We start from the raw sequence: 57,671 nt of genomic DNA on the forward strand, positions 1-57,671 counted from the left end.
CGACTTGTTGATTTAGCCATACACACAAAGATAAGAAATGGTGCCCGTGGCACTTACGTTTTCGTTTCATTCCGCCTGCTTCTATGGCTAATTGATTAAGTGTAGCGGGAGACATATATCGATATAACTCTTCAGCGAATAAAGATAATTCTTGTTTTTGATTCATATTCATAAAAAACACGTCACCCTTTCTCATTAACATAAGAAAATAGTAACGTGCTTTTAACTTCAAAAATAGTCTAAATCCTTAAGTTGATGGATGTGGGGTACCGCCACATACCTATCAACCTAAAGATTCTGAATCATCAACAAAATAAAAATGAACTTTTTGTTACAAGTTAATACAAAATTTTGTTCTGGAGGCACTAAAAAATTTTAGCTTGATAGTGATGGGATGGGGCCTCTATATAAAAAAACACAGTTTACACTCAAACTGTGTTTTTCGACGTAAAATGATTTATCAACATCTCTTGTTATTCTTTAAAATCTGCAACAGAATCAGGATTTCCCCTCAAAGTATAAATTCCAAGAGGAACCGTTTTTTTATTTACTTATATACGTACAGCTGTACCACTGACAGCAACCATTAACATTCCATCACGAACAACTTCGTAATCTACGTCAATACCAACGATAGCGTTCGCACCTTTTTCTTTTGCAAGTTCTTTCATTTCGCCCATTGCAATATCACGAGCGTCTTTTAGCTTACTTTCATAAGCACCAACACGGCCACCGACAACATCACGAACGGAAGCGAATACATCGCGGACAATATTTGCACCCATAATAGCTTCACCATTTACAATATCAATATACTCAATAATCTCTTTACCTTGAATTCCAGAAGTTGTTGTTACAATCATGACTGACACTCTCCTAATATCTTATAATTTTTGATTAGCTTTCTTATATCATAGAAAAAGTATTTTTGGCACCAGAAACAAGTCTAGTTTCTTACAGAATGAAACCAAGGCAATTGTTTAACATATGTATCGCTATAACATATGCAATGGATCTTTTAGAAATAAGATAAGCCGCAGTAAGTATCAACGATCCAGGTAAATAAATAGCAATATCCGAAAGTTGGTTCGTATGAAGAAGTGTAAAAATCATAATCGAAATGATAGATGCAATAGCGGTACCAATATGGTAAGAAAAACGATTTATTAATATGTGGCGAAACACAATTTCTTCAAGTATTGGACCCAGAATACCAAATACAAGCAATGTAAATACAAGAGGTACCTCTGCACCCGTTTCAAGGAGCTGCTCTTGGTTCTCTGGTTGACCAGTTGCTAGAAAATACATAACACACTGTTCCACAATTAACGTAAATAAAACTACCATAGGAATACTTACTATTTTCAAAATTGTCTTCTCTTTAAAATAAGTAAAACTTTCAATAATTTCTTTCCTAAAGCAAATGATTCCTACAATAGCAGGTACAGTAAAACCGATGGCACTAAGAACAAATTCTGATTCAATTAAATTGACATTAGCTAAAAGTGATATGCCAAATAATATGTACAAGCCAATTTGAAATGGTACAAACAGTGTAAAGATTATTAGCATAATAAGTTCTTTTGTATTCGTTTTTATAAAGTTCACTTTATTACCTCCATAATTAAATTACTTAGAATCTTTGGTTTTTCTTGCTACATTAGGTTCTCCTTCTAAAATATATTTATATAAATACCGAACCGGACCGTTCGGTTCGGAAACTAATGATACTATAAGTTTCTAGTTTTTTAAACCCCTTTTATAAATTATTAATAAAATAAAAATGGTAAACAACAAATATATTTATACCTCAGTTGCTTATTTACAAGCAAATTTCAGTACTCATTAATTTTAGACAATTAGCTTTTTATAGAATGAAGTGATAAGGCTTTTAACTGCAAGGACTGCGGGAGATATCCTAATATACGAAGTGAAAGTGGGAGTAGTTCAAACACTTTAGCTAAACATATTAATAAAAATTATATATAATTATCATATGTCTATACGTTAAAATTTACTATATATTTTTACACCTCTACGATTTTAGATAAAATTAGTTGTATAATATGACTGAATTAAACAATTGGTCATATTGTTTTGACAGAAAATTCACTTAAGTTATATAGGTAATACAATTTGATTAACTTCTTTTCAAACTGTATTGTTTGAGGTTTCCATAAGATAGGGATTGATAAGATATTTCTGTTCCAAACTTATTTATACTTACAAAAAAATTAAGAAAATAGAGGGTAAACATTACCTAGAATATTAGGATCGTTTTCATTAGGAGGATTACAAAGCATGACTAAAGTTGATAAGGTTAAAGAAAAAATTATTGAAACATCTTTATATTTATTTAATACTAATGGGATAACTCGCACATCCATCCAGGATATAATGACAGCTACTGAACTACCTAAAGGATCTATTTATCGTAGATTCAAAAGTAAAGAAGAAATTGTCCTTGCTGCCTACGACAAAAGTGGTGAGATTATGTGGAGTCATTTTCATAAAGCAATGGAAAATAAAAAGACAGCAATCGATAAAATCCTTGCAATTTTCCTTGTATATCAAGATGCAGCTAATAATCCTCCTATTGCTGGAGGCTGTCCATTACTTAATAGCGCAATTGAAAGTACTGGAGTATTTCCAGAATTACAAAAAGCAGCAGCAAAAGGTTATGATGATACAGTAATGTTAATGGCTTCTCTCATAAAAGAAGGAATAGAGAAACAAGAACTTAAAGAAGATATAGAGGTTATATCACTTGCTTCCTTTCTTGCATCTTCAATGGAGGGGGCTATTATGGCAAGTCGAGTATCTAACGATAATATACACCATCATTATTTTATTGAACAAATAAAACATCATCTTTTCACTTATTCTAAATAAGTGGGAACTTGCATTGTTTTCATCCACTTTTTATAAAATTAAATTGAGTAAATACCCCTTATAAATAGTAACTTCTGTTTATAAGGGGTATTTGAATAGACTTTAGCAAAGGGAGCTTTTTACACGTTGTTTGGATTATTTCACTAATACGAACTTTAGTTGAAGAGCAAGCCATAATGAAAAAGCTGTTTTAATATACTAATTATGTATCATATGTTAAAAAACTTATGTTATTTTGTTTTTCTAAGTTTATAGCTAAGAAGAATATAAGAATTAGAGGAGGGGGAAAATTGAAATTTTTTACGATATTTGCATCAAGGAATGATACAAGTGATATAGAAGGTTTCATTACTCAAGTTTTTCAAAATGGGTTTAAGGTTGAACGCAATAAAAATGAATATACGATTCAATCGAAAAGACTATTTGGCAAAAATAAAATTATTATTCGGGTGGATTCTGAAGAATCATCTCCTGATTATTTTTTCAATAATATTCCTGGAATGATGCACATGTACGATCAAATCGAATTTCAAGAAGAACATCTTAAGAAGATGGTTTTGGCACAGATTTCTGTAATTAATACCATAATCGCTATAGAGACGAAGAAGGATTATAGTGATGAATACGTGGAGCTGTTTCTTAAATTACTTAATGAGGTGAACGGTATTGGTTTTATCCCTGATCGAACTCTCATCGGGAAGGATGGAAAAGTAATTGTATTTCCGGATGGATCCTCTGGTCCTTCAGAATTTACTCCTCAAGCATGTACGAACAAAATAAGGGGACAGAATAGTACTTCTACCGATGGGGAGAAAAGAAAACAGAAATCGATAAGCTATCTGCAAGATAAAGAGATTCCATATATAGAAGGATTGCCTCAATTGCCTCCTTTGACAAGTATTCAGTTAAGAAGCCGAGAAGAGATTACGAAGAGAGCAGTAGCTTTGTTGATTGTCATACAATATGCTTGTGATGTTGTCCAAGAAGGAGATTTGAAAACTTCCAAAGAGTTCGTCATGGAGCTGCTGAATCAATTTGATGTGGTTGAATCATTAACGATGCAGGAAAGGAATTTTCTAAATTCAGAGGAACCTGATGAGAAAGAAGCGATACAGATTGCATGGCAGTATGAAGCCCAATGGGTTTTGCTTTGGTCAATAGGCCTCGTGAATACACTGAAATTCCCAAGAGAAATCTGTGACTGTCATTATGCAATTAAACTTGTTTCTGATTGTAGTTCTTTTAATGAATTTTATCAAAAAACAAAATTGCGAAATGCAGAAGAAATTTTGGACGAGGCCGACCTTATTTATCGGCTTCATTGGGCTTGTGTACATGATAGAATTAATGCGAGAGAAGCAACTGCAGGTATGCATGAAAGTATTGTTATTGAAAGACGAAGAGGCTTGTTTTGGCTAATCAATTATAAAAATGAAGATTGGGATTGTATCTCCATGGATACATAATCCATATTCTTTGTTCTGTAGAGCATTTGTATTCTAGATAATCGAATTATTGCTTCATCAGTTTAATCCCTTATAGAAAAACGGGCGAAAATGCCATAGATAGGAGAAAAAATAGTCTTTGATATCCTAAGCCTCATATACAACTTGAACGGCTTTGTTATTGTTACTGCAGAAAAAATGTGAATTAAATGTTAATCGATTTACATGTTTCAAGCGTATCTATATTGAGTTTGTAAATCTACACAATAAGTTTTCATTATATATATTAAGTGTAGTAGAAGTTCAGTTAGAAAAAATTCGGTAGTCGAATTTTTTTGCATAAAGCTGTATAATGCTTGTAACGAAAGGGAAATACAGGAAGGGATTTGTAATGAGTTACTATGGAAAAAGATAAACAACAATTAAGCGTTGAAGTTGCAAGATTATATTATCAATCAGATTATAGTCAGCAAGAAATTGCTAACAAATTAAATATTTCAAGACCGACGATTTCTAGATTGTTAAAGTACGCGAAAGAAAAAGGGTTTGTTCAAATTAGCATCGCTGATCCATTTGCGGATTTAGATAACGTTGGGAATTTACTGAAAGAAAAGTACAACTTGTTAGAGGCACATGTTGTATTTTCTCCAGTGCCGGAATATGCAACGATTACAGAGTATATTAGTAAATATGCTGCTGAGTATATGGAAAAGACGGTTAAAAACGGTGATATTGTTGGTGTGAGCTGGGGAATGACTATGTATGAAATCGCTAGAAAAATCGTACCGCAACATGTAAAAGGGGTAGAGGTTGTCCAGCTAAAAGGTGGTATTAGTCATTCAAGTGTAAATACATATGCGAATGAAACAATAGCTTTATTTGCAGATGCTTTTCAAACGACGCCAAGAAATCTACCTCTTCCAGTTATATTTGATAATGCAGTGACAAAAGAATTAGTAGAGCAGGATCGACATATTCATCACATTATCGAAATGGGGAAGCAAGCGAATATTGCAATTTTTACTGTAGGAACAGTGCGAGACGAAGCGCTATTATTCCGATTAGGTTATTTCGATAAGGAGGAAACAAGTTTACTCAAAAAACAATCGGTCGGTGACATTTGTTCACGTTTCTTTGATGGAGACGGAAATATTAGTAGCGAAGAAATCAATAAGCGTACCATTGGAATTGAGTTAGAGGAACTGAAATTAAAGAAACGCTCTATTTTAGTTGCAGGTGGTAATAGAAAAATAAAAGCAATTGATGGTGCGTTACGTGGCGGGTATGCAAATGTATTAATTATCGATCAGCATACAGCAAAAGAATTGTTGCATTATCAAAAAGATTAGAAATAAAAGGCGTTCTCAAAATGTTAATTTTGAGAATGCCTTTTATTTTGTTATGTATGAATGATAGGTGTTTTTTTGAACACAAATTGCCTCTTTAAAAATAATTCTGGATATAGAGATACATACTACCATTGTTAATATAAAAGTTTTGATTTTAAATGAGAAGTGTTTCTTAGTTAGAATGAGCTTTACTTACTACAAGAAAATTCCTTTTAAAAAAGAATGAACAAAATTTCAAAAGTATATTTACATTTGTTCAACTAAGAGTTAGAATGAAGTTGTTAAAAGATATGAGGAGTGAAGATAATGAACATTGCAAAGTTAATTGACCATACAATTTTAAAAGCTAATACTACTAAAGAAGATGTTATGAAAGTAATCGAAGAAGCAAAGGAATATAAATTCGCTTCTGTTTGTATTAACCCAACATGGGTAAAATTAGCGGCTGATGAACTAGCTGGACATGATGTAGACGTTTGTACTGTAATCGGTTTCCCATTAGGAGCAAGCACGACTGAAACAAAAGCATTTGAAACAAAAGATGCTATCGCAAAAGGTGCAACTGAAGTTGATATGGTAATCAACGTAGGTGCTTTAAAAGATGGCGACAACGAACTTGTTGAAAAAGATATTTATGAAGTAGTACAAGCAGCAAAAGGAAAAGCTCTTGTAAAAGTAATCATTGAAACTTGCCTATTAACAGATGAAGAAAAAGTACGCGCTTGTGAATTATCAGTAAAAGCTGGTGCTGATTTCGTAAAAACTTCAACTGGATTCTCAACTGGCGGAGCAACTGCTGAAGATATCGCATTAATGCGTAAAACAGTAGGACCAAACGTTGGTGTAAAAGCATCTGGCGGTGTTCGTACACGTGAAGATGCAGACAAAATGGTAGCTGCTGGAGCTTCTCGCGTTGGAGCAAGTGCTAGTGTTGCAATCGTATTAAATGATGCAAAAGGTGCTACAGATAACTACTAATCGATAAAAGGTTAAAGCAATAGATATACGTTTAAAGTATATCTATTGCTTTAACAATTGAAAAAAATGTAAGCGGATACGAATGGGAGGAAACGGCTTATGAAATACTTAATCGGTGTTTTTGGCCTCGTATTGATTTTAGGTATCGCTTGGCTTGCTAGTAATGATAGAAAGAAAGTCAAATATCGTCCAATCATAACGATGGTTATATTACAATTCATTTTGGGGTTTCTATTATTAAATACAAGTATAGGGAATATATTAATTAGCGGAATAGCAGATGGTTTTGGAGAGCTATTAAAATATGCCGCTGACGGTGTGAATTTCGTATTTGGTGGATTAGTAAATCAAAAAGAGTTTTCGTTCTTTTTAAGTGTATTAATGCCAATCGTATTTATATCAGCCTTAATCGGTATTTTGCAACATATTAAAGTATTACCTATTATTGTGAAATCTATCGGTCTAGCATTAAGTAAAGTAAATGGAATGGGGAAACTAGAATCATATAACGCTGTTGCTTCTGCGATTTTAGGACAATCTGAAGTGTTTATTTCAGTTAAGAAACAACTAGGGTTATTGCCAGAAAAAAGAATGTATACATTATGTGCATCAGCAATGTCTACCGTTTCTATGTCTATCGTTGGATCATATATGGTTTTATTAAAACCACAATATGTTGTAACCGCTTTAGTACTTAACTTATTCGGTGGCTTCATCATTGCTTCTATCATTAACCCGTATGAGGTTACTGAGGAAGAAGATATGTTAGAAGTACAAGAAGAAGAGAAGAAGACCTTCTTTGAAGTATTAGGTGAATACATTATTGATGGATTTAAAGTTGCGATTACAGTAGCAGCTATGTTAATTGGTTTCGTAGCTCTTATCGCATTCATTAATGCAGTATTTAAAGGTGTAATCGGTATTTCATTCCAAGAAATTCTTGGTTATGTATTTGCACCATTTGCATTTATTATGGGTGTACCTTGGCATGAAGCAGTTAATGCCGGAAATATTATGGCAACAAAATTAGTATCAAATGAATTTGTCGCTATGACAGATTTAGCACAAGGAAACTTTAATTTCTCAGATAGAACGACAGCGATTATCTCTGTATTCTTAGTTTCATTTGCAAACTTCTCTTCAATTGGGATTATTGCAGGAGCAGTTAAGAGCTTAAATGAAAAGCAAGGGAATGTAGTCGCAAGATTTGGTTTGAAATTACTATTCGGTGCAACGTTAGTAAGTTTCTTATCAGCAACAATCGTTGGCTTATTATTTTAATAGATTTATATAATATAAAAAGGAATGGTGATTGTGATGAGAATGGTAGATATTATTGCAAAAAAGCGTGACGGCAAAGAATTAACGACTGAAGAAATCAAATTCTTTATTAATGGATATACAGACGGAAGTATTCCTGATTATCAAGTGAGTGCGCTTGCAATGGCAATCTTCTTTAAAGATATGACAGATCGCGAACGTGCAGATTTAACGATGGCGATGGTTGAGTCTGGAGAAACGATCGACTTATCAGCAATTGAAGGAATTAAAGTAGACAAACATTCAACTGGCGGTGTTGGTGATACAACAACTTTAGTATTAGGACCATTAGTTGCTGCTTTAGATGTACCAGTAGCAAAAATGTCTGGTCGTGGTTTAGGACATACTGGCGGAACAATTGATAAATTAGAAGCAGTAGAAGGATTCCACGTTGAAATTACGAAAGAACAATTCATCGATATTGTAAACCGTGACAAAGTAGCTGTTATTGGACAAACAGGAAACTTAACACCTGCAGATAAAAAGATTTATGCATTACGTGACGTAACAGGAACTGTTAACTCAATTCCTTTAATCGCAAGTTCAATTATGAGTAAAAAAATTGCAGCTGGTGCTGATGCAATCGTACTTGATGTAAAAACAGGTGCTGGTGCATTTATGAAAACAGAAGAAGATGCAAAAGAATTAGCACATGCAATGGTACGTATCGGAAATAATGTAGGACGTCAAACAATGGCAGTTATTTCAGATATGTCACAACCTCTTGGATTTGCGATTGGTAATGCTCTAGAAGTGAAAGAAGCGATTGATACGTTAAAAGGTGAAGGTCCAGAAGATTTAACAGAATTAGTACTTGTATTAGGAAGTCAAATGGTCGTACTTGCGAAAAAAGCAAATACGTTAGAAGAAGCTCGTGAAATGCTAATTGAAGTGATGAAAAACGGAAAAGCAACTGCGAAATTTAAAGAGTTCTTAAGCAATCAAGGCGGAGATAGCTCAATTGTAGACAATCCAGAAAAAATGCCACAAGCTAAGTATGTAATTGATGTACCTGCAAAAACTTCAGGTGTTATTTCTAACATTGTTGCAGATGAGATTGGTATTGCAGCTATGTTACTTGGTGCAGGTCGTGCAACGAAGGAAGATGAAATCGATTTAGCAGTAGGATTAATGTTACGTAAAAAAGTTGGCGATGCAGTAAAAGAAGGCGAGCCATTCGTAACAATCTACGCAAATCGTGAAAATGTAGAAGATGTAAAAGCAAAAATTTATGAGAACATCTCTATCGCTGAAACAGCAGTGGCTCCTAAATTAGTTCATACAGTTATTACTGACTAATCATCATTTCATTTACTTTGAGGGGGAAATAATATGGATAAGAAAAAATATATTGAAGAAGCAAACAAGATGTTATCGAAAGCGTATATTCCGTATTCTAAATTTCCTGTTGGCGCAGCGTTAGTTACGAAAGAAGGGAAAATCTATACTGGTTGTAATATAGAAAATGCTTCTTACGGTTTATGTAACTGTGCAGAAAGAACAGCAATATTTAAAGCAGTATCAGAAGGTGAGCGCGATTTTAGTTACTTAGTTATTACAGGAGAAACTGATGGCCCGATTTCACCATGTGGTGCGTGTAGACAAGTAATTGCTGAATTCTGTGATCCGAAAATGCCTGTATTATTAACGAATGTAAAAGGTGATGAAAAAGAAGTGACTGTTGAGCAATTACTTCCAGGTGCTTTCACAATTGACGATTTAAAATAAGTTAAAAAGCCATTCTGCAATTATTAATTGCAGAATGGCTTTTTTGTTCATATTCCGTTCATAAACTTTGCGTAAAATGATTGCAGTGAATATGGAAAGTTTACAGCAGGAGGAATATAATGAAGAAATTCTATAATATGGCATGTAGTTACTTATTGGTTTATGATTCTGCTAAAAAAGTCATTTAAATAGATAGGAGTGGAAAGTATGATAGCACTTTTATCAAGTATCGTAGCAGTTTGTATGGCTGTTGGGTAATGTTTCTACGTTTTAAAGCAGCGAAAAAGCCGGTAACGAAAAAGAAAATTATATTGCCAACAATTTTTATGAGTACAGGCGCGATGATGTACTTTTTACCTGACTTTCGATTAACATCGTTAGAAATAGTCGAGGCAATTAGTATAGGGCTTATTTTCTCTATTTTTCTTATTAAAACAACTAAGTTCGAAATAAAAGGCGAACATATATTTATGAAACCTTCAAAAGCATTCATATTCATTTTAGTAGGCTTATTAGCTGTACGCGTGGCATTAAAGTCATATTTAAGCCAATCAATTGATTTGGCAGAGTTAAGCGTAATGTTTTTCTTACTTGCATTTGCGATGATTGTGTCGTGGAGAATTGCGATGTATCGCTCGTTTACTAAATTAGAAAAGACAATAAACAGAGCTGGAATTTCTATATAGGAAATCCAGCTCTGTTTATGTTTTATTGAAATTCTTTAGCGCGGAACTCATTTGCTTAATTTTAAACGTATTTGAGCATCTTGTAATGCAACTGGTGTAACGTTAAGACCATTAGGATCAACAATTTTTGTATTTAATAAAATGGAATCTAGGCTTCCACGAAATGTTTCTGTATAGTTTTGGCGCAACATTTGTTGTTCTTGTTTTTCATCAACTGTTAATCCAGATGTTCTTTCTTTTTTTGATAATTCATTAATACGGAATAAAATGTTTTGCATTTTGTTCACCTCTTATTTTAAAATAAATTAGCCGCTTACTAATTTATAGTTATTGTAACTTGTTTAGTTGTTTGTGTCAATACTATCTAAAATTAAGTTAAAAATTGACGAAAAATTATAACAATAATAGAATGAATTGTATTGATGATTAGTTTCACAAGCATACATAGAACACTAGGAGGATTATTATGAAATCAACATTTTTTGCTCAAAATAGAGAACGATTAGCAAACACATTACCAGAGGGATCTATTACGATTTTATTTGCGGGACAAGCACCGCATATGTCAGCTGATGCACATTATAAATTTGTACCGAATCGTAATTTTTACTACTTAACGGGAATCCATGAACCAAATGTTATTTTTATGCTGAAAAAGGTTGGAAGTAGTGTTGAAGAAACACTTTTCATTGAAAAGTCAGATCCAGTAATGGAAAAATGGGTCGGTAAAACAGTTTCTAACGAAGAAGCAGAGAAAATTTCAGGTATAAAGAAAGTTGTATATTTAGATAGCTTTGAAAAGACAATGTCAAATATACTTTTTACAGAAAATGCGAAGCATCTATATTTAGATATAGAACGTCGTGATTGGAATGGTACGGAGACAAAAACATTAGCATTTGCTAAACATGTAAGAGAAAAATACCCACACGTAACAATTGGTAATGTATATCCGAACATTTGTGAATTACGAGTATTTAAAACAGAGGAAGAAATTGAAATTATTAAAGAAGCGATTGCTATAACGAAAGACGGTATTTACAACGTACTTAAGCATGCAAAAGCAGGCATGATGGAGTATGAATTAGAAGCACAATTTGATTTTACACTGAAGTCATCTGGCATTAAGTACCATGCGTTCAATACAATTTTGGCGAGTGGGAAAAATGCTACAGTTCTTCATTATGAAGATAATGATGCACAAATTCAAAATGGTGACTTAGTATTACTAGATTTAGGTGCTCAAAAAGACTACTATAACGCTGATATTAGTTATACATTCCCGGCAAATGGAACATTCTCTAGTCGCCAAAAACAAATTTATAATATTGTATTAAAAGCATTAAAAGAAACAACAGAGATTATTAAGCCAGGATTAAAGTTCGCTGCATTAAATGAGCATACAAAAAAGGTACTGGCAGAAGAGTGTAAAGCAATTGGTTTAATTCAAGAAGATGAAGAGTTATCAAAATACTATTATCATGGTGTCAGCCATTTCCTTGGTTTAGATACACATGATGTAGGAACATATAAAGATAGAGTGTTAGAAGAAGGTATGGTTATAACAATTGAACCTGGTCTTTATATTGAAGGAGAATCAATTGGAATTCGTATTGAAGATGACATTCTTATAACGAAAGACGGGTATGAAAACTTGTCAAAAGATATCATTAGGGAAGTTGAAGAAATTGAAGAATTTATGAGTGTAAATAATGAACATGTAAAAGGAAACCAAGCTGTAGTTAAATAATAAAAGAGTCATCACTAATTTATTTGAACTTTATCTCGAATCGTGGACAATTAAAAAATCCATGATTCGGGATAGGGTTCTTTTCTTCGAAATACTAATCTTTAATTATTAATCCTAATAAAGTAGCAAACTGAACAGCTTGATATGTCGATACTTTACATCCTCTTAAATCGTTCACTGAAACTGTAAGTGTATCAAAGGTAGAGGAACTAATATCTATCCCCTTCAGTGATGTCTGATCAAAATTAGCTTCATTAAGACTACATAATTGGAATTCAACTTTTTTAAGTTTACAGTCAAAAAAATCTGCATTATTTAATGAAGTTTCATTGAAGATGATTTTTTCTAGTTTAGAATTTCCAAATGCCGCTAAATTCAAAATTGAATTCTCAAATTTAACATTTCCTAAGCTAGATTCTGTGAAATTTACTCCGATTAATTTACTGTTTTTAAATTCGACTCTGTGAACAGAAGAATTGCTTAAATTAACATTTGATAAATCACAGTTTTCAAAACAAACATCTGTAATATCAATATTGCTAAAGTCTGTATTAGTAAACTTACAGTTTTTTATCACCGCATCATATAACCGCACTCTATCTACAGATTCATTTTCGAAAGTGGAGTCTATAATTTCACACACTTCCAATGTTGGATCTTCTTCATAAAAAATATCTTGAAAATTCTTTGAAGATAACTCTGGTGAAATTTTTGGTCTATCAATTTTCATCGTATATCAATCCTCTTCTATTTGATATATTTGTGTAATTTGAGTCCATTGTCTGTGAAGAACATTAGTTCTTATTATACAAAAATGTAAGTTCTTTTGTGAAGAGCATTTTAGCTACATTTTTCTTAATTTAATAATAGTAGTGTTATTGTTTCATAAGAAATAACGTCAAAACAAATACGAGAACGGCTAATATAGTCGTTACAAGGAAAGTATTTTGTCTTTCTAAAATATTCGCTTCCTGTAAAGTCTCCGCTTTTAGTAATTTTCCAATTAAGTTACGTAAAATCTAATTACATCTCCTTATTTTCTTGAAAATCAACTTCTATAATGATTTTGAAAAATAAGAAGGAGGGATTTTCCATGAAGCGATTTGTATTAACAGCTGTTACGGTCTCTGTAATATTTTTAATTGCTGCATGTTCTTTGGCCACAAATACAACAAATGATCATAAAAATATGAAAGATAAAAAAACACTACAGACTGAAACAGCTACAAAACCATTGAAAGTTGAAAAAGGACCAGAAGTTACTTTAATAGCGAAAGAAGAAAAGCAAAAGTTAAGTAACGGTGTTATTGTTCCAGTCTGGACATTTAATGGCTCATCTCCTGGTCCAGAAATTCGGGTGAAAAAAGGTGAAAAGGTGAAAGTGACATTAAAAAATGAATTATCTGCACCAGTATCTATTCATTGGCATGGATATCCTGTCCCAAATAACATGGATGGAATTCCAGGCGTGACACAAGATGCAGTTGAACCAGGAAAAAGTTTCACTTACGAATTTGAAGCGAACGTACCAGGAACGTACTGGTATCACTCGCATCAAGATTCTGTAAATCAATTAGATAGAGGTTTGTATGGAGCGCTCATTGTAGAAGATACAAAGGAAAAATATGATAAAGATTACACATTAATGTTGGATGAATGGGTTACAGATAAAGAAGAAATGAATAAGCAGTTAAAAGAAATGACAAAAGGGCAAATAGGTAATAAATCTAAAGGTAATGAAAATGGGGAAAAGAATGATGATAAGAACGGCATGGATCATTCCGGTATGGACATGGACAGTGATCAAAAAGATTCTGGCAATATGACAATGGACCATGGAAATATGAAGATGGAAGGTCATGATATGAGTATGTATGATTTATTCACAATCAATGGAAAAAGCGGTGATTTAGTAGTGCCATTGAAAGTGAATAAGGGAGATAAAGTTCGTCTTCGACTCGTTAATGCTGGTTATCTATCACATGATATACATGTTCACGGTCATGATATAAAAGTAATTGCGACAGATGGTCAACCAATAAACGATCCAAAAGTTATAAAGGATAAAGTAATTTCAATCGCACCGGGTGAACGTTATGATATTGAATTTACTGCTAATAATACTGGGAAATGGTATGTTGAAGACCATTCGAAAAATAAAGATGCAAAAGGAATGAAAGCTATTATTGAATATGATGGCAGCAAAGAGATGAAAGATAAAGCAGACGAAAAAGAAAAATTACCGAAAGTAGATATAATGAAATATGGTACTAAAAAATTAGGAAGTTTCACGTTAAATCAAGAGTATACTGCCACATATAATATGGACTTAAATACGCAAATGAATGGAAATGAAATGGTATATACAATTAACGGAAAGGTATTTCCGGATATTGACCCAATTCAAGTGAAAAAGGGTGATTTAGTAAAAGTGAAGTTGGTAAATCGTTCTAAAATGGATGATCACCCAATGCATTTGCATGGTCATTTCTTCCAGGTGTTGAGTAAAGATGGAAAACCGATAGAAGGTTCTCCGATTGTTAAAGACACATTGAATTTGAAGCCAGGAGAAGAATATGAAGTAGCCTTTGTAGCAGACAATCCTGGTGAGTGGATGTTCCACTGTCACGACCTACATCATGCTTCAGCAGGGATGGTAACGGAAGTGAATTATACAGATTATAAATCTGGCTATGTTCCAAATCAAAACATTCCTAATAAGCCAGAATAATAGGAAGCAGTTATCCTCTGGATAGCTGCTTATTCATTTTTGTTGCAAGTACTAATGTATATGTTGATTATGCCCAGGTGAAGGTGAGGGAGTATGATCTGGAAATGTCACGAATACGGCAACGATAATTATTACACTAATTGAAAGGAATAACAAAAAACGCCGTTGGATAAAAGTAGACAAGTTCTCTGATAACAATTGAATTATACATGACATAGTAATCGTTATAGTAAGTAAGAGACTAATGAACAGTATACTATGAGCTTGTTGAGCATTTAACATTTCTGTAATCATTGCTCCCATCATACTTGCCATTAATCCAGAGAACATTCCTTCTAAAGCAGTATATAGGTGAAAACGTAGACCCACTAAAAAACCGATAAAACCACTAATTAAAATAGCAAGTAAAGTAGAATATAGTAATTCCCCCTTAAAGAGAATGCCTAAATAAAAACCAATACTTAAACCGATACTCATACTAAAAGACATAATAAATACCATATACTCCATTAGGGTACCCTTACGTTTAGAAATATTGGATGCAATAAGAATTGAGATACAGCAAAGTGTTAGGGCAGTTAACGTATAAGCAAACATTATGATACCTCCTTGTCCTATCGTTCATTTCATCATATGTGTACTTATGATAATTTATATCTGCATATTATCTGCACAATTTCATAGATGTAGGCAAAGGAACGCTTGATTTTTTAGGGCGTCTTTTTTAATTGTAAGAATGTGAAAGAAATTGTTATATTATGAGTTTCTATTGTGAAGCCATAAAGAATAAGCGTATAATATTATAGGTCTCACATTTGCGAGACAAACCGCGAATGATAAATAAGATTGTTGTTTTATCATCGCTTCTAAACATATAGACAATGAAAGTAACACTGGAATACAGATAGGGAGTTATAAAATGAAATTAATTATTGCCGAGAAACCAGATCAAGGTTTGGCTCTTGTTTCACAATTTAAATATCGCCGGAAAGATGGGTATTTAGAAGTAGAAGCGAATGAGTTATTTCCAAATGGAGCGTACTGTACATGGGCAATTGGTCATTTGACGCAGTTATGTAATCCAGAGCATTATCACGCAGAGTGGAAAAAATGGTCACTTAATACATTACCGATGATTCCAGAGCGTTTTCAATTTGAAGTAACAAAGTCAAAGTATAAGCAATTTAACGTTGTGAAACAGCTGTTACATAATCCACAGGTAACAGAAATTATTCACGCAGGCGATGCTGGGCGTGAAGGGGAACTAATCGTACGAAATATTATTAATCTTTGTAACGTGCAAAAGCCGATGAAGCGTCTATGGATTTCGTCTTTAACGAAGCAAGCTATTTATCAAGGGTTTAAAAATTTACTTGACGAATCAGATACAATTAATACGTATTACGAAGCATACACAAGATCTTGTGCTGACTGGGTTGTTGGTATGAATGCATCACGTGTGTTTAGTATTTTGCTAAAGAAAAAAGGAATGAATGATGTATTTTCTGCTGGTCGTGTCCAAACACCAACGTTAGCATTGATTGTAAAGCGTGAGAAAGAAATTGAAAACTTTAAGTCAGAGCCTTTCTGGGAAGTGTTTGCAACCTTTAATATAGAAGGAAAGAAATATGACGGGAAATGGGAGAAGGATAATGAATCCCGCTTAAAAGACCCTGATATGGCGAATAAAATTGCGGCATTTTGCCAAGGGAAACCGGCTGTTGTGAAGGAAATGAAAACGGAGCGTAAAGAGTTTCAGCCGCCGCTTTTATTCAACTTATCATCACTGCAAGCAACGGCAAATAAAGCCTTTAAGTTTTCACCGAAAAAGACGCTTGATATAACGCAAGCACTCTATCAAAAAGGGATTGTTTCTTATCCACGTTCAGATTCTAACTATGTTACAGAAGGTGAAGCAGCGACTTTCCCTGATATTTTACAGAAGTTAAGTCAGTTTGATGAATATAAGGGTTTATTACCGGCTCCGGTTGAATCCATTATGAACAATAAGCGTTATGTAAATGAAAAGAAAGTAACAGATCACTACGCGATTATTCCGACAGAGCAAGTTACAAACCCAAGCAGACTATCAGGTGATGAAAAGAAAATATACGATATGATCGTAAGAAGGCTTATTGCAGCTCATTATGAAGTTGCAATCTTTGACTATACTACAATCATTACGCTTGTAGATGAACGCGCTGAATTCATTTCAAAAGGAAAACAGCAAATTCAAGAAGGTTGGCGTAAAGTTATTTTCCAAGACGATAAAGATGACGAAACCATTCTTCCAATTGTAGCTGAAGGTGAAGAAGGAAAAGTTGTAAAGGTGAAAGTGAAAGAAGGAAAAACACAGCCACCGAAGCGTTATACAGAAGGACAACTTATTACGTTAATGAAAACAGCCGGTAAGTATTTAGAGAATGAAGAGCTAGAGAAGGTATTGAAGAAAACAGAAGGTTTAGGTACGGAAGCGACCCGCGCGGGTATTATTACGATGCTGAAAGACCGTAAATATATAGATGTAAAGAAAAACCAAGTGTATGCGACTGATAAAGGAAAAGTATTAATTACCGCAATTGGTGACAAAATACTAGCTTCACCGGAAATGACTGCGAAATGGGAACAACGTCTTGCGGAAATTGGTGAAGGTACAGCTTCACCAGCTACATTTATGGAACAGACGAAAAAGCTATCAGCTAAAATTATTGAAGACGCAGTGGAAATGTCTGAGAAGTGGGATTTCACGGGACTACATGTTGAATCGATTGAACGAAAAGGATCGAAATTTACAACGGGTAAAAAGGTTGGTAGCTGTAAAAAATGTGATGGCGATGTAATTGATAAGTCAACGTTTTACGGTTGTTCTAACTATAATACAACGCAATGTGATTTCACCATTTCAAAGAAGATATTAAGTAAAACAATTTCGCAAAAGAATATGACAAAGCTCTTAAAAGGTGAAAAGACTGATTTAATTAAAGGCTTTAAAAAGGGCGAGAAAACGTTTGATGCGAAATTAGAGTGGAAAGATAATAAGATTAATTTTGTATTTGAGAATTAATTTGTTAAAAGAGCATGACATAAAACTGTCATGCTCTTTTGTTTTTTCTTTTATATAAAATTTAACGATAAAAAAAATCCCTTAAATAATAATTTTTTATTGTAAAACGATAAATTTTGTATTAAAATCAAAATCATAATAAATGAGTGAGGTGCTTTTGTTAAAAGGTAACAACCTTATTTTTAAAATTAGAGGAGGTATAACTATGAACATTAACAATTTGATTGTTAAACATATGGATAACCCCCATGAGTTGGAGAAGATGTATAGAAAAGATCCGAAAGCTTTTAAAAAAGCATTCTCACAAGCATGGGACCAAAACCCTGATTCTCAAATTCTAGGTGCTTGGTATGAAAGGTTGCATTTCAAGGAGAAGGTAAATAAAGAAAAAACATCTTTGTTTCAAAAAGGTTTCTTATTCATGGGCCTTTTAGCTATTCTGGCCGGCATAAGCACTAGAATCATTTTCCACTTTGTTGAGCAGGAAGCAATTGCTCCAATTAATTTGGCTTTTGGTGTAATTCCCTTTATTGCTGCTTATTTTGTTTACAATAATAAGCCGAAAAAAAGTATTATTTATTCCCTTATAGCGTTATTCCTAGTTTCCGGGGTGTATCTTAATACGTTGCCAATAAATTATAAAGACAGTACCATACTTGCGTATTTACATCTTCCTATATTTTTATGGGTCTTAGTAGGGCTTGCGTTTACAGGAAATGAATATTCAAAAGGCGGTACAAGATTAGCCTATATTAAATTTAATTTAGAATATTGTCTTCTCTACGGGAGCATGGCAGTGAGCGGAATGATACTAGCAATATTCACCATGCGTTTATTTAGCTTTGTTGACTTAGATATAGGAGAATTCTATTTTAGTAATGTTGTTTTATTTGGAGCAGCGGCTCTCGCTATTGTGGCTGCATACTTAGTATCAATGAATCTTAAGCTTGCTAAAAATATTACACCATACATATCTAAAATTTTTAGTCCTCTCGTCCTGATCACGTTGCTTATCTATCTTATAACGGTAATTTGGGTCGGGAAAAATCCGTTCTTGGATCGCAATTTCCTAATGGCTTTCAACGGAATACTCCTTGGTGTATTGGCTGTTACCATATTTTCTATCGTTGAAAGTGACTCGGACGAGAAAAAGAACATTTCAGATTATATAAATTTTTCCTTAATTGTTCTGGCACTTATTATTGACACTGTTGCATTGTCAGCCATCGTATTTAGACTTTCATCTTACGGGATTACACCTAATAGACTAGCTGTTTTAGGTGTAAACATATTGATCTGGGCAAATCTAATTTGGATTATGTTTTCCTATATGCGTTTCTTGCAAAACAAATCAGGACCGACAGCTATCCAAGATGCCATTACGAAGTATTTGCCAATCTACGGACTTTGGGCAGCTTTCGTTATATTTACGTCTCCTATCATTTTTAATTAGAAAGGATCTGTTAATGTAACGAAAAGTTAATTCTCTATAACATATAAAATTTTTAGAGCCCATCGATTTATAATTGGTAGTATTATGTTTGTAGTTTCGGTAATTTCATTTGTAATGATAAATAAGAAATAAGTGTTGTATGTAATCTTTCCATAATAAAAAACGTCCCAAAATGGGACGTTTTTTATTATGCGTATTGCCGTTTTTTCTTAATAAGCAACAAAACTTGTGACACACAAGCTAGTACTGGTAACTCAATCAATGGTCCAATAACGAGTGCAAGTGCGATAAGAGGCTCATCTGGAAAAGCGGTCACAGCGATAGCTAGTGCAACAGGTGAGTTTCTTGCTAACGTTGTTAAGCTTAGACTTACTGTATCTTTGTAAGATAAATGCATCATGCGCCCGATAAATTGTCCTAGTAAAAAATTAATGATGAAGAACAATAGAACAGGAACGAGTAATAATAAAACAACATTCATATTTTGTAGTAAATATTTACCTTGTGATGCAAACATCGCTACTATTGCTAAACTTAAAAATACAATTTGAGCAGAGCTAAAAAACGGAATGAGTTTATTCTCGAGAGTTTCAGCTTTTTTTATTTTATCCATAATGAATTTTGTAGCGTGTGCAAGTATAAATGGTAAGACGATTACGATAACAATACTTTCTACTAAAACAGAAACCGCTACAGTTTTCATGACACCAGCAAATAAAAATAAATAAATGGGAAGGAGTAGAACTTGCAAAATTAAATTTACAGGTAAAATTGCAGTAGAAAGTGCTACATTACCTTTCGCTATTTCAGTAAAGATTAAGTACCAATCTGTACATGGAGTAACCATTAACATTATAAATCCAACCCAAAGTGCTGGATGATCGGAAAGAAATAGTGCCCCTAACCCCCAAGAGAGTAAAGGTGTCCATAAGAAGTTAATAGTAAGACTTGTTCCAGCAAATTTTAAATTGCGAAATCCGTTTTTTATTTCTTTTAATGGGATGCTGAGGAATAATCCATATAGCATGAAGAATAAGAAGGGAACAATAAACTTGTCTGAATACGTATGTATCATATTAAATTGTCCGAGTACGATGCCGCATGTAACAGCAAAAAGAATAATAAAAGTTTGAATCTTTTCTATAGTGCTCATGAATAAATCCTTTCTATCTATGAATTTTCCTCTCTAAGTTTATTATACAAGTAATAAAGATGTATTTGGTGTTCAATTGTATTTCACTTAATGTTTTTAAGTTGAGATTTTATTTTTTATTAAAAGTCACTTTACTAAAGTTAGTAACTATATTAAAATCACTTACGTAAGGTAATTAAATAACAAAAAGTACAATAGTGTAACTTAAGGTATCTATTGGAACTTTTTCTTAGAATAAGAATTTTTATGATGATGAATAATGAATATGAAAAGAAAGATTAGGTGAAGAAAATGGGACTATTTAGCTCATTATTTGGTAAAAAAGAAGAAAATACGACTGTAGAGGGGAATAAAAAAATGTCGAAAGTATTATTTGTAAAAGCAAACGATCGTCCAGCGGAGCAAGCAGTTAGTTCAAAAATGTATGAAACATTTGTAAGTACTTATAAAGAAGCAAATCCAAATACAGAAATTACAGAATTAGATTTATTTGCATTAGATCTTCCTTATTACGGAAATATTGCGATTTCAGGTGGATATAAACGTAGCCAAGGTATGGAGTTAACAGCTGAAGAGGAGAAGGCAGTTGCTACAGTAGATCAATATTTAAATCAGTTTTTAGAAGCTGATAAGGTTGTATTTGCATTCCCATTATGGAACTTTACAGTACCAGCACCATTAATCACATATATTTCATACTTATCTCAAGCTGGAAAAACGTTTAAATATACAGCAAATGGCCCAGAAGGTTTAGTTGGTGGTAAGAAAGTAGTTGTGTTAGGTGCTCGTGGTTCAGATTACTCTTCAGAACAAATGGCTCCTATGGAAATGGCAGTTAATTACGTAACAACTGTACTTGGATTCTGGGGAATTACAAATCCAGAGACAGTTGTAATTGAAGGACACAATCAATATCCAGATCGTTCACAACAAATTGTTGAAGAGGGTCTAGAAAACGTTAAAAAAGTAGCAGCAAAATTTTAATTCATGATAGTAAATGGAAAAACCAACATGGATGACTATGTTGGTTTTTTAGTCTATTTTTCATGTTAAAAAATGTATATTTATAAAATAAAAGAAAAGTTCGAAAATAGTATTGCAAAATATTATATAGCAAACTATAATGAGTTCAAGAATAGTTGATACTTAAATTAAATATTCAGAAAATTCAATTAGTTAAAATTGGAAAATGAGATAAGGAAACTTGAATGGGGGTTATATTATGGCGAATAAAGTACCGTTTTCGTTCATAGTAGTTATTGGATTAATGTTATTTGCACTATTTTTTGGAGCGGGAAATTTAATTTTCCCAGCGATGCTTGGTCAATCAGCAGGAGAGAATGTATGGATTGCTAACGCTGGATTTTTAGTAACTGGTGTTGGACTACCATTACTAGGTGTACTAGCATTTGGTTTTTCAGGTAAAGATGATTTGCAGTCATTAGCAAGTCGCGCTCACCCAGTGTTTGGGATTGTGTTTACAACAGTTTTATACTTAGCGATCGGTCCGTTATTTGCAATACCGAGAACAGGAAATGTATCTTATGAAATTGGTCTTAAGCCGTTTATGCCAGAGGGAGTAGGTTCTACACCTTTAATTCTTTTCACAATTATATTCTTTAGCATCACTTGTTTTTTTTCGCTAAATCCCGCGAAAATTGTCGATATTGTTGGAAAAATTTTAACGCCAATTAAGTTGACTTTCATCGGTATTTTAGTAATCGTTGCTTTTATACATCCGATTGGAGATATGCAAGCACCAGCGGAAGCTTATACATCACATGCATTCTTTAAAGGATTCCAAGAAGGATACTTAACGATGGATACGCTCGCATCATTCGTATTCGGGATTATCATTATCAATGCTATTAAAGAAAAAGGTGCGAAAACGAAAACACAAATTATGGTCGTTTGTGCAAAAGCGACAATAATTGCAGCATCTATTTTAGCAATTATTTATACAGCTCTTTCTTATATGGGTGCTTCAAGTGTTGCGAAGCTTGGACATTTAGAGAACGGCGGAGAAGTATTAGCGAAAGTTTCTAACTACTATTTCGGATCATATGGCGGAGTATTATTAGGATTAATGATTACAGTAGCTTGTTTAACAACTAGTGTGGGACTTGTATCAGCATGTTCTTCATTCTTCCATAAGTTATTCCCAAATGTTCCTTACAAAGCAATTGCAATTACGCTATGTGTATTTAGTGCAATTGTTGCAAACGTAGGATTAACACAATTGATCGCAGTTTCTGTTCCAGTATTAACAGCAATTTATCCACTAGCAATCGTATTGATTTTCTTAACATTCTTCCATTCATTATTTAAAGGAAGAGCTGAAGTTTATCAAGTAAGCTTAATCGTAACATTTATCATCAGCTTATTTGATGGATTAAGTGCAGCTGGAGTTAACATTGAAGTAGTAAGCCAAGTGTTCACTAAATTCCTTCCGATGCAGGAAGTAGGATTAGGCTGGATCTTCCCAGCGATTATCGGTGGATTTATCGGATATGGCATTAGCATTTTAAAAGTGAAAAATCAAGTTCAACCAGCAACTAGAGCGGATAAGAAAATAGGTTAAATAAAAAAAGTTATAGACTTGTTTCTATAGCTTTTTTTGTTACTATTAATAATGAGAAAAAATAAAGTAGTAGGGGAAATAAAATGAAAAAAACAATTGATCATATCGGAATCGCAGTTCGTGATATAGATAGTACGATACGTTTTTATGAACAGGTTCTATCAGGAGAATTAATAGATCGTTACGTAAGTGAAGCTCCTGGTGTGGAAAGCGAAGTAGCCATTCTTGAAGTGGATGGAGATAGAATTGAATTACTTGCACCGACGAATAATACGACATCTCCAATTGCCCGTTTTATTAAACAAAAAGGTAAAGGTGTTCATCACGTTGCGTATCGTGTCGATGATTTAGATGTGGCTCTAGAAGAGTTAAAAGAACAAGGTATTCGGACATTAGAGCATACACTTCGGATTAATAAGCACGGTAGAAGATTAATATATCTTAACCCAGCGGATACAGAAGGAACGATTATCGAGTATTGTGATTATCCGGAAGAGAAATAGAAGAAGGATATTTTTAAAAAGGTGTTACGTTATTACGTAACACCTTTTTATTTATGCATTTCACATTTTCTTCACAAATGATTCACGATAACTTTTCTTCTTTGATAACTTACATAAATATATTTTATGATATAATAACAATCGGCTTTAAAAATGTAAGTTGTATCTATAGTGATAGTTACTATTGTATTAGAAGTTCAGAGGTGGAAGAGAAATAAGAGTTATACTTTACAGAAGTTTATATTTAATCAGGTTAATATTTCGCCCGAGAATCAAACTTCGGAAGTTAAAGTAATGAAAATAGAGCGATGAGGAAGAAAGAAGTGAAATGAGTGTGAAAGTAATGAGAAGATTAGGGACATGGTTATTACTTGCATGTGTGGTTATCATATTGATACCGAAAAGTGCATCTGCTCATGCGTACGTTGTGAAATCAAACCCTACTGAAAATGAAACATTGAAGAAAGCACCATCTGTTGTGAAAATTGAATTCGATGAGGACATACAAGTTTCAAGTTTTAATACATTGTACGTGAGAGATACATCAGGTAAAAGGGTCGATTTAAAAGATGCTCATATTGATAAAAAAAATAAAAAGCTATTAGAAGCCGGATTAAAAGACAATCTCAAAAATGGTCTTTACTCTATTCAGTGGAAAGTGATTTCAGCTGATGGACATCCAATTCAAGGAGTTATCCCGTTCCGGGTTGGATTAGCGGGAGTGGAAACAGAAACAGACGATATACAAGTGGAAGAGATGGGTTACATCCCACAAATCGATATGATTATGGAACGTGGAATTTTATATACAAGTTTCTCACTATTTATAGGAGTGCTATTCTTTAATCTTATTATGTATAAAGGAAATGCAACCTCGGTTCGATTAAGGAGTAAGAACATAATATGGATTTCTCTATTTGGGATATTGATTAGCTTGTTATTCAATCTACCATTGCAAGCGAAAATAAATGCTGATGTTTCATGGCTAGAAGCATTCAATCCTTTACTATTAAAAGAAACATTACAGCTTTCTGTTTTTGGTTATGTATGGATTACTCAAATGGTTCTCATTAGTACGCTTATAATTGTTACGTATTTTGCGGTGAAGCATGAGAAGTTTTCGTCGTTTAAAGTATGGAGTATTCCAATACTATTGTTTATAGGGTTACTTGTTATGAAGGCCTTTAATAGTCACGCATACGGTTTAAAGTTTAAAGACATTGCTGTCGTTATGGATTTTCTACATTTATTAGCAGCTTCATTATGGGTTGGTGGTTTATCATCTATTATTCTTCTTTTACGTAAAGAGGATAACAAGTGGCATATGTATTGGGATATGATTAAGCGTTTTTCACCGTGGGCAACAGGTGCTGTCATCGTGATTTTAATAACAGGCCTTTTTAACAGTACATTTTTTATTCCAACAATCCACTCATTATTTGATACAAAGTATGGATTGGCTTTATTAGCAAAGATACTATTATTTATTTTCATGGGGATATTGGGAATTATTCATTATGTGAAAGGGAGAATAAGAGCGCAGCAAGGATTAGGAGCTACGGTGAAAGTAGAGTTTGTCATTGGAATTATCATTTTCGTAATCGTAGCTTTTATGACAAACGTACAGACACCACCGATGCCTCCTACTGGACCATTTACAGAGAGTAAGCAATTAGATAATGGATATGAACTTACGCTAAATGTAAGTCCGAATAAGGTAGGACAAAATAAATTCCATATTAAACTAAAGGATGAAAAGGGACAGCCTGTTACTGATATGGAACAAATGATATTGACGACTCAATCATTAGATATGAACATGGGAAAAGGTTCATTTAAAGTTTCAGTAGTTTCACCGGGAGAATATGAAGCAGAAGGTATGTATATTAACATGACAGGAAACTGGAATATACATGTTCATGGATTAACAAAATCTCTTGATAGTTTCGATACAGATTTTAAATTTATTGTAGGTGGCAGATAAAATTGTACCAATCATGCTGCTAGCGAGCAGCATGATAAACAGATGTTATAGATGAAAAGGAGTAAATAGAAAATGAAACGTATAAAAAAATTAGGAATAACAATGATCGCAACAATTATTGCAATGGGAATGTTTTCGTTACCTGTTAGTGCGCACGTCACGGTAAAACCAGCAACTTCTGACATTGATTCTTGGGAGACTTATACGATAAAAGTACCAGTTGAAAAAAATGTAGCAACGACAAAAGTTACACTGAAAATACCGTCTGGAGTGGAGTTCCAACAGTATGAACCAGTGCCAGGATGGAAAGTTGAGGAGCAAAAAGATACAGCCGGAAAAGTTAAAAATGTAGTATGGGAAGCAACAGGAGAAGGGATTTTACCCGGTCAGTTCCAGCGATTTACTTTCGTCGCTAAAAATCCGGATAAAGAACAAAAAATAGCTTGGGATGCATATCAACAATATAAAGACGGAGAAATTGTTGAATGGACAGGCGATGAAAAAGCTGAAAAACCACATTCACTTACTACAATTGCAAAAGGTACGTCATTAACAGGAGAACATGGTGAAGTGTCTAGTGTAGAAAAGAATGAAGGCACTAGTAATATGCAAGTAATAGCAATTGTCTTGTCTATTTTGGCGATTGTATCGTCGGTAAGTGCGTGTGTTTTTGTAGTACGTCGTAAAAAGTAAGACGTAAGAAAGAGCCTACAAACAGTAGGCTCTTTCTTACGTTTATTTCAATTCAACTTGCTGCCTTACAGCAAGTGTTTTCGGTTTCATATTTACAAAACAAATACTCACAACAATAAATAATAGTCCGATGAATAAGCTAATGGTAATAGCCTCATGTAAGAAAATTGAACTTACAATAATAGCGATTAGTGGAATGAGGAATGTATAAGCCCCAACTTTACTTGCTTCACCAGCTCCAACAAGTGTGAAGTATGCAAGCCACCCCATTGCAATAACAAAGAATGAAATAAAGAGAAGTACGCTAACAAATGGCATACTCCAAGCGATACTAGACCAGCTTTCAAACTCTGAACCAAATCCAATTAAGCAAAGGCCACCAATAATAAGCTGAAGTGTTACCATCCAAATGGCATTAACACGGTGACCAGTCTTCTTAATGAATACTGTGCCAAGTGCCCAGCCAATAGCGCATCCTAACGCGAGAAGGATTCCAATAATAGAAATATGTCCAGTTAAACTGCTAGAGCTAATAACACCTACACCAATAAATCCGAGAACAAGCCCGAAAATTTTTAAGCCGTACATTGATTCTTCAAGCCATATCCACGAGAAAATACCGAGTAAGACTGGCTGTAGAAATACAATGGCGGAAAATAACCCAGCAGGCATATATTGAAGGCCGACAGTTTGTAATCCATAAAATATAATGATGTTAAGTAAGGAAGAAATAACATATAAATGCCACGTTTCTTTTAAATGTAACTCTTTGTATTTCGGTAATGCGAACAGGAGTAAAATGAATCCTCCAATTAAAGTTCGAACGCCTGCAAATAAAACAGGTGGTGTATAATGCAGGGCAAACTTAGATAAAGGCCAATTGATTCCCCACATGAAAACGAGAAAGGTAAGGATTATGGCCGTCTTAGTTCGAGAAAGCTGTGTCACGGTAAGACCTCCTTGTTGTTATTCATTTCACTATGATATGATATCGACTGTAATAAATAAAATGAATCTTTTTTATGAGGAGTATAAGTGATTAGTTATGACCATTACACAACTGCAAGTATTAATAAAAACTGTTGAGTTAGGTAGTTTTACGAAGGCTGCTAGGGTGTTAAATATGACGCAGCCAGCTGTAAGTCATGCCATTTCAAGTATTGAGTCAGAGTTAGGAGTTACGATTCTTATACGTGATAAACGAAAAGGGCTCCTCGTTACGGATGTAGGAAACAGGATTCTTGTACATATTAGAGAGATTTTGAACGGTGTAGAGAAGATTGAACAAGAAGTTGCGATGGAGAAAGGACACGAAGTTGGAACGATTCGAATTGGTAGTTTTCCGAGTGCTTCTGCACATTTCTTACCCAAAATGATAAACCTTTTTAAGGAGAAGTATCCGAACTTAGAAGTAGTTCTTTGTGAAGGAACGATTAAAGAAGTTGAAGATTGGTTAGTATCGAGGGTTATTGATATAGGGATTGTTATTTTGCCTAATAAAGATATGGAGATTGTTCCATTAACGAAGGGGAAAATGGTTGCTATCTTAAGAGAGGATCATCCTCTCTGTAAGAAGGACGCTCTTACAATTTGTGATTTAGAGAATGAACCGATCATATTATGTAAGGGTGGATATGAACCACCCATTATTGATATGTTTAAACAAGCAAACGTACCACTTCGGGCTGAATATGTAATTTCGACAGTTACTACAGCTTTAAATATGATTCAAGAAGGATTGGGCATTGCAATATTAGCTGAATTATCTTTAACGAATTTACCAAAAAATGTGCAAACGAGAGAATTGGAACCACAAGTATGGAGAGAAATTGCATTAGCTGTTCCTTCATTAAAGGATTCTTCAATCGCTGTGCAGCTATTTATTGAAGAATTTCAATCGCTATTTGCAGAATAAAAAGAGGTGTCTCATATATCATAATGGGACACTTTTTAATTTACTTATAAAAAATCTATGAAAAGGATTGACTTATTTTTCGGTTGTAACTATAATGATTACATCGAGGTGGTGATTACGATGAAAATTAGTAGCCGCTTTTCCATAGCTGTTCATATTTTATCTATTTTGAAAAACAATCCATCTTCACTTTGTACTTCAGACTATATGGCTGAGAGTGTCAATACAAATCCAGTAGTCATTCGTAAAATCATGTCGTACTTGAAACAAGCTGGCTTTGTTTACGTAAATCGTGGACCGGGTGGCGCGGGATTACTAAAGGATTTACATGAAATCACATTGTTAGATGTGTATCATGCAGTGAACGTAGTCGAAGAAGACAAGCTATTTCATATTCACGAGCAACCGAATCCAGATTGTCCAATTGGGGCGAATATTCAAGCGGTGTTAGAAATTATTTTAATTCAAGCACAATCCGCGATGGAAGAAGTTTTGAGAAATATTACGATGGGGCAGTTGTTTGAAACTTTGCAAGAAAAAATGAATGCTTAAATCATATTTATATTTTTTTATCATTAATGTAACTGATTTGATTACAACTATAAAGGGAAGGTGTAAAAGTTATGACTGTAAAAATGAAAGTATACTCAGATTTTATATGTCCGTTTTGTTTTTTAGCAAAAGGTCCATTAGATGAGGTAGCGAAAGAGAAAGATGTAGAGATTGAATGGATGCCATTTGAATTACGTCCAAGTCCATATTCAAAAATAGATCCATGGAATGAACCAGAAAAATTAGGTTCATGGGATGCTTTCATTCTTCCGACAGCGAAGAAGTTAGGAATTGATATGCGCTTGCCACGTGTTTCACCACATCCATATACACATTTAGCTTTCGAAGGATGTCAATTTGCGAAAGAACGTGGACTAGGTAATGAGTATCATCACCGCGTATTCACAGCATTTTTCCAAGAAGAGCAAAACATTGAAGATATTGATGTGTTAACAAAATTAGCGGTAGAAGTAGGACTTCCTGAGGCGGAATTTAAAGATGCTTTAGTAACTCGTAAATATAAAGAAAAGCATCAAGAAGCAATTCAACACGCATATGATGAAGCGAATATTATGGCCGTTCCAACTGTCATGATTGGAGATGAAGTCATTCAAGGGCTTGCTAGTAAAGAAACACTAGAAAGGGTCATTGATAAAGAAATTGAAAAGGATAAAACAAATTCATTTGAAGGTATGCAATGTAATACCGATGGATATTGCTAATTCGCTTGTTATGAAATAACAAAATAAATTATAAAACAAACATTTGGAGGAATTAAAATGTCAGCAACTACAACAAACTTAAAAGAAGCAATCGTGAACCGCCGTTCAATTCGTAAAGTAGCAAAAAACGATGCAATTACGAAAGAAAGAATTGAAGAAGTGTTAAAAACAGCTTTACACGCACCAACATCTTTCAATATGCAAAGTGGTCGTATGGTTGTATTAATGGATGGAGAGCATGAAAAGTTTTGGGATATCGTTAAAGAAACACTAAGAGCCCGTGTACCAGCAGAAAACTTTGAAGCGACTGTAGAAAGACTAAAAGGTTTTCATGCAGGTGTAGGAACAGTGCTATTCTTTGAAGATCAAGCAACTGTAGAAAAAATGCAAGAAAATGCACCATTATATAAAGATCAGTTCCCATTCTGGTCTCATCAAGGAAATGCGATGTTACAACATACTGTGTGGATGCTATTATCTGCTGAAGGAATTGGGGCGTCATTACAACATTACAACCCAATCGTAGATGCTGAAGTGAAAGAAACTTGGAACATTCCGGCAGAGTGGAGCTTAGTAGGTCAAATGCCATTTGGTGAACCAAACGAACAACCAGCAGAAAGAACGTTCTTGCCTACTGAAGATGTAGTGAAATTTTATTAAGAAATACAATATGTAACGAGAAGGAAGCTGTACTTAAAAACAGCTTTCTTTTTTGTAGTGGTGTTAATTTATGCGCATTTAGGGAAGAAATATAAGAAATAATACGGTGAGAAGGGAATTAGAAAAATGAATGATGAGAAAAAATATACAGTGGTAGGTACTGATGTTGAGGAAGTAAAGCGTTTAAATAAAAATTCAGGATTAACGTATAATCAAGTGAAAGAAATGTTAGCAAAGCAAATGCAAAAAAAGAAGTAATTAGATTGAAATCTTTCATTTTTTCATTTAGCATTTTGATTGGAGAGAGTTAAGTAAAAGGTAACTCTCTTTTTTGTATAGCTAAGCATCTTATAGAGTGGAGGAAGCAACATGAAGAAATGGGTAAAGGTAACGCTGTCTATCACTGGAGGCATTGTCTTATTAGCGTGTGCCGGTGGATATTACGTGTATAAAAATTATTTTCCAAAGGAACCTGAGCGTATTGTATATGATAAAGAAAGAGTGCTACAACCGATACATAATCAGCTTAAAGGAATCAATATAGAAAATGTAAAGATAAAAGAAAAAGAAGTCGTAAATGCGACTGTAGATGAGCTTCAAAAAATGATTGATGATGGAAAGTTGTCATATGAAGAATTAACGAGTATTTATCTCTTTAGAATACAAGAACATGATCAAAATGGAATAACATTAAATTCTGTTACAGAGATAAATCCTAATGCGATGGAAGAAGCAAGAAAGTTAGATCAAGAGCGGGGTAGAAACAAAAATTCGAATTTATATGGTATTCCTGTCGTTGTAAAAGATAATGTACAGACGGAAAAAGTGATGCCGACTAGTGCAGGAACTTATGTATTAAAAGATTGGATTGCAGATCAAGACGCAACAATTGTGAAGCAGTTGAAAGAAGAAGGAGCATTTGTTTTAGGAAAAGCGAATATGTCTGAGTGGGCGAACTATTTATCTTTTACAATGCCAAGCGGGTATAGCGGGAAGAAAGGACAAAATTTAAACCCGTACGGTCCGATTACATTCGATACTTCAGGATCAAGTTCAGGATCTGCTACAGTAGTTGCAGCAGATTTTGCGCCGCTTGCAATTGGAACAGAAACGACGGGATCGATTGTTGCACCCGCGGCGCAGCAATCAGTAGTTGGGTTACGTCCATCTTTAGGTATGGTAAGCAGAACAGGAATTATTCCGTTAGCTGAAACTCTTGATACAGCAGGACCTATGGCAAGAACGGTAAAAGATGCAGCAACGTTATTTAATGCAATGATAGGTTATGACGAAAAAGATGTTATGACAGAAAAAATGAAAGATAAAGAAAGAATTGATTATACAAAGGATTTATCGATAGATGGATTAAAAGGGAAAAAGATAGGGCTTCTTTTTTCTGTATACCAACAAGATGAAAATAGAAAAGCAGTAGCAGAAAAAATTAGAAAAGACCTTCAAGATGCAGGTGCGATATTAACTGATAATATCCAGTTAAGTGCTGAGGGTGTAGATAATTTGCAAACATTAGAATATGAGTTCAAGCATAATGTAAACGACTATCTTTCACAGCAAAAGAATGTACCGGTAAAATCGTTAGAAGAGATTATAGCGTTTAATAAAAAGGATAGTAAAGGACGAATAAAATACGGACAAACATTAATTGAAGGGTCTGAAAAATCTGTTATAACGAAAGAAGAGTTTGAAAACGTAGTGCAAACGAGTCAAGAAAATGCAAGAAAAGAGCTAGATAGGTATTTAGTAGAAAAAGGTTTGGATGCTCTAGTTATGATTAATAACGATGAAGTTCTTCTATCAGCTGTAGCTGGTTATCCGGAATTAGCGGTTCCTGCTGGATATGATAAAAATGGAGAACCAATCGGTGTAGTGTTTGTAGGGAAACAGTTTGGTGAAAAAGAGCTTTTCAATATTGGATATGCGTATGAACAGCAGTCTAAAAATAGAAAAGCACCTAAATTGTAAAAGGTTAAACGAAAAAAAGAGCTCAACTGAAGTAAGTAAGCGGGCTAATATAAATAGAATCTAACAATATAAGAATAAAAAAAGGATTCTTCCTAATTAGTAAGAAAGATTGTCTATAGAAGTTCATAAAATGTAATATATTCAATTTCCATCCATTGAAGGGGGAGGTTAAATCTTAATGAATGAAGTGAAAAATTTCTTTCGAAGTAGAGGGTTTCAACGGTTTCTCGTTTTAATAATATTAGCGTTAGTATTATATGGATTAAAAAGTATGATCAACTTAATATTAATTACGTTTATACTGACATTTTTAATGGATCGATTCCAACGTTTTATTTCAAAGAAATTGAAAGTGGACCGGAAAATTGTTATTGCCTGTTTGTATATCATATTAGTTTCCTTTATTGGCACGACATTGTATAAATATTTACCTGTGCTAACGATACAAATTTCACAATTAATTTACCAATTTAAACTATTTTTTCAAAATCCACCTGATAATGAAATCGTTAAATATGCACTTTCGACAATTAATGGGATGGAAGTATCAAAATATATAGAACAAGGTGTAGATGTCATCTATCAATCGATAGCAAATATAGGGAAGGTAAGTTTACAAATATTATTATCTCTAATTTTAAGCTTATTTTTCTTATTAGAAAAAGAGCGTATTATTACATTTACATCTAAGTTTAAAGATAGTAAGTTAAAAATGTTTTATGAGGAAATTGCATATTTTGGTGAAAGATTTGCAAGATCGTTCGGCAAAGTAATTGAAGCACAGTTTTTAATTGCGGTTGTAAATTGTATTCTTACTGTCATTGCATTAATTGTTTTAGGATTTCCGCAGCTTCTTGTATTAGCTGTTATGATTTTTCTACTAGGATTGATTCCTGTTGCAGGTGTGATTATTTCTTTGTTTCCACTTTGTATCATTGCTTACAACGTAGGTGGAGTTATGTACGTAGTATACATACTTGTGTTCATTACAGTCATCCATGCTCTTGAAAGTTATTTTTTAAATCCGAAGTTTATGTCTGCAAAAACAAATTTACCAATCTTTTATACATTTATGATTCTCATCTTCTCAGAGCATTTCCTCGGAATATGGGGGCTTATTATCGGGATACCAATCTTTATCTTTTTATTAGATGTACTTGATATAAATAATGAGGATGAGACTAAAAAATAAGAAATGATAGAAAATCACTAAAAAGTCATAGGAGATAATGAAAATAAAAAGCAATCCAAAATAAATTGGATTGCTTTTTTATTTTCATTAAAGAACCGGAGCCATTGTTTCTTTCAATACTTGAACAGAGTGGTCGAATTTTAATTCTTCATCTTCACTTAATTCAACCTCTAAAATTTCACGAACACCGCCGCGATTTAAAACAGCAGGTACCCCGATATACACATCTTTTTGACCGTATTGACCTTCTAAGTAAGCTGATACAGTTAATACACTATTTTCGTCGTTTAAAATTGCTTTTGTAACACGTAGAAGTGACATACCGATACCATAATAAGTTGCGCCTTTACGCTCAATAATATGGTAAGCTGCATCACGGACGTTTATGAAAATTTTGTCTAAATCTTCTTGATTATACGTGTTGTCTTTTTCAAGCAATGTTTGTAGTTTTTGGATACCAACGGAAACATGGCTCCAAACTGGAAGTTCAGTATCGCCGTGTTCTCCGATAATATAAGCGTGAACGTTGTGTGGACCAATATTGAAGTACTCACCTAACATATAGCGGAAACGAGCAGAATCAAGCGTTGTACCAGAACCGATTACACGTTCTTTCGGTAAACCAGATTCTTTCCAAGTTACGTAAGTTAAAATATCTACAGGGTTTGTTGCGATTAAGAAGATGCCATCAAATCCGCTATCCATAATACTGCGAACGATTTGTTTAAAGATTTTGGCGTTTTTCTCAACTAAATCTAAACGTGTTTCGCCTGGCTTTTGTGGTAATCCAGCTGTAATAACTACAAGGTCAGCATCTTTACAATCTTCGTAGCTGCCTTTCCATACTCTAGTTGGAGCTGGTGCGAATGGAACAGCATGACTTAAATCCATTGCTTCTCCTTCAGCTTTTGCCTCATTTACATCGACTAAAACAAATTCTTCAGCTACGGCTTGGTTAATCATGCAGTAAGCATAACTACATCCAACTGCTCCTGTTCCTACTAATACAACACGGTTAATACCTTTTTTCATTTCAAAATTCCTCGCAATTTCATTGGTTTTGTTATGTAAGATAATACGTCTTACTTCTATAGAGTTATATCTAGTTTATTACATTTTATAAAAGATATTCAAGTATTTGAAAATGTATCCGTGTAGTTTCTTGCATTAAACATAGGAAGTAAGTTAACCGAATATAATGCAATAAAATCCTTTATTGAAGGGGAAAAGACCATGATGCAGCCATTAACGATGGAAAGAATGCTTCATATTATTAATGTGGGGCTCGTTAAAACGAAGAATCCAAAGCAGATTATTATTGTTGGTGCAGGAATTTCAGGTTTAGTTGCAGCATCATTATTGAAAGAAGCAGGGCATAAAGTAACAATTTTAGAAGCGAATAATCGAATAGGCGGAAGAATATATACGATCCGTGAACCGTTTAGCAGAGGTTTATATTTTAATGCAGGACCAATGCGGATTCCTGATACACACAAGTTAACTTTAGCTTACATTCGTAAATTCAAATTGCCGTTAAATCTTTTTATAAATAAAACCGTTTCAGATATTATTTATACGAATAATATTAAAACGAGATTGAGCATATTCGAAAAAAATCCAAGTATACTTAGATATCCTATTTTAGAGAGCGAAAAAAGTAAAACGGCAGAAGAGTTAATGTTAGATGTATTAGAGCCGATTCTAAATTATATTAAGAAAGATCCTAATAAGAATTGGAGTATTGTTGAGAAAAAGTATAAAGCATATTCGCTCGGCACATTTTTAACTGAATATTATTCAGACGGTGCAATAGATATGATAGGTGTACTTCTTGATATGGAAGCGTATATGGGAATGTCTTTAATTGAAGTATTACGAGAAATGGTCTTCTTTACTTCAACGACGAAATATTATGAGATAACGGGCGGGATGGATGCATTACCAAAAGCATTTTTATCGCAGTTAAATGAGAATATATTTATGCGGTATAAGGTTGAAAAAATTATACAAGAAAATAGCAAAGTGATGATGCAAGTAAACCATGAACAAACTATAGAGAGATTCATGGTTACAGGTGATGTTGCAATTGTTACTATCCCATTTTCAGCTTTACGTTTTGTTGAAATTCAGCCTTACAATCTATTTTCTTATTATAAAAGACGAGCAATTCGTGAATTAAATTATATTGCTGCAACGAAAATTGCGATAGAGTTTAAAAGTAGATTTTGGGAGAAAGCGGGACAGTGTGGCGGTAAATCTATTACCGATTTACCGATACGGTTTACATATTATCCGAGTTATGGCATTCAGACACCAGGAGCAGCTACCGTTTTAGCGAGTTATACGTGGGCAGATGAGGCGTTAACATGGGATAGTTTACCGAATAGGGAACGCATTCGTTACGCATTAAAAAATTTAGCAGAAATATACGGTGACATCGTCTATAGTGAGTTTGTCACTGGAACATCTTTTAGCTGGAGTAAAAATCCGTATTCTTGCGGTGCATTTACAGCTTTCGAACCAGGCCAAGAGCTCGAGTTATTTCCGTATATTACACCACCATCTGGAAAAGTACATTTTGCAGGAGAGCATACGACATTAACACATGGATGGATGCAAGGGGCAATTGAGTCTGGAGTAAGAGTTGCATATGAAGTAAATGAACAGTGAATCTCTTATATTTACAAATGGTCATTCTTTTAATAAAATGATAAATATAAATCGTAATTATTACGCTTTGAATACATTTGAAGTAAAGAAATGGATGGTCGGTTGAATGAATAAAGTGGAGATTCATATATTAGGTGGTTTTTTAGGTAGTGGAAAATCAACATTATTACAAAATTTATTGTTAGCAGAGAAAAAGAAGAATAGAAAAGTTGCAGTATTAATGAATGAAATTGGTGAATACTCGGTAGATACAGATATTATTGGAAAAGAGAATGTTTTAAGAGAACTTCTTAAAGGCTGTATTTGTTGTACGTTAAAAGAAGAGCTTGAAATACAATTACATTCGTTATACCAACAAGAAAGACCAGATGTGATTTATATAGAAACGACAGGTGTTGCACATCCAATTGAAGTGTTAGACGCGTGTGTCTCGCCAATTTTAGCTCCTTTTCTGGAAGTGAAATCAATTGTAGTCGTTTTAGATGCAGTAAGGTGGTTAAACCGAAGTATATTAAGTGCAAATGTACAACAGCTATTGCATGAGCAACTGAAATTTGGTAGTCACATTCTTGTTAATAAAGCAGATTTACTAACAGATGAAGATAAGAACACAGTATTTGAAGAAGTAAAGGCAATAAATGATCATGCGAAAATGTATGAGACAAAGTATTGTAATATATCTTTAAAAGATATAGAGAAAGCAGAATTTCCAAATGATGAGGAACATGAGACACTACATGTCAAACAGCATTTACATATACAAACGATGACGTATCAATTTTCGAAACCGATTGATCAAGACAAATTATATGAATGGCTTTCGAATTTACCAGATAGTATTTATCGAGTGAAAGGTTTTGTGAAATTCCATGGAGATAAATACCCTCACCTATTCCAATATTCGTTCGGAGTACCAACTTTATTAGAACAAGACTTCGGTTTCCCGACAAACTTAGTAGTAATAGGAGAAGGACTAGATAAGAAACAATTGGCTGAAGGGTTAGAGAAAGTAGAACTTAACTCTAATTAAGGTGAAAAGACTAACTTAAAAAATAAGTTAGTCTTTTTGTATGATCATTACTGAAATGAAACAGTATTTTCAATTGGATTGCAGAATATATATTGATTGTATGTCCGTTTCCATTACATAGGAAGGTGATTATATATTTGTGCCGAATGTAGAGGGTACTACAAGAGTTTTCCATTATCTATCGAATTAGTTAGTCATGATTACGGACAGGGGATTTTGGCGTGTTTGATTCTATCAGAAAGTAAAGTATGGGGAGGATCACAATGTCGATGAAAAAACGTAAGTGGCTAAAGACAATGTTTACTGGTTGTGTTTTAGGTTCGTTATTAATAACGGCAGCTTGTTCAGGAAAGAAAACAAGTACAGAGGATGAAAAAACGATTAAGGTAGGAGTCCTTGCTTCTTTAACAGGACCGCTAGAATCGTATGGAAAACAAACAGTGAACGGATTTGAATTAGGGTTAGATTATGCAACTGGTGGAACTGGGAAAGTAGATGGGAAAAAGATTAAGTTTGTTGTAGAAGATACAGAAACGAAAGCGGATGTAGCAGTTAAAAAAGCTACGAAGTTATTAGAAGAAGAGAAAGTTGATTTTTTAGTTGGATCGTCTAGTTCCAGTGATACGTTAGCGGTTTTACCACTGGCCGGGGAATATGAAAAGATTATGGTTGTAGAACCAGCAGTAGCGGATAGTATTACCGGGAAGAACTGGAATAAATATATTTTTAGAACTGGAAGAAGTTCCTCACAAGATGCGATTGCAGGAGCAGCAGCAATTGCGAAAAAAGATGTAAAGATTGCGACATTTGCCCCAGATAACGCTTTTGGTCGTGAAGGGATTGCTGCATTTAAAGCGGGTGCGAAAAAATTAGGTGCGAACATTGTGAATGAGCAATACGCGGATACAAATTCAACAGATTTTACAGCGAATATTCAAAATATCATTAGTTCAAAACCAGATTACTTATTTATCGTTTGGGCAGGGGCAAATTCACCTTGGAAACAGTTGAAAGATATGAATGTGGAAGCGCAAGGTATTAAAATTTCTACAGGTGCGCCAGATATACCAGCATTAAAAACAATGGATGCATTAGTAGGTATGCAAGGTTTTTCTGTATATTATCACACACTTCCAAAAAATAAAGTGAATGATTGGCTAGTTGAAGAGCATAAAAAACGTTTTAATGGTGCAGTGCCAGATTTGTTTACAGCGGGAGGAATGTCAGCAGCAATTTCTATTGTAGAAGCCTTAAAGAAAACAAAAGGTGATACAGATGTAGATACATTGATTAAGAAAATGGAAGGAATGGAATTTGATACACCGAAAGGAAAGATGAAGTTTAGAGAGAAGGACCACCAAGCGATGCAGACGCTGTATTCTGTCACATTGAAAAAGCAAGATGGTGTTGATTATCCGGTGCCAGTATTAGAGCGAGAATTAACGATGAAAGAGACAGAACCACCAGTTCAAAATAAATAGACTGAATTTTCTGTTGTTTTTGTATAAAGAGGGGGGACCCTCTTTATACATATTTCTTTCATACTCACGGCTTTAAAGGGAGGGATTTCGTGACACATTTGCTAGAGACGAAAAATCTTAGCGTATCTTTTGGTGAACATCATGTTATTAAAGATGTAAATTTAACTGTCCAAAAAGGAAAGCTCATTTCTATTATCGGGCCAAATGGTGCGGGGAAGACAACATTATTTAATTTACTAAGTGGACAGATTTCACCCACAACAGGTGAAGTGTATTTTAAAGGGCAAGATATTACAAAACTATCGATTTCAGATCGAACACGCTTAGGAATCGGTCGCTCTTTTCAGCTTACAAACATATTCCCAGAATTAACGGTACTTGAAAATGTCCGTTTAAGTGTTCAATCATTCGTACAAGATTACTATAGTTTTTTCCCGAGTCCAGCAAAATTAAAGCAACAAGTTGGAGAGGCGAGACGTTTCTTAAAAACAGTATTACTTCACGAGAAAGAGGACGTATTAGCGAAAGATTTGGCACATGGAGAGAAAAGAAAGCTAGAACTTGCGATGTTATTGGCTTTAAAAACGGATGTGTTATTACTTGATGAGCCGACGGCAGGTATTTCGGTTGAGGAGGTCCCTGCTATATTACAAGTGATTGAAAATATTAAGAAACATCCAGAGAGCACAATTGTACTTATCGAACACAAAATGGATATGATACTAGGTTTGTCAGATTATCTTATCGTTTTATTTCATGGAGAGTTATTGGCTGAAGGATTGCCAGAAGAAATTATGAAAGATGAGCGTGTACAAAGTGCTTATTTAGGGGGATTATATAGTGGCACTATTACAAGTGAATAATATAGAAACGTATTTAGATCAGTTTCATATTTTGCAAGGAGTATCTCTTGCTGTTGAGAAAGGGACAATTACTGTACTGTTTGGTAGAAACGGGGCAGGGAAAACAACGACATTACGTTCAGTTATGGGGTTTCACCGCATTGCAGATGGTGAAATTTATTATGACAGTGCAAAAGTAAGTGGATTACCTACACATTTAATTTCAAGGAAAGGAATAGGGTATGTACCAGAAAATCAAGGTATTTTTCATGATTTGACAGTAGAAGAAACATTCGCTCTTGCTAGGGGAAAAGGTGAGGAAGTAGAAGGGAAAATAGAGTGGATGCTGGAACTATTTCCGGATTTAAAGCAGTTTTGGAATAAGAAAAGTGGGCTCTTGAGCGGAGGGCAAAAGCAAATGTTGGCTATTTCAAGAGCGTTTATTAATAGTGATGGATTATTACTTATTGATGAACCGAGCAAAGGGCTATCCCCGATAATGGTGGAGAAATTAATGGTAGCTATTTTGAAGATGAAAGAGAAAACAACAGTTTTACTTGTTGAGCAAAATTTTATGATGGCCAGTCAAATTGGCGATTATTTTTACATTATGGATAACGGACGAATTGTTCATAACGGTTTTATGAATGAATTAAAAAAGGATAAGGAAATGTGTCATAAATATTTAGGAATCTCTTAACATGAATCCGAGGTGAAAAGGGTGGATGTGTTAATCAATTTATTTGTAAATGGGATTTCAACAGGGATGCTCATTTTTTTGTTAGCATCAGGTCTTTCACTTATTTTCGGTCTAATGAGTGTTTTAAACTTTGCACACGGTGGTTTATTTGCATGGGGAGCATTTACAGGTGTTTGGTTATTTAATATGACAGGAAGTTATATATTAGCTTTAGTTGGAGCAGTAGCCATGGGAATGTTCCTAGGATTTATTTTAGAAAGGTTTCTTATTAGACCGGTATATGGAAATCATGTTCGACAGCTGCTCGTTACGCTTGGAGGAATGCTCGTTCTTAGTGAGTGTATTAAAATATTTTGGGGGCCAAACCCTATTAGTGCAAAATTACCGTTATGGTTACAAGGAAGTTTTACATTCGGAGGTATTATATTAATTAAATATCGTCTATTTGTTATTTTGATTGGGATAATTATTTACATTGCACTACTACTATTACTCAAAAAGACGAAGATAGGTCTTATGATCCGTGCAGGTGTAATGGATAAAGAAATGGTTCAAGCGCTTGGTATTAATGTAAAAGCGATATTTTCTTTCGTCTTTTTATTAGGAGCAGGGATGGCAGCTTTAGGAGGATTCTTATTAGCACCGTATTCGGGCGTTATTTTCGCCGAGATGGGCATGCAGTATGCAATTTTAGCTTTTATAGTAGTAATTATCGGTGGATTAGGAAGCGTACAAGGTTCAGCTATTGCTTCTTTAATTGTTGGATTAGCTGGTGCTTTTACAGCGTATTTTATACCAGATTTATCACTTGCAATTAATATGTTAATGTTACTATTTTTCTTAATAGTGAAGCCAACTGGACTTGTTGGTGAAAAGGGGTGAAATGGTGAACAGCACATCGGACCGAATTAAAGTATACTTCGGAGTATGTATGCTCATTTGTTTAAGTGTATTTCCGTTCGTAAATGATTCACGGAGCCTGTTAATTTTGTTCACTCAAATCTTCATCTTTGCTATTTTTGCAATGAGTTTTGATGTATTGCTTGGGTATACAGGAATTGTATCGTTCGGTCATTGTATGTTCTTTGGGATAGGAGCATATGGGGTAGCGCTTTTATTTGATCGACAAGGCGTATCAATAACGAACTTTTTAATTGGAATAGTAGCTGCAATTATCATTTCAGCAATCGTTAGTTATATAATTGGTTTACTTTCTTTACGGCTGAAAAGTCATTTTTATGCGATGTTAACACTTGCTATTTCACAGTTGTTTTTCGTCCTTGCTGAAAAATGGCGTGGGCTCACTCACGGAGGGGATGGTTTTACATTTGGTGTACCAGACGTATTCCGTGATCGTTTTACGTTTTATTATGTAACACTTATATGTTTACTTATCATTTTTGTTCTGTTACGTCTTTTCACCAAATCTTCTATTGGAAAAGTATTAAAGGCAATTTCACAAAATGAGCAACGTGTTGAAGCACTAGGATATAAAGTGCTTCATTATAAAATTATTGCTAGCATTGTTGCAGGAGTAGTAGCTGCGATTAGCGGTGGTTTATTTGTTATCACTTTACGCTTTGTTAATACGACTGTATTTTCAATTGAAATGACATTAAATGCATTATTGATGACAATGATTGGAGGCGTCGGAACGTTAATTGGAGCAATTGCAGGAGCTGGAATTATTGAATCTCTGAAATATTATTTATCAGAACTAGCTACAGAGTATCCGATTTTTGAAAGATGGACGATTATTCTTGGTTTATTGTACATTATCGTATTGCTAGTTTTCCCGAAAGGATTAGTTGGCACGGTTAAGGGACTGAAGAATATGAAACGGAATAAGAAGGGGAAAAGTGCAGAAGTGGAGCAAAATGTGTGAAAAATCAATTGTATAGAATATGAAAATCCCTCTTTTAGATTCATAAAGGAGGGATTTTTTATTAACCAAATAGTTCATCAGGGATTTGTTTAAAAGAGTTTTGATTTGTAAAAAAATGAACAGCTAATTTCTCAACTGGAACATCTTCAATTGGTACCAATTTATCATTTTTAATCGGTAAAAAAGCTATTCCTTTTCCATCATCAATAAACTCTTCCATAAGCGAATAAGAATCCAACTGTTGAAGTTGTTGCTGAGATAGATTGTTTTCTTTTAGAAATTGTATTGTCTTATTCCTAAAAGGGCACTTTTTGTCATTGCTAACGAAGAAAATTTCTTTTGAATAATCAATGGTACATTTTTCTTTCGCTTTTAATAAGCCTACAGAAATTGAGGTCGTGAACACTTTTTTAAACGATGCGTCAGGATAACCCTCATAAGTTATGACCATATCAACTTTTTGTTGCTGAAGTAATTTTTGCAAATGACTACTACTTTCTACATATATTTGATAATTTCTGAAGTTTTCTTCAATACGCTTACTTAAATAATTTGTCAAAATAGATTGTGACGTCGCTATTATATAAGAAGAACCACTCGTTTTAATTTCATCTTTTACTTCTTCTAATAGAGTTAATATTTTATTCGTGTAATCTAATAAAATGTCACCAGCAGGTAACAAGGAAACGCCTTTGTTATCTCTATGTAGTAAAGGCGTTTCTAATTCTTGTTCTAATTTTTTGATTCGCTCAGTTACGTTCGGTTGAACATATCCTAACTCTTTAGCAGCTTTACTAATAGAACCCTCACTGGCTACAGTTTTGAATATAATAAGATCATTTATTTCCATGTATCTCAGCCCCTTATGCACTATCATTATAAATGATACCAAACATAATTTATACCTATTTTACGTTAGCCACTTATCGATTTATCATAATGTATATAAGATTGAAAGCGAGTGATAAACATGATTGGAATGCAATATAAGGTAATTCTTCCAAAGGATTATGACATGGAAATTATTAAGAAAAGGGTAAAGGATAATGGCTATAAAACTGATGGTTTCCAAGAACTAAATTTTAAAGCTTATTTAATTACGGAAACGGAGAAAGACGGGAATTTTTATAACTGCTATGCACCTTTATATATTTGGAATGGTCATGAAGGGATGAATAAATTTATCTTTGAAGGGTATTACGATAATATTTTACAATCGTTTGGTTGGCAAAAAATACATATAGGTGTTTCATTAGTTGTTAATCTAAGTGGTGATTTTAAGAATTGTAAGTATGTTGTTGAATACGTGGGGAGTATTTCTCAAAAGAATTCATTGATTGAAACTCAATTTAACATTTTTAATAAGAATGTCCAGAATACAGAGAATTGTAAAGGGAATGTAATAGTGTATAACCCAGATAGGTGGGGATATAGTCAGTTTGAATTTTATGAAGTAAAGCCTGAGACTGAAGAGATAGAGGATATTACAATATATGAGATTTTACACATTTCACAGTAGATGCGGAATTGAAATATAAATAAATTATTTATAAAAAATCCATTTTGATTCAAGTAATAATTTTCAAAATGGACTTTTCTTAATTATCTTATGTATATTCAAAACAAATGACTGCTTTTCTTAATTCTTTATTAAAGAATAAGTAAATACGATCGGCACCATAAGCTTGAAAATAATAACCTGTAACAAATCCAACATATGTAAAGGGATGTCCGTATTCATCTTTTGGTACATATAGAAGATTCGTAAAATCAAAAATTTCGTCTTCGTTATCGCAGTTTTCTAATAATTCTTCACCTTCTTCTGTCATAAAACGAACATCATCTAGGATACCATTTATCATGGGATAATTTAATCCCCAGCCATTTGTTTGTTTTTCAGCAAACTCTCGTTCTAATACTTCTACAGATGTTATTTCTTTTCCAAAGCTAGAATAAGGATAAATTTTTTGATTACGTTGAAAATATTCTTTACGGATTTGATAATTTCTTTCATTACTCTCGTAGGCTTGTTCTATTATGTCAGAATTATTTTGTTCGATTTCGAAATAATTCCAATCCGCTTCAAATTTATATTTTCCATTAATGACATCGAATCCTAATGTATCTACTTTCGTAAAATTTGTGTGAAATGGTTTGGTGAAATCACCCACGCAACCATCATGGATTTCTTTTGCTGACACAATATGTAACCATTCGTCCAATTCCGGTTCAATACATTGTAAGTTTATAGAACAAATGGGTAAAAAGTGCTTTTTATGTTGTTCCAAATCATCATAAAATATGTCTTCATATTCAGGAAATGGTTTTATAAATTGTTTAGAAATATGCATGTTCTGCCCACCTTTATATTAGTACTTTGTTTAATTTTATCATTTTATTTGAATTTTTTCTTATTTAAAATTTTATAATACTCATAGTTATGGGAAGAAAGAGTTCGTAAGTAAGGTGGATATCTTATTGTTAAAATTTTATCATATATCGAACAGTTGAGAGATGATGCGAAGTAAGACTTCATACTTATACATAGCCTTATTACATTCGACACATAGCGACAATATACTGTTCATTTATCTGTTAGTATAATATATAGTTTTTGGGGATTTTTATCATTTTCACATTGGGGGAAGGGAATTTATGTTTAAAAAAATCGCGACAGTCACTTTAGCAGGGACGTTAGTTTTCAGTTTATCGGCATGTGATGAGAAGAAAGAAGTAGCTAAAACTGTATCAAATAATACGAAGGAAGAGCAAAGTAGTGCTAAAAAAGAAAATACGAAGAATGAAGATACAAGAGAATATAATGTTGAAAAAACTACTCAAATTAGAAATCAAAAATTAACAGTCCATAAAGTACAAATAGCACAAGTGGCAGAATATGACAAGCTGGAAAAAGGTAATGAGTTTGTTATTGTTCATGTTACAGTAGAGAATATTGGTAATCAAAAAGTTAGAATTAATCCATTAGATTTTTACCTTGAAAGAGGAGATGGAAGTATCGTGGACCATACATTTTCAACTAGTAATAAAAATATTTTTAAAATTAAAGATGTAGATCCAAACGGTAAGTTAACAGGAGCCATAACATTTGAAGCGAAAAAAGGTGATTCTAATCTTGAATTAATTTATAGACCTGATGTTATGTCTAAAGAGGAAGTAAAAGTAGAACTTAAATGATTTATCCCGTAAGAGCCCGATTGGTGTAAACAAGGGCCTTTTATGCAAACTTATACAACTTTTACATGAAGACGGTATGCTCAAATGAATTTACGGTACGATAAAAGAAAATAATAGATTAGAAGACGATGTGAATTTCAAACATATTGTTTTGAAAACAAAAAATAAATGCATGATAAGGATTGGCGTTGGAGCTTAATCCTTTTTTTTATGGAGGTGTAGAGAATGGCAAGTAGACCTAATACTACACGAGTGATGCCTTTAGTTAAGTACAAGTAAGTTGAGTTATATATAAAATGAAATTATTTCTTGCATTACTATCACTTGAGTGGTAAAGTGATAGTAAGATTAACGCTAGGAAGTGACAAAACATGCGTGATAATACGATAGGATCATTAATATGGTTACGTTTAATACGATTTACGAACCAAAGTAATCAAATGTCAAATGAGTTTTTAAAACGTTTTGATTTAACGACAGCTCAATTTGATGTGCTTTTGCAAATACGTACGTATCAACCACTAACACAAATGGAGTTAGCTGAAAAGGTAACTGTTACACAAGGTGGCATTTCTCGAATGTTAACTCGTCTTGAAAAAGAAGGATATATTGTACGAAAACAAGATTGGAAAACGAAAACAATTAGTCTTACAGAGCAAGGAGAAGCAGCTTTAGAGAGAGCATTGCCAGAGCAACTTGCATTTCAATCATCTTTTTTTGATGATGTATTAAATGAAGAAGAACAGAAAATATTATACGAGCTAATGACGAAAGTTCATAAGCATAGTGAAAAAAAAGAATTACCGAAAGAGTAATTTTTTTTACAACATCAATTGACTAATCAAGTGAAGTTATAGGCAATAGGAAAATACATTTGACTTACAAACATTTTTAAAAGAGAAACTAATAACACTTCATTAAAGGAGAGAGTAATGATGGAAAAATACCGTATGGATACAAATAAAGGGATGGAGTTTGGATTATATTCAATTGGTGATCACGTTTCAAATCCGCATAACGGAGAGAAAATTAGTGCAGAACAAAGAATTCACGAACTAATTGATACAGCTAAGTTAGCGGATGAAGCTGGACTTGATGTATTTGCTGTCGGTGAAAGTCATCAAACGCATTTTACAACACAAGCTCATACAGTTATTTTAGGAGCTATTGCACAAGCTACGAAAAATATAAAAATTGCAAGTTCAGCAACGATAGTAAGTACATCTGATCCGGTACGAGTATATGAGGATTTTGCTACAATTGACTTAATTTCTAATGGACGTGCAGAAATCGTGGTTGGTCGTGGATCTCGTATTGGGGGATATAGTTTACTTGGTTATGACGTGAATGATTATGAAGAATTATTTGAAGAGAAGATGGATCTTTTATTAAAAATTAATAACGAGGAACATGTAACTTGGAATGGACAGTTCAGAGCACCACTTACATACGCATCGGTTATTCCAAGAGCGAAAAATAATAATTTACCAATTTGGCGTGCAGTTGGTGGCCCACCAGCTAGTGCGATTAAAGCAGGGCGTGCGGGTGTGCCAATGATGATAACAACACTAGGTGGTCCAGCTATTAACTTTAAAGGATCAGTAGATGCTTATCGTGAGGCTGCTGTACAAAGCGGATTTGATCCAGCTAGTTTACCAGTTGCGACAACGAGTTTATTTTATACGGCAAAAAATTCACAAGATGCACTTAGTGAATATTCCCCTCACATTAATGCTGGTATGCTCACACTGCGCGGTGGTGGGTATCCGAAACAGCAATTTACAAATGCAATAGATTACCGTGATGCTTTAATGGTTGGTAGCCCACAACAAATCATTGAGAAAATGCTTTACCAATATGAATTGTTTGGCCAACAACGCTTTATGGCACAAATTGATTTTGGCGGTGTACCATTTGATAAAATTGAGAAAAATATTGAATTAATTGCTACTGAAATTTTACCAGCCGTTAGAAAACATACAGCAAAATAAATAAAAAAACTGAGAGTCTAATCGATTCTCATTTTTTTTATTTGTTCTGGAAAAATGACAAAAAAATGAACTTTTAGTCGAGGAAGAGGGAAGTTATTTTCTATTTTTGAATAACATTATTTTGAGTTTGAATTTTGAAAATACATTTTTCTCTTGACAAAAAACAAGCATTTATCGAGGGTGGTTTCGAGGACATTTTTTCGGGTGAAAGTCAAGTGTATGAAGAAAAAAACGATTGTTTTATAGATATAAAAGTAAGCCGTATATTGAAAAAATACATTTTGCTAATGAGAAAAATCTGATTCAAAAAAATGACAAAAGACATATTTCAGACAAAATGATGTCAATAATACGTCAAAAATAACCTGAATTTACTATGCAGGTATATTATACAATTCGATTAACGAATAAAACACTACAGAAATAGTGAAAAGGTAAAAAATAGCATTACAATAGTTTAAAAAACTGAAATTTCATATTTTTCGACAATACATACAAAATGTTTTTGTCTTTTCGTATTTCTTAATAATTGAGTTTGATAAGATTGCTCAATTAACTTTTATTATAAAAACTATGAAGGAAGTGATTTTAGTATGGAAACGCTCGAATTGGCACGAATACAGTTCGCATCAACAACGATTTTCCATTACTTTTTTGTTCCGCTGTCAATTGGTTTAGCTTTTATTATTGCGATCATGCAAACGTTGTATGTGGTAAAAGGGCAAGAAGTATATAAGAAGATGGCAAAGTTTTGGACGCAATTATTCCTTATTAACTTTGCAGTAGGTGTAGTAACAGGTATTTTACAAGAATTTCAGTTTGGTATGAACTGGTCAACGTATTCACGTTTTGTAGGTGATGTATTTGGTCCCTCGCTTGCAATTGAAGGATTGCTGGCATTTTTCATTGAGTCTACATTCCTAGGTTTATGGGTATTCGGTGAGGATAAATTACCGAAGCGAATTCACTTAATGTGTATTTGGCTCCTTTCCATTGGAACGATGTTATCAGCATTCTGGATTTTAACTGCAAGTGCATTTATGCAGTCACCTGTCGGGTATGAAATGGCAGCGGATGGTCGTGCGCAAATGAATGATTTCTTAGCCATTATTCAAAACCCACAACTATGGGTACAATTCCCGCATACAATTACAGCGGCAATTGCAACAGGTGCATTCTTTATTGCTGGTGTAAGTGCATGGAAAATTACAAAAGGACAAGAAACTGTAGTATTTAAAAAATCTTTCCGAATTTCTATCATTGTTGGAACAATTACAACGGCGCTTGTATTATTCTTCGGTCATGCACAAGCGCAACAATTAATTAAGACACATCCAATGAAGATGGCGGCAGCTGAAGCGCTATGGAATACAAGTGAGGATCCAGCACCATTTACAGTATTTTCGAAAATTGATACAGAGAAGAAAGAAAATTCGTTTGAAATTCAAATCCCTTATATGCTAAGTCTATTATCGTATGATAAGTTTAGCGGTCAAGTTGAAGGGATGAATCAAATTCAAAAACAATATGAAGAAAAATATGGTCCTGGAGATTATATTCCTCCAGTGCATACAATGTTTTGGAGTTTTAGAGCGATGGTAATGAGTGGAACATTCATGCTTCTTCTAGGAGCTTACGGATGGTTCTTATCAAGAAAAGATCGTTTAGCTGAAAAAACGTGGTATTTAAAATTAATGGTGTATGCAATTTCTCTTCCATTCATCGGTAATACAGTAGGGTGGATTATGACTGAAATGGGTCGTCAACCTTGGGTTGTATTTGGTGTAATGAAAACAGAAGATGCTGTATCACCAAATGTAACATTCGGTGAAGTATTATTCTCACTTATTTCATTCACATCAATGTATTTAATTATGGGTGGAATTTGTGTGTACTTATTTGTTCGTACCATTAAGGGCCACAAGAATAAGAAAACGAAAAAGGATTATCAAAGCCATGATCCATTTGATAAGGAGGAAGAGTATGTTATCTCTTAATGAGTTATGGTTTTTAGTTATTGCAATCTTATTTATTGGATTCTTCGTACTGGAAGGTTTCGACTTTGGGGTAGGAATGGTTTCGAGGTTTTTAGGAAAGAATGATTTTGAAAAACGAGTTTACTTAAATACAATAGGACCGTTCTGGCACGCGAATGAAGTATGGCTTGTTTGTGCTGGTGGAGCCATGTTTGCGGCATTTCCGCACTGGTATGCAACTTTATTTAGTGGTTTTTATATTCCGTTTGTATTTATGCTCCTTGCTTTAATTTTAAGAGGTGTTTCCTTTAAATTTCGTGCGAAAATAGATAATCATAAATGGAAGAGTGCGTGGGATTGGGGGATGTTTATTGGAAGTATGTTACCTCCTATCCTTTGGGGAGTTGCGATTGCAAACTTTATGGTAGGTGTACCTATTGATGAGAGTAAAAATGTTGTAGGTGGATTCCTGCAATTACTTCATCCATTTGCGTTACTTGGAGGAGTAATGTTTCTCCTACTATGTATTGTTCACGGATTACAATTTCTTACGATACGTACAACTGGTAAATTGAGAGAACGTGCACGAATTACTGCAATAAAAATTGCACCATTTTCATTAATTACACTTCTTGTTTTTGCTGGTGTGGGGTTATGGAAAACCGACATTTTCACTGCTCATGGAACAGAATGGATTATGGTGCCAATCGGAGCTTTTGTAGCACTATTAGTGTCCACTTTATTAAATAAAAGAAGAAGAGATGGTTGGGCTTTCTTTATGACGAGTTTAACAATCATTTTACTAAGTGCGAGTGTATTTATCGGTATGTTCCCACGTGTTATGATTAGCTCTTTAGGAGCAATGAATGATTTGACAATTTACAACGCAGCATCAGGAGCTTATGCATTAAAACTTATGACTTACTTTGCGATTGCTATTTTGCCTTTCGTTATCGGAAGTCAAATATGGAGTTATTATGTATTTAGACAACCTGTTAAGTCAGACAACGATTTGGAGTACTAATGAAAAGAAAAAGAGGACTTCCGTCTTATCCCGGTAGCCGTATTTTATATGTAGCGTTAACGATTATTAGTATTTTAGAAGCTTTTAGTATTATTGCGCAAACAATCTTTTTAGCACGAGCTATTACGTTTTTATTTCATGGAGAGACAGTACAAACAATATTAAGTGAAATTGTTTATTTTGGTATCGCGTTTGCAGCGCGACACATAGTAGTTCGAACATCACAAATATTAGTGGAACGTTTTGCTGAAAAAACAGGGTCGTTACTAAGAAAACAACTAATAGAGGCATATTTCACATTAGGTCCAAGGTATGTTCAAACTGTCGGAACTGGTCATCTGGTTACCTTATCAATTGAAGGGATTGAGAAATTTAAAACATATATTGAATTAACGATTCCTAAAATGATTAGAAGTAGCATCGTTCCAGGTCTAATTGTACTATACGTTTTTACGCTAGATATTGAGTCTGGAATCATTTTAGTTGTAACGATTCCTATCGTGATCATATTTATGATTCTTCTCGGATTAGCAGCGCAAAAAATGGCAGATAGTCAGTACGAGATATATCGTGTACTTTCGAACCATTTTGTAGATACGTTAAAAGGTTTAGAAACATTAAAGTATTTAGGGAAAAGTGAACAGCACGAAGGAAAGATTGAAAAAGTAAGTAAAAGGTATAGAAAAGCAACGATGCGTACTTTGCGAGTTGCTTTTCTTTCTTCTTTTGCATTAGATTTCTTTACGAGTTTATCAATCGCGTTTGTGGCAGTTGGATTAGGGATACGTTTAATAGATGGAACGATTATACTATTACCAGCCCTAACAATTTTGATTTTAGCTCCGGAATATTTTCTGCCGATTAAACAAGTGGGAGCAAATTATCATGCAACATTAGATGGACAAATTGCGATGGAGCAAATAGAAGAGATTTTGCAACAACAAAAAAGAATACAAAAGAAAGATTTAAATGAAGATATAGTATGGAATGCCTCTATTAGCTTGAAATTACAAGACATCAAAGTAAATAATACTGAATCTGAAAAGGCTATATTAGAAGGAATTAATTTTACTTGGGAAGGTAACGGTGCTATTGGTGTTATTGGTGAAAGTGGTGCAGGCAAATCGACGTTAATCGACGTATTAGCAGGTTTTTTATCTCCTTCGAGTGGAAAGATGTTAGTAAATGGTGTAGAAGTTGATGGATCTACTCGTGAAGATTGGCAAAAAAATATCGCTTATATTCCGCAGCAACCTTATATTTTTCCGCTTTCATTAAAGGATAACATTCGTTTTTATGAAACAAATGCAACAGATGAAGAAGTTGAAAGAGTTATTAATGAAGTCGGCCTGCGTTCACTCGTTACATCACTTCCAAATGGGATGCACGAAAGAATTGGAGAAGGTGGACGTATGCTAAGTGGCGGACAAGAACAGCGTGTTGCTATGGCGCGTGCACTTTTAAGTAAAAAACCAATCATTTTATTAGATGAGCCTACGGCACATCTTGATATTGAAACCGAATTTGAAATAAAGCAAGCGATGTTACGTCTATTTAATGGAAAGTTAGTATTTTTAGCAACCCACCGTCTACATTGGATGAAACAAATGGACCATATCCTTATTTTAAATAAAGGAGAAATGAAAGAAAGTGGGACGTATGAAGAACTTTTAGAGAATGAGACATTACATTTTCATAGGGAAGAGAGGGGAGAGAAATGAGTAACTGGGTTAAACCTTATATAAAACAAAATAAAGGTAGAATGACTTTAACTATTTTCCTTGGTCTTCTTGGAGTTAGTTCAGGAGCGATGTTACTTTTTATTTCAGGTTATTTAATCTCAAAATCTGCCCTTAGACCAGAAAATGTAATGGCTGTATATGTTCCTATTGTTGCAACAAGAGCGTTTAGTATAGGGCAAGCTGTATTTCATTATATAGAGCGCTTAGTCGGACATGATGTCGTACTACGTATATTAGAAAAAATGAGAACGAGGCTATATAGAATAGTAGAACCACAGGCGTTATTTTTCCGTTCTCGATTTCAAACGGGTGATATGTTAGGAGTGTTATCCGAAGATATAGAGCATTTGCAAAACCTATATTTACGTACAATATTTCCTAGCATATTAGCGCTAGTTGTTTATAGTATCTTTGTACTTGTTATCGGTGCATTTGATTTTGTTTTTGCACTTATTGTAGGTTGTATGTTAGCTATTATCGTTTTTCTTCTTCCGTTTGTATCATTACTTTTGATGAAGAAACATCATGTTACTTTAAAGCAAGGCAGAAGTCGTTTGTATCAACAACTGACGGATGCTGTTTTTGGATTATCTGATTGGCAGGCAAGTGGTCGTAAAGGTGAATTTATTAATGAGTATGTAAAACAAAATGATCAGTTGTTAAAAATCGAAAAGAGAGTGAAACGCTGGTATCATATTCGGGACAGTATCATTCAATTAGTAGTAGGTATTGTAGTTATTTCGATGATTATATGGACTGGAAATGAAGCGGCAAGTGAACAAATTGCTCCTACAGTTATCGCAGCTTTCGTATTAATGACTTTATCTGTAACAAACGCGCTTATTCCTATTGCAGATGCCATCGATCGAATACCGTCGTATGTAGAATCTACCCATCGTCTTAATGGCGTAGAAAGTGATAGTGTTTTACATGATGAAACGGATTTGCATGGAGAGAAAGATTATATTGAACCAAAACATGTAGATATTGAACTGAATCACGTATCGTATAGTTATCCAGATAGTAATGAGATTGTATTAAAAGATGTATCACTACAAATAAAGGCAGGAAAGAAAATTGCCATTTTAGGAAGAAGCGGAACAGGAAAATCTACTTTGTTAAAATTGTTAACAGGTGCGCTAAGCCCGTTACATGGTGAAGTTTTATTGAATAGTGAACATGCTCATACGAATCTTTTATCAAAATATATTTCTGTATTAAATCAAAAGCCGCATTTGTTTGATACGACAATTGGAAATAATGTACGAATTGGCAAACCAGAGGCGACGGATGAAGAGATATGGAAAGCTTTAGAGAAAGCACAATTAGCTTCACATGTTACTTCTCTTCCGGACGGATTACAAACAAAAATGCATGAAATGGGAAAGCGGTTTTCTGGTGGGGAAAGACAAAGGGTTGCTTTTGCTAGAACTCTAATGCAAGAAACACCAATTATTGTACTTGATGAACCGACTATCGGTTTAGATCCAAAAACAGAATTGCCTTTAATTAAAACAATGTTTTCTGCAACGGAAGAAAAGACGGTTATTTGGATTACGCACCATCTTGTAGGAATAGAACATGTAGACGAAGTTATATTCCTTGATCGTGGCCAAATTGTCATGCAAGGTAGTCATAAACAACTTCTAAAAGAAAATGAAAAGTATCGTAAACTTTATGAGTTAGATAAAGGAATATAATTTGAATAAGCAATAATTGTAAAAATAGCTACACCTAATGGTGGAGCTATTTTTTTTGTTAGATTGCAGGTGTATATGATTGTTACGAATTAAAAATGAATTTCATATTATACATATAATGGAGGGGATGTACATGAAGGAACAATATAAAATCATTGTTTTAAGTGATGAATTATCAGGGGATAGGATTCGAAATACGTTAGACAAAAATAAATGTAAAACAATAGTTCATGTTGTGGACGTTTCAGATGTTGTTCGTATAGAAAGTTCTTTTCAATATATAGTCATTTGGAGAGGGGACGCAGAAAAACTTACAAATGATTTGATAAATAGGGGCGTGCAAAGTTCAAAAATTATTAATTTAACAAAATACATGTATGAATGGAAGGATAAATTAATTTCTATCTATCAAATAAATCCGGATCTTATGTCTTTATACATTTCTATGAAAAAAGCAAAGAGTGATCCGACGTATGAATTGTTTGCTACCGGTTTGTCTTATCCACATTGTGGCATAAGTACGGAGCTTCTCTCAAAAAAGTCAATAAAATTAACACTTCCATCGCAAGATCTATACTATGATTATTTAATAGCGTCACAACTTTTATCAAACAATCATTCATTTCAATATTGTTTAATAGGAATAGCCTATTTTTCGTTTTACTTTGATATGTCGTTATCATCTGAATCATATAGAATTCACAAAGTATATTATCCATTGTTTCAAGATGGTCATCATACTGTAGTTCACTCTCCTCTACCCACTGATGGATTCTCACATCTAAATACTCCGAAACCACTTCTTTCTATTTTTAATTTGCATTTTGAATATATTTTATTAGACGAACTAAAAGATGAATCATTGATACTGCCTTGGATAAATGCTGAATGGAATACTACTTCTCTTCATATTCCTTTTGAAGAACACGGGAAAATAAGAGCAGCTTCACATGCTAAATTGGTGTATCCTCATACTTTAGTTGAAAATAAAATAATTTTAAAAAAATATTTAGAATTACTGTTAAAAAATGATATAAAGCCATTAATTGTTGTATTCCCTGTTACTTCACATTATTTTAATTGTAGTAGTAAGAAATTAAAAGAAGATTTTTATAAAGTTATAAATGATTTTCAAACTCAATATTCTTTTCAAATTATAGATCTATTTGATTCGCCATTATTTTATGATGATGATTTTTATGATAGTGATCATATGAATAAAAAAGGCGCAAATAAAATGTCCGCATTATTAAATATGTTTATTGAGGAACGAAAAGTATGATAATTTGTTTCATGTTTGCATAAAAGTATATAGGCTCCATACAGTTAAAGTAATGTGATTTTTGTGTCGCGTATATAAATAATATGCGAAGAGGTGAGAGAGTTAAAATGAGAACTCGTATTGAAAGAACTGAAGAGGTGGTAGAGCAACTTCCGTTGGTAAGTGTGTTAATTCCTACGTATAATCGTCCTCGTTACTTTGAAAAGGCGTTATGTAGTGTATTAGAACAAACATACCCTAATATAGAAATTATAGTTGGAGATGATAGCACGAATGATGAAACAGAAAAAGTGTTACAAAAATACTTATGTGACCATTCAAATATTATTTATGTAAAGAATAAGTCAACTCTTGGACAATTTGAAAATGCGTTAATGTTATTTAATGAAGCGAACGGTGAGTATATAAATTTTTTAATGGATGATGATGTATTTCATGTAAAGAAAATTGAAAAAATGATGAAGTATTTTTTCAATGATTTAGATAATGAAATTAAGCTTGTAACATCTCATCGTCAAGTAATTGATGATAAAGGGAAAGAACTGCGACATATTTATTCGACTGTCCGTTTATTTGAGGAAGATACGATTATAGAGGGAACAGAATTAGGGAATAAGGTAATTGTGGATCAAAAAAATTATATCGGAGAACCGACAACAGTTTTATTTCGTAAAAATGATTTACAAGAACCGTTTGGGATTTTTGATAAGAGGAGGTATCTATGTAACGTAGATATAGCTTCATGGTTATCTTTATTAAGTAAAGGAAAAGCAGTATATATAGCAGAGACACTTAGTTACTTTCGATTACATCCAGATCAACAGTTAAATGAATCTAATAAAATGATGGATGGATTAGAAGATTTTTCACATAGTATTCTAGCAGGAGAAAAATATGGTTTCTTATCCACCGAAAAAGAGTTAGACAAAGCGATGACTAATTTTCTAGATTACGCAAGAAGGATAGTTCCATCATCGATATTATATACATTAGACTATTATCAAAAAATTAAAGAAAAGAAAATAAACATAGAAAAGAAAAAACAACATATAAATAATAATTCGCCTTTACCGAAAGTAAGCATACTTATTCCTGCGTACAATAGACCTTATTACTTGGAATTGGCACTCAACAGCGCTCTAAATCAAACATATGAGAATATTGAAATTGTTATTTCTGACGACAGTACAAATAATGAAGTCAATGCTATGATTCAACCGTATTTACGTGAATATGAGTGTATTACATATGTTAAAAATGAAACGCCGTTAGTTGCCGAAAACTTTAATAAGTGTGTAGAACTTGCGAATGGGGACTATATAAACTTTTTATTAGATGATGATTTATTTCATCATGAAAAGATCGAGAAAATGATGAAATACTTTTTGACGTTAGAAAATATTTCATTTGTGACGTCATATCGTGAACTGATTGATGGGGATGGAGAGGTATTACCACCTTCAACATTAAATATGAAAATCGCGAAAGAAACTACACTTTTTGAAGGAAAAGAATTAGGAAATTATATGTTAAAAAACTTGAAAAATGTAGTTGGTGAGCCGACAACAGTTTTGTTTAATCGGGATTTGTTTGACGGGAAGTTTGGATATTTTAAAGGAAAGGCTTATTCTGCTATTAATGACATTGCAACTTGGCTAGATATGATGAGGAAAGGAAAAGTAGTTTATATACAAGAACCTCTTAGTTATTTTAGACAACATAGTGGACAAAATCAAAAACAAATGCATTTTATTTTAATGACAATTGAAGAGTGGATTGAATTGATTATTGATGCGTATAATAGTGGATTTTTAAGTTCTGAAAGAGATTATAAAGAGAGTTTATCTTATTGTTTAGAAAATGCGGGATTTATAGTTAAGGATGCTGTAAGAAATGGGGAGCTAGATCAAATTTATAATGAAAAGATAAAAAAAGGGTTAAACAAGTTAGTTGCTCATATATTCGAGAAAGAATGTTGTTATTGTCAATATTGCAATCAACAATTTGAACAATTTTCCCCTTGGCCAGCACATTATGATTTTCCAAAATATAAATTTGAGATGTGGAATAAAGATACAGGTATATGTCCAATTTGTAGTTCGATGGATCGTGAAAGATTGTATCGGGTGTACATTGAAACGGAAACGGACTTGTTAAGTAGAAACTATACTATGCTTCATATTGCACCTGAAGCGAAATTAAGAGATTGGTTTAACGAGTATAAAAATATTACGTATGTATGTGGTGACTTAGAACCGAAGGATCCATTAATGAAGGAAATTGATGTTACAAGAATTACATATGATAGTAATACTTTTGATGTAATATTATGTAGCCATGTGTTAGAACACGTTCCTGATGATGATAAAGCAATGCGAGAGTTATATAGGGTTCTAAAGCCAGGTGGATGGGGAATTATTCAAGTACCAATCGTAATGAATGTGGATTCTATTATAGAGAATGAATTAATTGTAACTCCACAATTAAGGAAATTAGCTTTTGGTCAAGAAGATCATGTGAGAATTTATAATCAATCAGGATTTATTCAACGATTAATGAATGCAGGATTTAAGGTAGAATTATATAACATAGCGGAAAAACAAGGAATGAAAAGCGCTAGGAAATTTGGATTATCTGAAACAGATATGCTCTATATTGTCCGAAAATGATAGGAAGGAATAGATAGATATGGAGAATATTCCTTTTTTACGTGCTTCAACTGTACCTGTAAGTGAGTATTTGGACGAATTGAAGGAAATTGATACATCTCACATATATACGAATTATGGACCTATAAATCAACGTTTTGAGGAAACAATTAT

The 57,671-nt window shown here is 33.6% G+C and carries 51 protein-coding genes and 2 pseudogenes (1 of these 53 cut by a window edge); 42 read left to right on the forward strand and 11 right to left on the reverse strand.

Annotated elements, in window-relative coordinates:
* From BAQ53_RS08860 to BAQ53_RS08870, 3 genes and pseudogenes are all read right to left on the reverse strand, one after another.
* A pseudogene (locus BAQ53_RS08860) lies at positions 1–172 on the reverse strand (IS4 family transposase); the annotation flags it as partial.
* A gap of 379 nt (positions 173–551) precedes the next feature.
* On the reverse strand, positions 552–863 hold the full coding sequence (locus tag BAQ53_RS08865; RefSeq protein WP_000637518.1) for a heavy metal-binding domain-containing protein: 312 nt from the start codon (positions 861–863) through the stop codon (positions 552–554).
* Between the two features lie 91 nt (positions 864–954).
* Positions 955–1,608, reverse strand: a complete 654-nt coding sequence (locus BAQ53_RS08870) for a CPBP family intramembrane glutamic endopeptidase (RefSeq protein WP_202822528.1) — start codon at positions 1,606–1,608, stop codon at positions 955–957.
* Between the two features lie 693 nt (positions 1,609–2,301).
* On the opposite strand from BAQ53_RS08870, the gene BAQ53_RS08875 reads away from it, so the two are divergent.
* The 8 genes and pseudogenes from BAQ53_RS08875 (at position 2,302) to BAQ53_RS08910 (ending at position 10,398) form a co-directional block, all read left to right on the forward strand.
* Positions 2,302–2,892 (forward strand): TetR/AcrR family transcriptional regulator, encoded by a 591-nt coding sequence (locus BAQ53_RS08875; RefSeq protein ID WP_000169651.1) that lies wholly within the window; start codon positions 2,302–2,304, stop codon positions 2,890–2,892.
* 290 nt (positions 2,893–3,182) lie between these two features.
* Complete coding sequence (locus tag BAQ53_RS08880) at positions 3,183–4,358, forward strand: DUF4272 domain-containing protein (protein ID WP_208906738.1); 1,176 nt, start codon at positions 3,183–3,185, stop codon at positions 4,356–4,358.
* A 380-nt stretch (positions 4,359–4,738) separates the two neighbouring features.
* The gene (locus BAQ53_RS08885) at positions 4,739–5,686 is read left to right on the forward strand and encodes a DNA-binding transcriptional repressor DeoR (RefSeq protein WP_000409784.1); all 948 of its coding nucleotides are present in this window, start codon (positions 4,739–4,741) and stop codon (positions 5,684–5,686) included.
* Between the two features lie 306 nt (positions 5,687–5,992).
* Positions 5,993–6,664 (forward strand): deoxyribose-phosphate aldolase, encoded by a 672-nt coding sequence (gene deoC / locus BAQ53_RS08890; protein ID WP_001017441.1) that lies wholly within the window; start codon positions 5,993–5,995, stop codon positions 6,662–6,664.
* Between the two features lie 99 nt (positions 6,665–6,763).
* Positions 6,764–7,945: a NupC/NupG family nucleoside CNT transporter gene (locus BAQ53_RS08895; protein ID WP_000876175.1), complete on the forward strand. Its 1,182-nt coding sequence runs from the start codon at positions 6,764–6,766 to the stop codon at positions 7,943–7,945.
* 36 nt (positions 7,946–7,981) lie between these two features.
* On the forward strand, positions 7,982–9,283 hold the full coding sequence (locus BAQ53_RS08900) for a pyrimidine-nucleoside phosphorylase (RefSeq protein ID WP_002093946.1): 1,302 nt from the start codon (positions 7,982–7,984) through the stop codon (positions 9,281–9,283).
* 33 nt (positions 9,284–9,316) lie between these two features.
* Positions 9,317–9,712 (forward strand): cytidine deaminase, encoded by a 396-nt coding sequence (locus BAQ53_RS08905; RefSeq protein WP_000358533.1) that lies wholly within the window; start codon positions 9,317–9,319, stop codon positions 9,710–9,712.
* A 207-nt stretch (positions 9,713–9,919) separates the two neighbouring features.
* Positions 9,920–10,398, forward strand: a pseudogene (locus BAQ53_RS08910) (CcdC family protein).
* A gap of 47 nt (positions 10,399–10,445) precedes the next feature.
* On the opposite strand, the gene BAQ53_RS08915 reads toward BAQ53_RS08910, so the two are convergent.
* Positions 10,446–10,676 carry a DUF896 domain-containing protein gene (locus BAQ53_RS08915; RefSeq protein WP_001179616.1) on the reverse strand — a complete coding sequence of 77 codons (231 nt, stop codon included), beginning with the start codon at positions 10,674–10,676 and terminating at the stop codon, positions 10,446–10,448.
* Between the two features lie 188 nt (positions 10,677–10,864).
* Between BAQ53_RS08915 and BAQ53_RS08920 the strand changes: the two genes are divergently transcribed.
* Positions 10,865–12,148: an aminopeptidase P family protein gene (locus BAQ53_RS08920; RefSeq protein ID WP_202822530.1), complete on the forward strand. Its 1,284-nt coding sequence runs from the start codon at positions 10,865–10,867 to the stop codon at positions 12,146–12,148.
* A gap of 94 nt (positions 12,149–12,242) precedes the next feature.
* Here the strand turns inward: BAQ53_RS08920 and BAQ53_RS08925 are convergent, their stop codons facing one another.
* On the reverse strand, positions 12,243–12,878 hold the full coding sequence (locus BAQ53_RS08925; protein WP_000687272.1) for a pentapeptide repeat-containing protein: 636 nt from the start codon (positions 12,876–12,878) through the stop codon (positions 12,243–12,245).
* 363 nt (positions 12,879–13,241) lie between these two features.
* On the opposite strand from BAQ53_RS08925, the gene BAQ53_RS08930 reads away from it, so the two are divergent.
* Positions 13,242–14,879: a multicopper oxidase family protein gene (locus BAQ53_RS08930; RefSeq protein WP_202822531.1), complete on the forward strand. Its 1,638-nt coding sequence runs from the start codon at positions 13,242–13,244 to the stop codon at positions 14,877–14,879.
* Positions 14,880–14,930: 51 nt separating this feature from the next.
* Here the strand turns inward: BAQ53_RS08930 and BAQ53_RS08935 are convergent, their stop codons facing one another.
* The gene (locus BAQ53_RS08935) at positions 14,931–15,476 is read right to left on the reverse strand and encodes a hypothetical protein (RefSeq protein WP_000458516.1); all 546 of its coding nucleotides are present in this window, start codon (positions 15,474–15,476) and stop codon (positions 14,931–14,933) included.
* A 322-nt stretch (positions 15,477–15,798) separates the two neighbouring features.
* Here BAQ53_RS08935 and topB point away from each other — a divergent pair, with 322 nt between their 5' ends.
* Positions 15,799–17,943: a DNA topoisomerase III gene (gene topB, locus BAQ53_RS08940; RefSeq protein WP_208906739.1), complete on the forward strand. Its 2,145-nt coding sequence runs from the start codon at positions 15,799–15,801 to the stop codon at positions 17,941–17,943.
* A gap of 205 nt (positions 17,944–18,148) precedes the next feature.
* Complete coding sequence (locus tag BAQ53_RS08945) at positions 18,149–19,396, forward strand: DUF4153 domain-containing protein (protein ID WP_208906740.1); 1,248 nt, start codon at positions 18,149–18,151, stop codon at positions 19,394–19,396.
* Positions 19,397–19,583: 187 nt separating this feature from the next.
* Here the strand turns inward: BAQ53_RS08945 and BAQ53_RS08950 are convergent, their stop codons facing one another.
* The gene (locus BAQ53_RS08950) at positions 19,584–20,549 is read right to left on the reverse strand and encodes an arsenic resistance protein (RefSeq protein ID WP_000103819.1); all 966 of its coding nucleotides are present in this window, start codon (positions 20,547–20,549) and stop codon (positions 19,584–19,586) included.
* 291 nt (positions 20,550–20,840) lie between these two features.
* Here BAQ53_RS08950 and BAQ53_RS08955 point away from each other — a divergent pair, with 291 nt between their 5' ends.
* The 5 genes from BAQ53_RS08955 to BAQ53_RS08975 all read left to right on the forward strand — a co-directional run bounded on the left by BAQ53_RS08955 (position 20,841) and on the right by BAQ53_RS08975 (position 26,310).
* Positions 20,841–21,533 (forward strand): FMN-dependent NADH-azoreductase, encoded by a 693-nt coding sequence (locus BAQ53_RS08955; protein WP_000522529.1) that lies wholly within the window; start codon positions 20,841–20,843, stop codon positions 21,531–21,533.
* Positions 21,534–21,771: 238 nt separating this feature from the next.
* Positions 21,772–23,130, forward strand: a complete 1,359-nt coding sequence (gene brnQ / locus BAQ53_RS08960) for a branched-chain amino acid transport system II carrier protein (RefSeq protein ID WP_046945394.1) — start codon at positions 21,772–21,774, stop codon at positions 23,128–23,130.
* Between the two features lie 83 nt (positions 23,131–23,213).
* Positions 23,214–23,633: a VOC family protein gene (locus BAQ53_RS08965; RefSeq protein WP_000750855.1), complete on the forward strand. Its 420-nt coding sequence runs from the start codon at positions 23,214–23,216 to the stop codon at positions 23,631–23,633.
* Between the two features lie 328 nt (positions 23,634–23,961).
* Positions 23,962–25,617, forward strand: coding sequence for a copper resistance CopC/CopD family protein (locus tag BAQ53_RS08970; RefSeq protein WP_000114330.1), 1,656 nt, complete (start codon positions 23,962–23,964; stop codon positions 25,615–25,617).
* A 72-nt stretch (positions 25,618–25,689) separates the two neighbouring features.
* Entirely contained in the window at positions 25,690–26,310 is a 621-nt protein-coding gene (locus BAQ53_RS08975) for a YcnI family copper-binding membrane protein (RefSeq protein ID WP_074594112.1), read from the forward strand.
* A 42-nt stretch (positions 26,311–26,352) separates the two neighbouring features.
* Here the strand turns inward: BAQ53_RS08975 and BAQ53_RS08980 are convergent, their stop codons facing one another.
* Positions 26,353–27,258 (reverse strand): DMT family transporter, encoded by a 906-nt coding sequence (locus tag BAQ53_RS08980; RefSeq protein ID WP_000192806.1) that lies wholly within the window; start codon positions 27,256–27,258, stop codon positions 26,353–26,355.
* Positions 27,259–27,355: 97 nt separating this feature from the next.
* Between BAQ53_RS08980 and BAQ53_RS08985 the strand changes: the two genes are divergently transcribed.
* The 7 genes from BAQ53_RS08985 (at position 27,356) to BAQ53_RS09010 (ending at position 33,331) form a co-directional block, all read left to right on the forward strand.
* Positions 27,356–28,225 carry a LysR family transcriptional regulator gene (locus tag BAQ53_RS08985; RefSeq protein ID WP_000156773.1) on the forward strand — a complete coding sequence of 290 codons (870 nt, stop codon included), beginning with the start codon at positions 27,356–27,358 and terminating at the stop codon, positions 28,223–28,225.
* Between the two features lie 120 nt (positions 28,226–28,345).
* Positions 28,346–28,777, forward strand: coding sequence for an Rrf2 family transcriptional regulator (locus tag BAQ53_RS08990; RefSeq protein ID WP_000704073.1), 432 nt, complete (start codon positions 28,346–28,348; stop codon positions 28,775–28,777).
* Between the two features lie 71 nt (positions 28,778–28,848).
* Positions 28,849–29,499 (forward strand): DsbA family oxidoreductase, encoded by a 651-nt coding sequence (locus tag BAQ53_RS08995; RefSeq protein ID WP_000216673.1) that lies wholly within the window; start codon positions 28,849–28,851, stop codon positions 29,497–29,499.
* A 57-nt stretch (positions 29,500–29,556) separates the two neighbouring features.
* Positions 29,557–30,159, forward strand: coding sequence for a nitroreductase family protein (locus tag BAQ53_RS09000; RefSeq protein WP_001277011.1), 603 nt, complete (start codon positions 29,557–29,559; stop codon positions 30,157–30,159).
* A gap of 126 nt (positions 30,160–30,285) precedes the next feature.
* Positions 30,286–30,417, forward strand: coding sequence for a hypothetical protein (locus BAQ53_RS26375; protein ID WP_000997344.1), 132 nt, complete (start codon positions 30,286–30,288; stop codon positions 30,415–30,417).
* Between the two features lie 111 nt (positions 30,418–30,528).
* The gene (locus tag BAQ53_RS09005) at positions 30,529–32,139 is read left to right on the forward strand and encodes an amidase family protein (protein WP_046945391.1); all 1,611 of its coding nucleotides are present in this window, start codon (positions 30,529–30,531) and stop codon (positions 32,137–32,139) included.
* 178 nt (positions 32,140–32,317) lie between these two features.
* Positions 32,318–33,331, forward strand: coding sequence for an AI-2E family transporter (locus BAQ53_RS09010; protein ID WP_001006571.1), 1,014 nt, complete (start codon positions 32,318–32,320; stop codon positions 33,329–33,331).
* Positions 33,332–33,418: 87 nt separating this feature from the next.
* Here BAQ53_RS09010 and BAQ53_RS09015 read toward each other — a convergent pair whose 3' ends face one another.
* Positions 33,419–34,363, reverse strand: a complete 945-nt coding sequence (locus BAQ53_RS09015; RefSeq protein ID WP_208906743.1) for an L-lactate dehydrogenase — start codon at positions 34,361–34,363, stop codon at positions 33,419–33,421.
* A gap of 201 nt (positions 34,364–34,564) precedes the next feature.
* Between BAQ53_RS09015 and BAQ53_RS09020 the strand changes: the two genes are divergently transcribed.
* The 7 genes from BAQ53_RS09020 to BAQ53_RS09050 all read left to right on the forward strand — a co-directional run bounded on the left by BAQ53_RS09020 (position 34,565) and on the right by BAQ53_RS09050 (position 41,939).
* Complete coding sequence (locus tag BAQ53_RS09020) at positions 34,565–36,001, forward strand: flavin monoamine oxidase family protein (protein WP_000983558.1); 1,437 nt, start codon at positions 34,565–34,567, stop codon at positions 35,999–36,001.
* 106 nt (positions 36,002–36,107) lie between these two features.
* Positions 36,108–37,031, forward strand: coding sequence for a CobW family GTP-binding protein (locus tag BAQ53_RS09025; protein WP_001044945.1), 924 nt, complete (start codon positions 36,108–36,110; stop codon positions 37,029–37,031).
* A gap of 263 nt (positions 37,032–37,294) precedes the next feature.
* Positions 37,295–38,512, forward strand: coding sequence for a substrate-binding domain-containing protein (locus tag BAQ53_RS09030; protein ID WP_000062001.1), 1,218 nt, complete (start codon positions 37,295–37,297; stop codon positions 38,510–38,512).
* An 89-nt stretch (positions 38,513–38,601) separates the two neighbouring features.
* The gene (locus BAQ53_RS09035; RefSeq protein WP_208906745.1) at positions 38,602–39,375 is read left to right on the forward strand and encodes an ABC transporter ATP-binding protein; all 774 of its coding nucleotides are present in this window, start codon (positions 38,602–38,604) and stop codon (positions 39,373–39,375) included.
* On the forward strand, positions 39,353–40,054 hold the full coding sequence (locus BAQ53_RS09040) for an ABC transporter ATP-binding protein (protein WP_001196696.1): 702 nt from the start codon (positions 39,353–39,355) through the stop codon (positions 40,052–40,054). The genes BAQ53_RS09035 and BAQ53_RS09040 overlap by 23 nt, the downstream gene beginning before the upstream one ends.
* 21 nt (positions 40,055–40,075) lie before the next feature.
* Positions 40,076–40,936, forward strand: coding sequence for a branched-chain amino acid ABC transporter permease (locus tag BAQ53_RS09045; RefSeq protein WP_000382787.1), 861 nt, complete (start codon positions 40,076–40,078; stop codon positions 40,934–40,936).
* A gap of 49 nt (positions 40,937–40,985) precedes the next feature.
* Complete coding sequence (locus BAQ53_RS09050; protein WP_002163942.1) at positions 40,986–41,939, forward strand: branched-chain amino acid ABC transporter permease; 954 nt, start codon at positions 40,986–40,988, stop codon at positions 41,937–41,939.
* 61 nt (positions 41,940–42,000) lie between these two features.
* Here the strand turns inward: BAQ53_RS09050 and BAQ53_RS09055 are convergent, their stop codons facing one another.
* Positions 42,001–42,789: a LysR family transcriptional regulator gene (locus BAQ53_RS09055; protein WP_000404992.1), complete on the reverse strand. Its 789-nt coding sequence runs from the start codon at positions 42,787–42,789 to the stop codon at positions 42,001–42,003.
* 120 nt (positions 42,790–42,909) lie between these two features.
* Between BAQ53_RS09055 and BAQ53_RS09060 the strand changes: the two genes are divergently transcribed.
* Positions 42,910–43,458 (forward strand): DUF4865 family protein, encoded by a 549-nt coding sequence (locus BAQ53_RS09060; RefSeq protein WP_208906751.1) that lies wholly within the window; start codon positions 42,910–42,912, stop codon positions 43,456–43,458.
* An 88-nt stretch (positions 43,459–43,546) separates the two neighbouring features.
* Here BAQ53_RS09060 and BAQ53_RS09065 read toward each other — a convergent pair whose 3' ends face one another.
* Positions 43,547–44,290 carry a hypothetical protein gene (locus BAQ53_RS09065; RefSeq protein ID WP_000548211.1) on the reverse strand — a complete coding sequence of 248 codons (744 nt, stop codon included), beginning with the start codon at positions 44,288–44,290 and terminating at the stop codon, positions 43,547–43,549.
* A gap of 304 nt (positions 44,291–44,594) precedes the next feature.
* On the opposite strand from BAQ53_RS09065, the gene BAQ53_RS09070 reads away from it, so the two are divergent.
* The 10 genes from BAQ53_RS09070 to BAQ53_RS09115 form a co-directional block, all read left to right on the forward strand.
* Positions 44,595–45,134, forward strand: coding sequence for a DUF4352 domain-containing protein (locus BAQ53_RS09070; RefSeq protein ID WP_199696820.1), 540 nt, complete (start codon positions 44,595–44,597; stop codon positions 45,132–45,134).
* Positions 45,135–45,505: 371 nt separating this feature from the next.
* On the forward strand, positions 45,506–45,949 hold the full coding sequence (locus BAQ53_RS09075) for a MarR family winged helix-turn-helix transcriptional regulator (RefSeq protein WP_001205522.1): 444 nt from the start codon (positions 45,506–45,508) through the stop codon (positions 45,947–45,949).
* A gap of 120 nt (positions 45,950–46,069) precedes the next feature.
* Positions 46,070–47,125 (forward strand): LLM class flavin-dependent oxidoreductase, encoded by a 1,056-nt coding sequence (locus BAQ53_RS09080; RefSeq protein ID WP_208906753.1) that lies wholly within the window; start codon positions 46,070–46,072, stop codon positions 47,123–47,125.
* A gap of 593 nt (positions 47,126–47,718) precedes the next feature.
* Positions 47,719–49,122 (forward strand): cytochrome ubiquinol oxidase subunit I, encoded by a 1,404-nt coding sequence (gene cydA, locus BAQ53_RS09085; RefSeq protein ID WP_000448869.1) that lies wholly within the window; start codon positions 47,719–47,721, stop codon positions 49,120–49,122.
* A complete protein-coding gene (gene cydB, locus BAQ53_RS09090; RefSeq protein WP_046945386.1) occupies positions 49,109–50,125 on the forward strand; it encodes a cytochrome d ubiquinol oxidase subunit II in 1,017 nt (338 codons plus the stop codon). The genes cydA and cydB overlap by 14 nt, the downstream gene beginning before the upstream one ends.
* Positions 50,125–51,846 carry a thiol reductant ABC exporter subunit CydD gene (gene cydD / locus BAQ53_RS09095; RefSeq protein WP_208906761.1) on the forward strand — a complete coding sequence of 574 codons (1,722 nt, stop codon included), beginning with the start codon at positions 50,125–50,127 and terminating at the stop codon, positions 51,844–51,846. The genes cydB and cydD overlap by 1 nt, the downstream gene beginning before the upstream one ends.
* Positions 51,843–53,567, forward strand: a complete 1,725-nt coding sequence (gene cydC, locus BAQ53_RS09100; RefSeq protein ID WP_208906767.1) for a thiol reductant ABC exporter subunit CydC — start codon at positions 51,843–51,845, stop codon at positions 53,565–53,567. The genes cydD and cydC overlap by 4 nt, the downstream gene beginning before the upstream one ends.
* Before the next feature lie 133 nt (positions 53,568–53,700).
* Positions 53,701–54,849, forward strand: a complete 1,149-nt coding sequence (locus tag BAQ53_RS09105) for a hypothetical protein (protein WP_000664250.1) — start codon at positions 53,701–53,703, stop codon at positions 54,847–54,849.
* A gap of 107 nt (positions 54,850–54,956) precedes the next feature.
* Positions 54,957–57,518 (forward strand): glycosyltransferase, encoded by a 2,562-nt coding sequence (locus BAQ53_RS09110; protein WP_208906769.1) that lies wholly within the window; start codon positions 54,957–54,959, stop codon positions 57,516–57,518.
* Between the two features lie 19 nt (positions 57,519–57,537).
* On the forward strand, positions 57,538–57,671 hold the beginning of the coding sequence (locus tag BAQ53_RS09115) for a DegT/DnrJ/EryC1/StrS aminotransferase family protein (protein WP_000427962.1). 997 nt of this gene lie beyond the right edge of the window; 134 of the gene's 1,131 nt are visible here — the first part of the coding sequence; the start codon lies at positions 57,538–57,540; its stop codon lies beyond the right edge, outside the window.

It is taken from the genome of Bacillus sp. B25(2016b) (assembly GCF_001679765.1).
Classification (GTDB): domain Bacteria; phylum Bacillota; class Bacilli; order Bacillales; family Bacillaceae_G; genus Bacillus_A; species Bacillus_A thuringiensis_K.

Bases quoted from the DNA above. Each gene is read 5' to 3' on its own strand.
- BAQ53_RS09030 (WP_000062001.1), top strand. From the start codon at position 37,295: ATGTCGATGAAAAAACGTAAGTGGCTAAAGACAATGTTTACTGGTTGT.
- cydC (WP_208906767.1), top strand. From the start codon at position 51,843: ATGAGTAACTGGGTTAAACCTTATATAAAACAAAATAAAGGTAGAATG.
- cydA (WP_000448869.1), top strand. From the start codon at position 47,719: ATGGAAACGCTCGAATTGGCACGAATACAGTTCGCATCAACAACGATT.
- BAQ53_RS08875 (WP_000169651.1), top strand. From the start codon at position 2,302: ATGACTAAAGTTGATAAGGTTAAAGAAAAAATTATTGAAACATCTTTA.
- BAQ53_RS09075 (WP_001205522.1), top strand. From the start codon at position 45,506: ATGCGTGATAATACGATAGGATCATTAATATGGTTACGTTTAATACGA.
- BAQ53_RS09060 (WP_208906751.1), top strand. From the start codon at position 42,910: ATGATTGGAATGCAATATAAGGTAATTCTTCCAAAGGATTATGACATG.
- BAQ53_RS08990 (WP_000704073.1), top strand. From the start codon at position 28,346: ATGAAAATTAGTAGCCGCTTTTCCATAGCTGTTCATATTTTATCTATT.
- BAQ53_RS09010 (WP_001006571.1), top strand. From the start codon at position 32,318: ATGAATGAAGTGAAAAATTTCTTTCGAAGTAGAGGGTTTCAACGGTTT.
- BAQ53_RS09015 (WP_208906743.1), bottom strand. From the start codon at position 34,363: ATGAAAAAAGGTATTAACCGTGTTGTATTAGTAGGAACAGGAGCAGTT.
- BAQ53_RS08900 (WP_002093946.1), top strand. From the start codon at position 7,982: ATGAGAATGGTAGATATTATTGCAAAAAAGCGTGACGGCAAAGAATTA.
- BAQ53_RS08955 (WP_000522529.1), top strand. From the start codon at position 20,841: ATGGGACTATTTAGCTCATTATTTGGTAAAAAAGAAGAAAATACGACT.
- BAQ53_RS08985 (WP_000156773.1), top strand. From the start codon at position 27,356: ATGACCATTACACAACTGCAAGTATTAATAAAAACTGTTGAGTTAGGT.
- BAQ53_RS09105 (WP_000664250.1), top strand. From the start codon at position 53,701: ATGAAGGAACAATATAAAATCATTGTTTTAAGTGATGAATTATCAGGG.
- BAQ53_RS09055 (WP_000404992.1), bottom strand. From the start codon at position 42,789: ATGGAAATAAATGATCTTATTATATTCAAAACTGTAGCCAGTGAGGGT.
- BAQ53_RS08945 (WP_208906740.1), top strand. From the start codon at position 18,149: ATGAACATTAACAATTTGATTGTTAAACATATGGATAACCCCCATGAG.
- BAQ53_RS09050 (WP_002163942.1), top strand. From the start codon at position 40,986: ATGCTCATTTGTTTAAGTGTATTTCCGTTCGTAAATGATTCACGGAGC.
- BAQ53_RS08895 (WP_000876175.1), top strand. From the start codon at position 6,764: ATGAAATACTTAATCGGTGTTTTTGGCCTCGTATTGATTTTAGGTATC.
- topB (WP_208906739.1), top strand. From the start codon at position 15,799: ATGAAATTAATTATTGCCGAGAAACCAGATCAAGGTTTGGCTCTTGTT.
- BAQ53_RS09065 (WP_000548211.1), bottom strand. From the start codon at position 44,290: ATGCATATTTCTAAACAATTTATAAAACCATTTCCTGAATATGAAGAC.
- BAQ53_RS08905 (WP_000358533.1), top strand. From the start codon at position 9,317: ATGGATAAGAAAAAATATATTGAAGAAGCAAACAAGATGTTATCGAAA.
- BAQ53_RS09005 (WP_046945391.1), top strand. From the start codon at position 30,529: ATGAAGAAATGGGTAAAGGTAACGCTGTCTATCACTGGAGGCATTGTC.
- cydB (WP_046945386.1), top strand. From the start codon at position 49,109: ATGTTATCTCTTAATGAGTTATGGTTTTTAGTTATTGCAATCTTATTT.
- BAQ53_RS09000 (WP_001277011.1), top strand. From the start codon at position 29,557: ATGTCAGCAACTACAACAAACTTAAAAGAAGCAATCGTGAACCGCCGT.
- BAQ53_RS09110 (WP_208906769.1), top strand. From the start codon at position 54,957: ATGAGAACTCGTATTGAAAGAACTGAAGAGGTGGTAGAGCAACTTCCG.
- deoC (WP_001017441.1), top strand. From the start codon at position 5,993: ATGAACATTGCAAAGTTAATTGACCATACAATTTTAAAAGCTAATACT.
- BAQ53_RS26375 (WP_000997344.1), top strand. From the start codon at position 30,286: ATGAATGATGAGAAAAAATATACAGTGGTAGGTACTGATGTTGAGGAA.
- BAQ53_RS08975 (WP_074594112.1), top strand. From the start codon at position 25,690: ATGAAACGTATAAAAAAATTAGGAATAACAATGATCGCAACAATTATT.
- BAQ53_RS08970 (WP_000114330.1), top strand. From the start codon at position 23,962: ATGAGTGTGAAAGTAATGAGAAGATTAGGGACATGGTTATTACTTGCA.
- BAQ53_RS08935 (WP_000458516.1), bottom strand. From the start codon at position 15,476: ATGTTTGCTTATACGTTAACTGCCCTAACACTTTGCTGTATCTCAATT.
- BAQ53_RS08995 (WP_000216673.1), top strand. From the start codon at position 28,849: ATGACTGTAAAAATGAAAGTATACTCAGATTTTATATGTCCGTTTTGT.
- BAQ53_RS09025 (WP_001044945.1), top strand. From the start codon at position 36,108: ATGAATAAAGTGGAGATTCATATATTAGGTGGTTTTTTAGGTAGTGGA.
- BAQ53_RS08965 (WP_000750855.1), top strand. From the start codon at position 23,214: ATGAAAAAAACAATTGATCATATCGGAATCGCAGTTCGTGATATAGAT.
- BAQ53_RS09080 (WP_208906753.1), top strand. From the start codon at position 46,070: ATGGAAAAATACCGTATGGATACAAATAAAGGGATGGAGTTTGGATTA.
- BAQ53_RS08885 (WP_000409784.1), top strand. From the start codon at position 4,739: ATGGAAAAAGATAAACAACAATTAAGCGTTGAAGTTGCAAGATTATAT.
- BAQ53_RS08865 (WP_000637518.1), bottom strand. From the start codon at position 863: ATGATTGTAACAACAACTTCTGGAATTCAAGGTAAAGAGATTATTGAG.
- BAQ53_RS08930 (WP_202822531.1), top strand. From the start codon at position 13,242: ATGAAGCGATTTGTATTAACAGCTGTTACGGTCTCTGTAATATTTTTA.
- BAQ53_RS09070 (WP_199696820.1), top strand. From the start codon at position 44,595: ATGTTTAAAAAAATCGCGACAGTCACTTTAGCAGGGACGTTAGTTTTC.
- BAQ53_RS09020 (WP_000983558.1), top strand. From the start codon at position 34,565: ATGATGCAGCCATTAACGATGGAAAGAATGCTTCATATTATTAATGTG.
- BAQ53_RS08925 (WP_000687272.1), bottom strand. From the start codon at position 12,878: ATGAAAATTGATAGACCAAAAATTTCACCAGAGTTATCTTCAAAGAAT.
- cydD (WP_208906761.1), top strand. From the start codon at position 50,125: ATGAAAAGAAAAAGAGGACTTCCGTCTTATCCCGGTAGCCGTATTTTA.
- BAQ53_RS08950 (WP_000103819.1), bottom strand. From the start codon at position 20,549: ATGAGCACTATAGAAAAGATTCAAACTTTTATTATTCTTTTTGCTGTT.
- brnQ (WP_046945394.1), top strand. From the start codon at position 21,772: ATGGCGAATAAAGTACCGTTTTCGTTCATAGTAGTTATTGGATTAATG.
- BAQ53_RS08915 (WP_001179616.1), bottom strand. From the start codon at position 10,676: ATGCAAAACATTTTATTCCGTATTAATGAATTATCAAAAAAAGAAAGA.
- BAQ53_RS08920 (WP_202822530.1), top strand. From the start codon at position 10,865: ATGAAATCAACATTTTTTGCTCAAAATAGAGAACGATTAGCAAACACA.